Here is a 42,606-nt window from a genome sequence, read left to right as displayed (position 1 = left end):
TTCAGGCCGATGGCAGCGAGATCGATCCTGGTCCGGCCGATGGCAGCGTGGCGATCGGCGAGGGTACCTCGGTTGCCGAGCTGACGCAAACCGCGCAAGCGGAAGTGCCAGCCGCCAGCGACGCTCCGGCAACCGGTGCCGCTGCACCAACAACGACCCCAGCCGGCACCACGCCTGCCGCTTCCGAGCCGACGGTTCAGGTTGGCCAACGTGCGATCTTCTATGAAGAGCGGACTTCGACGGCGCCGAACACGGCTGAAAGCGGATCGATCGTCTGGTCGGTCGTACAGGAATCGCCCGGCGGCGACGCTCCGTCTGAGCCAGCCATTCGTGCGGAAGCCACGATTCCCGGCAAGAATATGCAGCTGCGCATGACGATCCGCCGCAATGCTGATCCGACGCTGCCGGCCAGCCACATCATGGAAATGATCTTCCTCACGCCGGAAGGTTTCGAGGGCGGCGGCATCCAGAACGTCGTTCGCGTGGCGATGAAGGATAGCGAGCAGGCCACCGGCAGCCCGCTGCTCGGCATCCCCGCCCGCATCGCGGAAGGCTTCTTCCTTGTCGCGCTGAGCGACTCGCCGGCTGAGATCCAGGCCAACATGACGCTGCTGCGCCGACAGAACTGGATCGACGTGCCCTTGATCTACAATTCCGGCCGCCGCGCGCTGATCACCATGGAAAAGGGCGTGCCCGGCGAACGCGTGTTCGAGGAAGCGATGCGAGCCTGGCAGGCCGCCGGCAGCCGCTAAACGCGGACATCGAAGCATCAAAAAGCCCGCCGGGAGCGATCCAGGCGAGCTTTTTGTTATCTCAGATGATCGCGGGGATCAGGGATGATCCCGGGATCAGGCGGGTTCCGCCTCGATGGTGCGCAGGGCCTGGGCCTGACGGCGCGCGGCGACCTGAACGGCTTCCTGCACCTTTTCGAAGGCGCGGACTTCGATCTGCCGAACACGTTCGCGGCTGATGTCGAATTCCGAAGACAGCTCTTCCAGGGTCAACGGGTCTTCCGACAAGCGGCGCGCTTCGAAGATGCGGCGCTCGCGATCGTTCAGGACCGCCATGGCCGACGACAGCATGCTGCGGCGGTTATCCAGCTCATCCTGCTCGATCAGCATGGCTTCCTGGCTCTCGGAGTCATCGACCAGCCAGTCCTGCCATTCGCCGCTTTCGCCTTCGCTGGCACGGATCGGCGCGTTCAACGATGCATCGCCGGACAAACGGCGGTTCATCGAAACGACCTCGGCTTCCGAGACGTTCAGCTTGGTGGCGATCTCGGCGATCTGGTCAGGGCGCAAATCGCCATCTTCCAGCGCCTGGATCTTGCCCTTCACCTTGCGCAGGTTGAAGAACAGCCGCTTCTGGTTGGCGGTCGTGCCCATCTTCACCAAGCTCCACGAACGCAGGATGTATTCCTGGATCGAAGCCTTGATCCACCACATCGCATAGGTGGCCAGACGGAAACCGCGTTCCGGCTCGAACTTCTTCACGGCCTGCATAAGGCCGACATTGCCTTCGGAGATGACTTCGCCGATCGGCAGACCATAGCCGCGATAACCCATGGCGATCTTGGCCACGAGACGCAGATGGCTGGTTACGAGCTTGTGGGCCGCCTTGGTGTCCTCATGCTCGAGATACCGCTTGGCGAGCATGTACTCTTCCTGCGGCTGCAGCATGGGGAAGCGGCGGATTTCTTCGAGGTAGCGGGACAAACCGCCTTCGCCGGAAACGATACTGGGTAGTGACTGGGCCATAAAGCACCCTCCTTCTCGAACGGCCTCCTGCTGGCAGGCCTGTCGCGCGCACTCGGATAAGCCATGCGCGACGACGTTCTTATATCAGAACAAATCGAGAAATTGCACTTTTTCTGTGGCACGCAACACAGCGTCACCCAAGCGTGAACGATGCGGCCCAGAGTGTTACAAAGCGCGAAATCCCGCCAGCAATGCAGCCATATCGGCGGGCGGTGGCGCTTCGAACCGCATCGGCTCGCCCGTAACCGGGTGTGAAAAGCCAAGAAGCCAAGCGTGCAGGGCCTGCCGAGGGAATGCAACGACCTGGGCGCGCAACGGTTCCGCCAGCCGGTTGGCCTTGGTGCGAAAAGCTTGTCCGTAATCCGCATCGCCGATCACGGGGTGGCCGAGATGGGCCATATGCACGCGGATTTGATGAGTGCGGCCGGTTTCCAGCGTGCATTCCACCAGGGAAGCCGACGGCGCCGTCTTGTCGCCAAAGGTTTCGGCCACCGCATAATGCGTGACCGCATGGCGCGCATCTTCGCGGGTTTCGCGAACAACCGCGCGACGGACCCGGTCCGAAGCACGACCCAGCGCGGCGTCGATCGTCCCCGTGGCCCGATCGGGAGTGCCCCAGACGAGGGCCAGATAAGCGCGTTCAAGATCGCCGCTGCGGCCATGATCGGCAAAGGCATCCGACAGGATGCGATGGGCCTGATCGGTTTTCGCCGCCACCATGACGCCGCTGGTATCCTTGTCCAGCCGGTGCACGATGCCCGGCCGCTTGACGCCGCCGATGCCCGACAGACTTTGACCGCAGTGATAAATCAGCGCGTTCACCAGCGTGCCCGTCCAGTTGCCGGCACCCGGATGCACGACGAGGCCGGCCGGCTTGTTGATGACGATGAGATGCTCGTCTTCAAACAGCACGTCGAGCGGGATGTTCTCGCCTTGCGGCTCAGGGTCTTCGGCGGGCGGGACGTCGATGGTGACGCTTTGGCCAACGCCTAGCTTACGCTTCTGGTCACTGACCGGCTCTCCATTGATCTTCACCGCGCCGGCCTTGATCAGCGCCTGGATGCGGCTGCGCGAATAATCGGGCGCCATTTGCGCCGACAGCCACTGATCGAGCCGCGTGCCCGCGCCGTCTTCTTCAACGAGCAAAGTAAGCAGACCGGTTCCGGCAGTTGCATTCATCTCGGCACCTTCCTTTGCGGCGGCGGCTTCGCTATCACGGCCACTCATTACGGCACGCATCTCCTGGAAGTGAGTTCATGAATCAGCAGGATCCCGATCTCGACGACGACAAGCCGCTCGATCCGGCGGTGGAGAATGTTCGCCGAAAGCTCGTGCGCTTCATGGCAATCAATCTCGGCCTGTTGTTTTTGGCGCTTATGGCGGTCGTACTGGCAATTGTCTACCGCTGGACCCGAACACCGGAACCGGAAGCAGTCCCTGCCGCCGAAACCGCGACGATCCCGCAAGGCGACGACCGCATCCAGTCGATCCCTCTGCCAGACGGCACGCGCGTCACAGGCCAATCCCTGTCCGGCAACCGCGTGGCGCTCGACACGATCGAGCCGAACGGCAACCGCGTTCTGGTGATCTACGACTTCGCCGCCGGCCGCATCATCGCGCGTGTCGCCTTGCCGGCACTCTGATCCCACACGTTTTTGGCCTGCGCATCAACAGGCCATTGCCTTTTCGCAAAGTGCCGTTTATATCGCGGTCACTCGGCTAGCGCCCATCGTCTAGCGGTTAGGACCCCTTGGCCAACCTACCAAGCTACCAAGTCTTTTGGTGTAAGGGGTTGACCGTGGTAGTCCTACCATGGATCGGGTGTTAAATGGTGTACGGGCAACACAGCTTGCTCCCTTCGTCTAGCGGTTAGGACACGGCCCTCTCACGGCTGAAACAGGGGTTCGATTCCCCTAGGGAGTACCAAGCCTGCACAGCTATGTTTTGTAGCTGGCGCATATTTTCTTCAGTGCGTCCATAAAACCCGGTTCCGCCAGTGCCCTACCATCGCTGGTTTTCAGGCCTCCGGCTCCCGTGCAGACAATGCCGAGGGATTTGAGCCTTGTCCCCTTCACAAAAAGCTGGACGGCCTCGACTTCGTCGTCATCCAGGGCAAGATCCATGTTGAATGGCTTGACGGCGTCTCCGTCGTCTTCAATGGTCACGGTGCGCTGTTCCCTGCCTTTTTGAAGGGCTGTCAGCTGGTTGCGCAAACTTCGGTTCTGGGTAATCAACAAACTGACGCTGTGACGGACGGTCTGATCTCCGATGGCCGTTAGGTCACCATAATCAAGTATCTGGCCTGATGCCTGCTGGGTCTTGGCTGGCTTGCGGCTGGCCGATAGGGAAACGGAGTACCATGCCTGATACAGCTTCAGGTAGGGATTCCTGCCGCCACGCTTGTTCCGTATGCTTGACTCCGCGATCGCTTGGTCTCTGGCTGGAAACCTTGCGGCATACGCCAGCACGACCGACGGGACAGTTATGCGCTGGCCGCCAGCTAGGACGAGATGGCGGCATACCTCGTCGAGATTTTTCAGTTTGACCTGGATACGCTCGTCTCCGCTTGCCTGCATTGATTCAGTTAAAACGCGTTCCACCACTGCAAGGTGATCATTGCCGATCTTCGGCCAAGGCATGTTCCTGGCTTTCTCCAAATTCTCAGGGGTGGCTCAGGCTAACCGCCTGTCTTGGAACAGGCAGATGAAGGGGCTTGCCTATCGCCTTCCGGCTGCATGCCTGCAGGTTCTTCTCGATCCCGAGTGCTGCGAGCGTCTTGCTTCCTTCGGCAAGCGCCACCAACTCTGTTTCTTCCAGCCGCCTGACAAGCAGTTCGCTGAGCGCATCTGCTGAAGACTGCTTTTCTTCTGCGGAGAGTGGAGCGAGGCTTATAGGCGTGTAGCCGTTCTTGTGCAGGATAACATCGAGAAAGCTGTTCCGTTCGCGTTCTATGTCCGCAGAAGTCATGGAAGGGTAAAAACGGCTGAACTGCACGACTGCGTCGGTCAGCTCGAAGCGATGCGACGCGCGGCCTTCGACGTATGGCACCCCTTCCTCGTGCACCAGCATCGCGAGCTTCTTGCCTTTGCCTGCATGCTGGCCTGTGTTTTTTCTCTCCCTGTCAGCAATCTCGCGCACCTGCTCGATCAAGACGATCGTTGCGTGCATATTGCCTAATTCCTGTCCTCTTTGATCTTCAGCAGCTTCTGATTGTGCCTGCAGAACTGATATGCGGTTCAGGAGGTCTGGAGGAACCGCATGCTTATCGCGGTTCAGCATCCGCCTCCGGACCCTGAGACTTTCCAGTTCGGCTTCGATCTCCTTAATGCGCCTGTTCAGGGTATCGAGTCTAAGAGAGATTTCGACGCTGTGCCCCCAGAGTGCTATCAAATACGGCTCGCCGGTCATGAAGAAGCGGCATCTTACGCAGTTCCGAGGTCCTCCAGGAACTGCTGAATGGGGAGACTTGTCTATTCCGCCGTCGATTTTGGTGCGACGCTTCGGCCCTCCGATGTTGCAAAGCCCTCCTCCATTGGGGCAGAGCCCTAAATCCATCAGGGCCCATCCCGTCGGCTCCCTGTAAGAACCGAACATCTGGGAGAGGCCATCGATCGACAGTTTTGCCGTCATGGATGCAGCATTGTTGTATGTCGTGTTTGCCAGCGCGTTTGGAAAGTCTCTGACTGCCGAGGATATCGCCTTGCGACGTGCCTCGGTGAGTGTCGAGTTGACATGCCCGGGTTCGAACTTGGCGTACTTCAGAGTCATGAGTATGCTTGCATGACCTGCGAGCAGCTTGCTTAAGACGGCTATAGGCGCACCTGCATTGTAAAGCGCCGTGATGGTCGACGATCGCATGCCGTGTACAGTGAAAACGGCTTTGCGGGGGGCGCCCGCGACGTCTCTTTTGGTGATGAGCGTAATTGTATCGTCCGGATTTTCGTCATTGTGTCGCCGCTCAAGTTCGTCAAGGGCATGCAAGAAGAATTTGAGTACAGCTCGATAGGGAGGAGGCGCCTGCGTTCCGAAAGTGCCGCCATTGATTGGGTACCGGAACAGATAGAACCTCGAAGGCACCAGCTTCTTCATCCTCTCGGTCGGTACTGCCGCAAAGATCCCTGCGGGAACGTCCGAAAACGCGAGAGGTCCTTCCACTGGATTGTATTTTTCCTGCCATGCCCGCATTTCTGCTAGGTTTTGGATGACGTCGGCAAGTTCCCAAGGGATCTCATAGCCGCTTGTCTCGTCGAAAGCCTGCTTGATATCTTGTGTCTTGTTCGAATTTATCCAGAGCCCGGTTATGGTGTCGCGACCGTTGCCCCCTAGACAATTAATTTCTCTGAGAACGCCTCGCTCCTTGTTCCTGACGTGGAGTTTGTCCCAATGTCCCGCAAGAGGCGAGGTGGAGGTCTGCCACCTCCAGCGCTTCAAGTCGAACGCTCTCAGGTCGCCTTCTCCGCTGTCGAGTCGTATCGCTTGAATGCTTCTAAGCGGAAGGTTTAAAAGAAGAAGAAGTATTCTGGGGATGACCTCACAGAACACGTTCTCTACGATACCCGTGTTTGGATCTTTCCAAGAAATCCAATGCTCTGGACGACAAGTGTTATTATTGATCAGCGACTTGGGCCATGCAAAGTCCTTTTCAGTTATAATCCTGACGAGGTCATGATGGAACTTCTGCGGCATAGGCCGTGCTGCAACTTCAGCCGCACCTGTCTTCCCAGAAGGTATTTCGTGATCTCTCCGGAATCTTTCTACCTGGCCTTGTGAAAGGTCGAATGTGAAATGTGGTACGCCCCTGTCATCGCGGCTCTCTTCGTAGGCCCACATGCCAAATTCATACAAGTGCGAGACTATGGTGCTTCGGGCGTAGTCAGGGGCCCGTGCGCTGACGTGTTCCAACACGTGCTTGATAGTCTTTGAGGTAAAAGAAGAAGTGAAGTCCTTTACATCCGATGCTGGCAGGCAGCTAAGTGCGCCAGCGATATATTGCTCGGACAGTCTCTGACGCTTGGCGCTCGAAACGAGCCTCGATTCAAGCCAAAGATCAAACTTCTCGTGAAACCAATTCAGGTGTGCTGCCTTTAGATGAGCTTTGCGCGATCCCCTTGCCTTGAAATCCGCGGTGCCGAACATCCTTCCAAAATTCGGATCTCCTTTTACCTCGGCAATTGCTAGGAGCGCATACTGCATGTAGCGCTTGGCCCAAATGCCGACCCAATCTGCCCAGTTCCCGTTCGGCTGGAAAAGGGATGCCAGCGCGTCTATGTGGTACTCCTCGATATCGCGAACGTTATTTATGTCGTTCGTAGACGCATAGACGCAGCTGAACAGAACCTTCCAGCCATTGTGACCGAGATTTTTCCGGCGGAGTTCGTTTGTGATTGCAGCATAAGCTGGCAGCTGGAGGATCTCCGTGCGCCGCTCGATCATGAGCGGATCTACTTCGGCCAGAAGGCCATGAAGCCGCTGAACAGAGATCTTCTCGAAGACGGACTTGCCCCACATGAAACCGATCGGGAACAGTAACTTCTTCTGCTGACGTAGTTCCAGCAGTTCCGATAAAACTTCTTCCTGCAGCAAGCGGGCGGCACCTTTGGCGGCACGGATCAGGTATTCTATATCCCGTGCTTCCTCAAGTATGGCTTCACCGTCACGATTGGGTATTAGGGCGAAACGGCTTGGGTCATCATTGATCCAATGATCTCCCACTTGTCGAGCTTCGGTTAGATATTCAGATTTGGTCATTGACGGACTTTCCGATTATAATCCGCTGAAGCTTGAGCAACTCCCTAGAACTTTCGTGGCCTAGTGCAGGAACTTCGGGAGCTTCCCCAAGGCTTCTCTTTCTTGCCGAAGTAAGAGCATCGCTCACCGATTTCCGGTCCGGGATGGTGTAAGGAACTTGAGATAGGAAATGCCGGTGATGGAGCCCTTTCTGGATGATTTGCGCGGGAACCCCCCACTTCATCAGGGTGTGGCCATACAGGTGCCTGAGACCATGTGTAGTGGTCCCATCCGCTTTGCTTAACGGCAAGCCTATGCGGCGTACTGCGGCGTTGTGGTTGTTCTCCTGAGCCCGTTCGGAGTACGGGGCACCGGGCAAGCCAGAGCTGTCCGGCTTCTCTGAGACGAAGAGAAACGGATGGTTGTATCCGCCCAGTGCCATCCGACGCGCCATGATCGGCTGACGCACGTATCGGAGGTAGCCGTGGTACAGCGTCCAGAAGAGCTGTGCTGCACCCTCATCCAGCCAGTAAACAAATGCCTGCTTCTGCCTGTTAAGGTCCATGCCCTTGAAGCCCGCGTGGTAAGCTCCGCGAGTGACGGTGTTTCGCGGCAGTATTCCGTACATCTCCTGCAGGGCTACAGTCCGGGACCCGTGCTTAAGCTTTCGCGTCACGTGTTCCACATACTCGACCGTGGCTTCGGAAGGATGGTTGATGACAACAAGCGCGCTGCCGGGCTTGCCTGGCTCCTCCACGACATCCTGGCACCAGAGGTGCAATCCGTCGCTTCGACGTAATCCACCCCACCCGTCGAGCAAGACGATCATCTGGTCACGTAGGTTATAATCGAAGAACGGGTTAGCCGGATCGACATTGTTCTTCCGTCGGTGGCCGTCCCACAGCAGCTTTTCTGCATGGCTGGGAGGGAAGAAATTGACCGGCTCGTCCTTGTGGACTGGAGATGGCCGCCCCAGTTCGACAACAGAATGCTTATCCCTATGCTTCGGCTGCTTGTTCAGGTGCTGAAGCATAGATATGCGACGTATCCTGCTCCATATCAGATAGTCGGCAAGGATAAGGGGATTGCTTTTCATCGTGTCCAGCGCCGGCATTTGCCTGCGTTCTGTTTCCCCCTGGCTCTCAGACAGCATCCAGTCGGACAAAACCTCGATAGATTTGATGAACTCTTCGACCCGTGCCTTTGAATTTGCTGGCCAATAAAGCCCTGTAACATCGGGAAAGACTTGCGTCGTTCCATGTAACAGGCTGAATGCGAACTCCTGCAGAAGCAGATTTTGCGGATTGCGGTTCTCGCGCACGGCGCGAGCTAGGATTGCATCGCCGACTTGGATCTTGAAATCCCAGAGCAGTCCGACCGCTCGAGCTGTCTGGTCCTGCCAAGTACTTGATCGCGTCGGGTGCGCCATCATGTAGGACAGAAGTGGATCGAAGCGGACCGCCGATCCATCCGGTCTCAACAGATATAATATTCTGGCGGACCATCCACGGGGCCGTCCTTCAACGTGGCAGGTCTCAGTTGCGTGGTGCAGTGGCAGCGCCCTGTCTGTTGGCATCCAGTCAACCCTCAGCCGTATTTAGCCGAAAACAACTCAATCACGCGCGGTTCCGTTCTTCATCAATGACTCTAATATACGTCAGGATGCTTTAAATTTTTAGATACCAGCACCACCCTAAAATCTCCTATAACGCTAATTTTCCGTATGTTAAACTAAGCAAAATTCACATAACAGAAGCTATGTCAACCAAAATGTACGCGTTTGTTAGGGAATAATACCTTGAATGTTCCGGATGTAATTGTTGACAAAAATCTGGATACTTCGAGATATCAGAGATATACAAGGATTAAGTCCTATTATGGTGCCTTTGCGGTCCTTGCAGGAGAAGGATTCAGCGCATCGCAGTGCCTGGGGCGGCGGCTCTCTCCTCAAACTTTGGCGCGGTACTGGAGGAAGTGACTGAGGTCACGGAGGGTGCCGCGGTGAACGCAGGACAGCTAGGCAGTGCGCCGTCGCCGAACACGGGAAGAGTGCTGGGAACAGGCGGCGAACAAGCAACAAGGATGAAATTAGGTGCGATCTGCATCAGGTCTCCCGCGAGACCATGTAAACGCCTGCTCGGGCCGCTTTACAGCAGGATCACACAGATCCCTGTGCCGCCTTCGGAGGTTGGCAGGAAGGACGGCAGCTTGAGTGATCGCGTCGATGACGTTCGTTGTCCGCCTTCTTCAAGCAAGGCAATCTCGAAGGGAAAGCAGCCTCATTGGCGTAGCTGGAACCTGTCAATCGGCGCAATTGCCGAAGCTACGTATGCTTCTCCGGGATGAAGCATCGGATAAGGCGCTTGATCTCGGCGAGGCCGCAGCCTGATGCGGGCCATGGCGCCTTCGGGGTGGCACTCGACGGTGCCCGCGATCATGATCTTGTCGGCTTCGGGTGCGCCTTTCAGGCGCTCCGGGCATCTGCTTTCCTGGCGGAAAGTCATCTCCTTCCCGTCGACCATGACGGTCTCGTCTCCGCTGCCGAGGAGTTCGCGTCGCGGGTCGACCATCGCGCGGCAAAGCTTGCGGGGGAACGTCGCCCGGAACTGCTCCAGCGACGGCGGCCGGTCGTATTCCCAAAGGAGCACGTGCTGGTGAACCATTTGTCACACTTGGCGCGAAGAGGGGACGACAAGCGGGCCAACAACTATAAACGGTTATACAGGAGCAACTGGAAAAAGCCTCAGTATAGCGTTATCCGAGCATATTGGTAAAAGTTACAGCATGGAAAACGCCTTGGGGATCGTAGGCTGGTTACATGGTCGGAGTGGTCTCGCGCCGGGCGCCACTTGGCGGAGAACCCTTCCGGTGTATAGTCTCGGCCGCATGCTGTGAGGTCGTCTTGAAATATCTGCTGTTACTTGCCCTCGCCTCTGCGCTGTTTGCTGGGTCGCTTTCAACTTCGACCATCGCGCAAAGCCAGATTCGGTCCGCCCGAGAAATCCAGCAGGCCCTTGCCGAAAGGGGCTATGGACAAGGCAAGGTAGATGGCCTCTGGGGCAAGAGATCCATAGCCGCACTCAAGGCATTTCAGAAGTCTCTTGGGCTTCCCGCCACCGGCTTGATCGATGACCGGGTCACTCGGGAGCTTTTTCCAGCAGGGGCGTCCACGCCTCAGGTGGCTGCTCCGGTGACGCCGGAGGGCGATCGGGCTACCGTCGTTCAGGAATCTTCGGCTTTGCCCGCAACCGAAGCAAGCTCGACGACAGGCGAGACAGTACCCGAACCTGCCATTGTCGCCCCACAGACGCACAGTCCTCAGAGAAGAACAGAGGTCTCGCCTCCGTCAAACGGCACACTGTCGGCTCCTGAAGCTTCCAAAGGAAGCAGCGTCGCAATCAGCGTCACCGCACTTGGGCTCTTGCTGGCCGCTCTTGCCTGGCGGTACAGGCGAAGGAAGTCACGTGCCAGCTCTTTGTCACGTGAAGAAGAAGGGCATCGGTTCAAGGCGCCGATGCAGGTTTCCAACGCCGAGACGCCCGTCTCGGCTCCGCGCGTCCAGTCGGCATCAAGGCCCTCTTTGGATGCCCATAACGCAGCAGTCATCGCGTTCGTCAAAGCCAACAACCTTTCGGCTCATAACGAGCAGCCTGCTGCCGAGCCACCTTTGTCAGCCTCCACGCAATCGCGGTCCGCGTCTCGCCTGTCCCTAGAGGCACATGATGCGTCGGTTATGGCGTTCGTCAGGGCGAACAATCCTGTAGTCCGGGACAACGGGGACAGCGCTCTTGTCAGGAAACTCGACGAGTCAGGGATTCAACCAGCACCGACTGTCGCGCCGGATGCAGCTGCGGCCGTCGCTCTCGCAGACGCCAGGAAGCTTGCCCGGGCTGGCCGCCCATTCTTCGGAAGCTCCCGCCGTCTGCAGGACAACGCGAGACAGCTGCCTCCTGACCACGCTGGCTGGGTGCCAGCCGGTTCTTCAATCTCCGTAGGCGGGCTGACGATCGCCGCGGGAATGTTTTACGCCGGAACCCGGCTCGGCAAGCAGGGAGCCTCGTACGAGAACGAAAACTGCCTCGTTAACCCGAAACTCAATGTCTCCAGGAGCGGCGATCCTGGCGGAACGACAATGGGTTATTGGCCGTCCTATTCGAGCATCTCTGCCGAAGCGCGGCGCTCGTACCTCGAGTGGCTGGCTGGGACGCGTTCTGATCCTTCAGCCTACATCGGCTACGTGTTCCTGTATTTCTACGGCCTGGAACGCCGCCTCATGCTTGAGGAGAATGCGCCGGACGCCGATGCCGTCTGCCAGGAGGTGCGGCGTCTTCTCGACGTCTACGGCTCCAATCATGCCTTCAACAGATACGCTCAGGAGCTCCTTTCCGCTTATGAACTGAAAGCCCGCCGCCAGGATGCCGGGACTGTACCCGACGTGGAAGGGAACGGGTTTGAAGTGCCAACCTCGATCAAGATGGCCCTCGGCCTGAGAGTGCGCGACGGGAAGCCGATCGAGCCCCGGCTTCTCTTCAGGTATGCAGGCACGCATCCGGAGACCCGAGTGCGCACTCCGGCCAGGCGGGCGCCCGAGCTGCTGGAGGCATTGTTCGTCGAGAAGGTGAACGCAGCCCATCCGGGCGGCTACCGCGTCGCGGGCGGCCGATTCAAGACCCTGAAGCTGACCTATCGTTCGTGCAGCGGGTCGTTCGTGGTCGACGTCGCCGCTCTTGGCGGCTCGGTGCCCGATATCACCGGAAGGGCCGAGCCCATTGGCATGGCGAGGTCGATCTTCGAGAAATGCTCCGACGAACTGGATGAATACAGCCGCGCGCTTGGTCGGTCTCCCGGATTGAAGACGACTTTCGCGGTGGCGTCGAAGCTGCCAAAGGCCCTTCGTCACAAGGCAGCCGATGGCTTGCCGGGGAAGCCTTTGGACCGGATTGCCAGCCTTGCTGCGGATCGGCGTCCGGTCAGCGTCCGCCAGCTTTCGGAGATCGCCGACCTCGATCTGGTGACGTCGGCCGGGAAGTCGAAACTGCGCGAACTGTCGCAGCTGCTTTCCGCGTTTGGTTTCGGGAATACCGCCGACCCGGGATTCGCTCTGAAACAGGCAGGGGCAGACGACCAAGTCGTGCTGTTTCCGGTACGCGAAGACCGGGGAGGGGCAGGTGCGACCGAGGCATACCGCTCCGCCCAGCTGTCAGTCATGCTCGGCATGCTCGTTGGCCATGCCGACGGCAGCCTTGACCAAAAGGAGAAGCAGTCGCTGGGCGCGCGGATCGAAGCGTCGCCAAACCTCTCGGCTGACGAGAGGCTCAGGCTGAAGGCGGAGCTTTCACTGGCCGAGGCCGACCCGACCAAACTGAATGACTGGACAAGAAAACTGAAAGACGTGCCTCCGTCGGCGCGGTCGGCGCTCGCTGCGGAACTTGTCGCGATCGCTAGCGCGGACGGAACCGTACATGCGGCAGAGGTCAAAGTTCTAGAAGGCCTGTTCAAAAAAATCGGCATGGACGCACAGTCCCTGTACGCGCTCCTGCACGAAGACGGCGCCAGCCGGAAAGACGATGAGCCAAGCTTCACCATAGAAGCGGCCGAACGCCCTGCGGGCATCCCCATTCCGCCTGAACCAAGGATATCCTCAAGCTCGCGCATCGACGTGAAAAGGCTCCATGCCATTCGGAACCAGACAAGTGCTACTGCCAGCTTTCTGGCAGATATCTTCGCAGAGGATGCCGAAGCTGTCGAACCTCCGTCGGTTATCGAGGAAAACCAGCCAGTGGACGATGAGCTGTTCGACGGCCTCCAGCAGCGGTACCATTCCCTGGTCATAGAGCTCCAGGGACAGGACTCTTGGACGGCAGCTGACTTCGAGAACCTGGCCCGGTCGGCGGGACTGATGCCGGGAGCCGCCCGGAACGCCGTCAATGAATGGTCGATGGACCGCTTCGACGAACTGCTGATGGAGGGCGAAGGCCCTTACGCCGTCAACGGCTACTTGCTTCCTCCCGTGCGTCTGGCCACGGCATTGCTGACAAACGAAAGCGCACACGCATGAACACGAAGGCTCCGTCCATCAAGCCTAGGGACCGCGACACGGTCATCAGCGCGCTCAGGGCCGGCGTTGTGCCGCGGCTGGGACTGCAGCACATCCAGGTCGGAAGGCAAAGGGAGATCCAGGCGCTTATCCAGGATATCGAACGCATTCGAGACGGGGGGGCCAGCATCCGTTTCGTCATCGGCTCGTACGGCGCAGGGAAGACGTTCTTCCTTTTTCTCGTGCGGCAGATCGCGCTGCAGAGCAAGCTTGCGGTCTGCCAGGCAGACCTCGCGCCAGACCGCCGCATTCATGCGACCGGCGGACAGGCCCGTTCACTCTATGCAGAACTGGCGCGCAGCCTGGCGACCCGGACTACGCCCGACGGGGGTGCCCTTCGCAATATCCTGGAGAGCTACATCCAGAAGGCGGCCGAGCGGGCCGAAAAATCTGGAACTTCGGTTGAACAGGCAATCAAGGACGGGCTTGGCGACATCCGCGAGATGGTCGCCGGGTATGATTTTGCGACAGTCGTGGCAGCTTACGCCCGTGGCTACGAGGACGGCGACACATCGCTTCAGGACAATGCGCTAAGGTGGCTGCGCGGCGAGTACAGCACCCGCACGGAGGCCCGCGCCGATCTAGGCGTGCGGACAATCATCGACGACGGATCGTTCTACGACGGGCTGCGGCTGCTGGCGCGTTTCGTGAGGACTGCGGGCTTCGGTGGAATGCTGGTATGCCTCGATGAGCTTGTGAACCTCTACAAGCTGCAGAGCGCGCAGGCCCGGAAGCAGAACTACGAGCAGATCCTCCGCATTCTCAACGACGTCCTGCAAGGGACGACCGAGGGCATCGGGTTCATCCTGGGCGGCACGCCCGAATTCCTTCTCGATACGCGCAGGGGGCTGTATTCGTACGAGGCCCTGCAGTCCCGGCTCGCCGAGAACAGCTTCGCCGGAAAAGGGCTGGCGGATTATTCCGGGCCAGTCGTCAACCTGCCGAGCCTAACGCCGGAGGAACTGTACCACCTTCTTGAACGCCTGCGTGACGTCTTCGCCGCGGGTGTCCAGGAGAAGTGGCTTGTTCCTGACGAAGCTCTGGCCGCCTTCATGGACCACTGCTCCGGCAAGATCGGCGATGCGTATTTCCGGACGCCGCGAAACACGGTGAAAGCCTTCGTCGATCTCCTTGCCATCCTGGATCAGAATCCTGGAACCAAGTGGCAGGACCTGCTCGGCGAAGTCGCGATCGCGGAAGACCGCCTCGGGTCCTCCGACCTTGACATCGCCGCCGACAGCAACGACCCGGACGACGAACTTGCAACGCTCAGCCTTTGAACTGCTGAGCGAGCCCGTCCGGAAGTGGATCTGGCAGCAGAAGTGGCCCTCGCTTCGGGACGTGCAGGAGAAAGGCATTCCGGCAATCCTTTCTGGCGGCGACGTCGTCATTTCGGCGAAGACGGCGGCGGGGAAGACCGAGGCAGCCCTGCTTCCGCTGCTCACCAGGATCGCGGCGCGCGAACAGGATGAGGATGGATTCGCGGTTCTTTATGTCAGCCCGCTGAAGGCCCTCATCAACGATCAGTACCGGAGGCTGCAGGGTCTCTGCGAAAACGCGGGAGTCCTGCTGCACAAGTGGCACGGCGACGTCTCCGCCGATGCGAAGGCACGGGCAAGACGGCGGCCTTCGGGGATTGTCCTGATCACACCTGAATCCCTCGAGGCGCTCCTGGTGCGGAGAGGTTCCGAGGCGAAGTTCCTGTTTTCGGCGCTCGACGCGGTCGTCATCGACGAGCTGCACGCCTTCATCGGCTCGGAGAGGGGAGTGCAGCTGGCGTCGATCCTGAACAGGATAGAGATCGCCGCAGGCAGGGACCGGATCGACCGTATAGGCCTTTCGGCCACCCTTGGGGACATGGCGCTTGCTGCCGACGCCTTGCGGCCTGGCGAGGGAGCCGGGGTCAAGCAGGTCCATGGCCTGGATGAAGGGAACGGAGTGAAGCTCCAGATCCGCGGCTATCTTTCCAAAGGCAAGGAGGCTGCAGCCGCTGCATTAGCGGGTGACGTTGACCGGAATGATGCCCTTGCGGAACCTTCCGGAGACGGTACTGCGGCCGAAGGGCTCCACGAGGACTTTGGCGTCCCCGAGGCTTTGGCTTCGGACCTGTTCCGGTTTCTCCGCGGCGACAGGAACCTTCTGTTTGCGGGCTCTCGCCGCAACGTCGAAATCTACGCGGACAAGCTGCGCCGGATGTGCGAGGACAGCAGCCTTCCGAACGAGTTCTTTCCGCATCACGGAAGCCTGTCGAAGTCCGAGCGGGAAGACGTCGAAATCCGGCTTCGCGACGACCCCCGCCCTACGACCGCGGTGGCTACGACAACCCTGGAACTGGGGATCGATATCGGAGACGTTGCGAGCGTGGGGCAGATCGGCGCCGGATATTCGGTAGCATCGATCCGCCAGCGCCTCGGCCGCTCCGGACGAAGGGCAGGAAAGCCAGCGGTTCTGAGGATATTCGTCATAGAGCCAGCGCCTGATAGAGGCGGCCATCCGCTGAACCGCCTGAACCTCGACCTCATTCAGTCCATAGCGATGGTCGAGTGCCTGAGGGAAGGCTGGTGCGAGCCGCCCGCAGAGTGGGGGCTCCATCTCTCGACGCTCCTCCACCAGGTGCTGGCCTTGATAGTCCAGACCGGCGGGCTCCAGCCATCGGCCGCCTGGACGCTGCTCTGCAGGCGCGGTCCCTTTAGGACGGTAGACCGCCAGATGTTCGCGGACCTGCTGAGATGCATGGCTTCGAAAGAAAACCGCCTGATCGAACAGTCGCCCGAAGGACTGCTGATGATCGGTGAAACGGGCGAGCGCATCACCGAGTCGCATGAGTTCTACCCGGTCTTCGCGACCGAACGGGAATACCGGGTTCTCCATGAGACGAAGGTTCTGGGAACATATCCCCTCTCGTCGCCGGTCGCGCCCGGAGAGACCATTATCTACGCCGGGCGACGCTGGAAGATCCGGGAGATCGACGACGTCACGAGAACGATTACGGTGAAGCCGACCCGCGGAGGGAAGCCTCCGTATTTCGCCGGCGACGGCGGCCAGGTTCACGACCGCGTAGTCTCCACGATGAGGGAGGTTCTCCGCTCGCGTGTTTCCTATCCCTACCTGGACGGAGTTGCCGCTCGGCTCCTTGCGGAAGCACGCGAGGCATATGCCGACCTCCGTCTCGAGGCGGGGTCAGTCATCTCGTACGGCAATGGGTCTTTGGTTTTTCCTTGGGCAGGAACAAAGAGGCTTCAGACGCTGACGCTCGCATTCCTTGCAGGAAACTTCGAGGCGGCGAAATTTGGCCATTCCGTTGAAATCCAGAACGTCGCTCCATCCGGCGTCGAAGCGTTTCTCAGGCAGCTTGCGGCTGGAGAGACACCGGAAGGCGAAGCGGTCGCGGCACGGGTGGCAAAGCCCAGCATCGCCAAGTTCGATCATCACCTATCCCGCGAACTGATGACGAAGGTGACGCTCGCCGAGCGGCTTGACGTTGGATGTCTGCCAGAAGTCGCCCGTGCTTTGATCGGAGCCATGTACAGCGATCGGTCCGCGAGCAGGTAGCTTGGCGGATACTCGGTATATCGATTGGCAGAGCGGCATCGGAACCCGACTTGCCGACCTGTTTTGAACAAGTGGCGGAGCCAGGCATTGGAAGGCTTTCTAGAGTACCTCTTCATCTTGGGCGTCGCAGCTCGAGACATCGTTCTTTCCGCCGCGGGCTTGTTGAGGCTTCCCCAGTCTCCGGGCCTTTTCAGCCTGACGCTGGTCGCGCTGCTTGCCGTCTTGCTGCTGGCGTTCCTGCGATCCGTATTCCGCCGGCGGTCCCTGCTGGAAAAAGCCACGGGATTTGTGCGGCGCTACCGTGACGCCGAAACGCCCCGAAAGAATTTCGACGAAGTGTTTACCCGGATGTCCGCCTGGAAAAGCCGCGACGGACAGCATCTTGCCGAAACCTGGAAAGAGTTCCAGGAAACGACGCTTGAGGCGAAGCTTGGGACAGGCGCCATCCAGAACGCCATCCGGCCAGCCGTGTTCTTCAACCTCGAAGATTTGGGCTTTGGCGTATCGGGATGGCGGTTCTGGCCCGGCCTCTTTGTGTCGATCGGCCTCGCGGCTACCTTTCTCGGCTTGATCGCGGCACTCCAGGAGACAGGAGAAAGCCTAAAGGCAGGCGGCGACCAGGCTAACGTCATGATGGCGCTGACGCAGCTGCTGACCGTCGCGTCCGCGAAGTTCATCATGTCGTTGACGGGACTGGTCTGTTCCATCGTCTTCACGGTGGTGCTTCGCGTAGCCACCCGCTCGCTCGACCATGCCATGAGGGCATTGGCGCACGAGATCGAGCGCGGGATGCGGTTTGTCAGCCTTGAGGACATCGCGGAGCAGCAGCTCGCCGTGACCATCGAGCAGCGCGACCAGTCCCGGAGGCTGAATGACGAACTGATCGCTGCCATATCGGAGCCTCTGCAGAAAGCCGTGGGTTCCAGCGCGAGCCAGGTCGATCAGATGGTCAGCAAGCTTGCAACCTCGCTGTCTGACGGCCTTGTCGCGGCAATGACGGTCACGAGCGACCGTCTCGAGTCGGCCTCATCGAAACTTGCTGGACTGGCAGACGAGATCAGCGCGGCAGCCGCCCGGTTTTCGTCGGCTGCTGAACGCACGGCCGTTGGCCTTGACGGTGCCGCCCAGCGCCTGGAGGCCGTGTCGGAAAAACTGTCGAATGCAGGAAGCGAGCTTGCCGACGCCGCCGTCCCGATGGCGCATACCGCTACGGAAACCGCTTCCGCTACCCGGCAGATCGCGAGCGCAAGCACCGAGATGGTCGATGCAGCCCGGACCGCCATGGCTTCTGAAAAAGACGTGGCGGTGACGGCGCTGAACGTCATCCGCGATCAGATCAGGACGTTCGAAGCGAGGGCGGCGTCATATGACGGCCAGCTCGAAAAGGCGTTCCGGTCCTTCTCCGAAGAAATCGCCCGCTCCGTCAGCGAGGTCGAGAACCACTCGAACAGTGTCCACGGGCAGTATGCGGATGCGCTGGCCACTCTCCAGGCGGTCATCGAGAACGCCAAGGCTTTCCAGCCTGAAAGCCAAAGGCCAGTGCAGTGAGGGGCGCCAGCCGGACCCACAAGAACGAAGAGGAGGAGGAGTCCGTCTTCGTCTCGATGGCCGACATGACCATCAGCTTCCTTTTCATCCTGATGATCCTCCTGGCGTTCTTCGCGAGCCAGTTCAGCGTCAAGGATACCGTGCCGCGACCTGAGTACGATCGGCTCAGGGAAGAGAAGGAAAACCTCGAAAAGGAGGTCAGGCAGATCGCGGAGATCGTTGACACATCCGATCTGTCGATAGCCAGCCGGGTCCTGGAGATGAAGGAGGAACGGGACAGGCTCCGTCGGCTTCTGGACCAGCCAGAACGCACGAATGCCATGGAAGCCTACAACACTTCGGTCGCCGAAACGCGAAGGAACCTGCTGGCAGGCCTGAAAGACCGCATCAACGAGCAGATCCCTGGAGTAAACGTAACTGTCAGCGCGAACTTCGATGCCCTGCAGTTCCGTGGAGACGGCCTGTTCGATTCCGGCAGTGCGACGGCGACCGCTGCGGGCGAGAGCCGCATGCGCCAGATCGCTGCAATCCTGGATTCGGCGCTGTCCTGCTATGCGATGGGGCCTCGCAAGGATTTTAGGGTCGAATGCAATCCGAGCTATGCGCTGATCGACGCGCTTCAGGTCGAGGGACACACCGACAACGTGGGCACTGACACCTTGAACATGGACCTGAGCGCGAAGCGGGCGTCCTCGATTTACACGCTGATGACGCAGCAGAAGCCTGACCTTGTCCAGTTCCTGAACCGGGATTCTCAACCCGTGCTGTCTGTTGCGGGCTTTGGCAAGGGAAGGCCGATGCAGGACAATCGGACAAGGGTTGGCCAGGACGCCAACCGCAGGATCGACCTGCGTTTCATCATGGTCGTCCCGTCAAGAGAGGCGGATATCGAAGGCATCAAGCGCGCGCTCGCCGGGAGCCAGTAGGATGTCGCTGCTCGATGCATTGCGAACCCGGCAGAGAGTGAAGACGCGCGACGACTGGGAGACAACGCAGTTCGACGCTGCGGCACTTGCGGTCCGCTCCGCATTCCCGGGCTACGAAAAGGCCATGCCGCTTGCCCTCTCGGAAATCGTTGCCCGTCTCGACGCCGGCGTGACGCGATGGGATTTCCAAGACGTAAGGGCCGGCGACGTCGGTTTGGCCATCAAGGCAGCCTTCGCCCGCAAGATTGAAGTGTCAGGGCACCTTTACCGTTTCCTTCGCAGCGAACTTGAAGCCACAACGAACCCGGCGTTTCTCCAGGCGCTCTGCCAGGCCTATTTCGAGGCTTGGAGGCGCGGAGCCGAAGACACCACCTGGATTGCGAAGGTCGTTCAGGACCGGGCGCGCTGCCTGCCATCGAACTGGGCGAGGTGCTTTCAAGCCTTGCCGGAAGCGCTGGATCCTTCAGCGGCGCCGGAACTGATCGCCAAAGCGATGACCGGGAAAGCCGACGCCTTTCAGTGGCTGGTCGCCAGCGGTATCGCATCCCCGCATTCAGGCGAGCTGATGCGCCTGTCGCACCTGGCCTGGCTCGACGCGTTGCCTGACGCGGATACGGTCGAGCGGGCAGAAGGGGTCCTTGCCTGGATGCTGCCTGTCGGCCGCCCTCCGCTGCAAGGCGAGGCTGCGGCACGGAGCGTCGAGAAACTGCTGCAGCCCTGGACCAAGGTCAGACCGCAGCCGGAGGTTCAGGAACTGCTCCTCGGCAAGCTTCTCGACGCCTATGGAGATCCCCGCAGCCAGCGCGCGGAGTTCTGGCCGCTGGTTTCGGCGCCGCATCGGCGGGTAATTGTGCGTTGGCTGGCGGGCAAGAGCATGGATGCGCTGCTGTCCATCATCACGAAGTCGACGGCAAACCATATGTGGCCGCCCCGTCACGGCTTCTGGAAAGGGCTATATGAAAAAGGCCTCATCGACGAGGCATGGGTCGCGTTGTCTCCTGGAGCCATCGCCGATGCCGAGAAGATGTTCAAGTCGACTGGCGACCCTGTCTACACCATGACGAGCAGGCAGACTGCGAAGTCCAGGAGAGACACCTGCCTCCTGATCATGCGGATCGGCCCCTACACGGTGCTTGAAGGTTCACACAGCTATCGGCTTCACGTTTTCCTGTCCGCGGATCCCTCTGCGCCTGAACTCTACGAGGAAGAGTACGACGCAGAAGCTCTGACCTTAGAGACGGGGCACAGAAACACATGCACGCATGACACGCATGGAGGATGGATGAGATGGGCCGAGCAGCGCCTTCTTAGGTGAGCGCTGGAGACGCGTTCGGCCAGCGTGTGTGTCGGTCATTCAAGCTGCTGCTCGGGTCGATGGCCGATCTGGCCTTCAGGTTTGCAGTCGTTTCAGTAACTGTGAACTGCCGTCAGGCGATGCGCCTTGGTACCCAGTCGGCACGGAGAGCGTTGCTAGCTGTCAGCGTGTGATTTGGCATGGAATAAGGACCCCGCGTTTGGGGTGATCGGCATCCAAACGGGCCTTTTGGACGCCGATAAGGGGTCCAGTTACAACGCCGATTGACATTCACTCTCGCACCCGGATGGTTCTCGAACTTTGACAGCAGCCGTTGAGGTGCTGGCACCAGCGGATGCAGGTGCGCTCACTGCGCAAGGGCTTTGCGCTGGCTGACGCCAAGGCTCTGCTTTCGCCTCCCGAGATGCCTGCACAGAAATCTTGCCGCCCTTCGCCAGGTCAATCCCTCGACCTAGGTAGTAACGCCATGATCATTCTGGCTGACATGTTCAAAGAACTTCGTCCGCGCATATGCGGCTTAGGCATGCGCCGAACTACGGAATCGGTCTGCCTGGATGACCAGCCGGCGGAGGTTCTCGTTAAGCTGATTTTGCACGGTTCGTTCGTCTGAACCCCATAGTCGCGCCAAGACAGCAACCGACTCTTCAAGTGCTTTGGCAGGGTAAGCTCCTCCCGAAGTTGACGCGAAGGGAGCGTCGGTCTCAGTCAGGATGCGATCACGGGGCAGGATGCCGATCATCGCCGATGCCCGGCGGCTTCTCAGCATAGGAAGCCCTACAGAGAACCAAGCTCCGATGTCGGCAGCTTTCTGTGCGTGGGCGACGGGACCCGAGAACCAGTGAAGTACGGGCACTCCTGCATCAGGCTGATGCAGGAGTGCCTCAATGACTTCGCCGCTTGCGCGTCGACTGTGAACCGACATAACTCGGCCGCCAGCATCCGCACACGCCTTCAACAGCCTGCCGAAAACTTCTTTTTGCACGTCGTGATGCCCAGCTGAGTCGCCATCGATCCCGATCTCGCCAACGTATCCCGTTTCGCCTAGCAAACGCACGAACATGCCGACTTCCCCATGCCGCTCGTGGACCAGTTGAGGGTGAAGACCCAGCGCCGTCCTGATCCGCCTCCTGCCCTTGGCTATTTGAGCCGTCTTTGGAAATGCCTTGGGGGTGTTTGTCACGGAAAGGACGTAGGTCCCTGCGCGCTCGATTTCGTCCGCTGCTGACGTGGGCGACGGGAACAGGTCAAGATGGCAGTGGAAGTCGATCAAGTGCCGAGTCCTTGGCTCCTGAGGTAGGCTCCTACCTCGTCGAGGCCCCGCTCGTGAACGCCGAACCATCCCTCGCGCTCTACAGCATCGAAGGGAAGGGGACCACTGGCGATTACCCGCTGTCGAGTCCCACGTTTGTCTCGCCCGACGGCAACCAGCATCGCCATTATGTCGTCCCGGATGTCGGGCCGCTCCCAGGCACCGTCAAGATCAGGATACTGGTAAGGTGTGGTGTCGGTTATCCCGGCCTTTGCAAAAGCCGCTCGCCTGATCAGACAGGGCACGCAATGGCCACACTGCTGGCTTTTCCGCTTCCACTTGCCACAAGACACCGTCGCAACTGTAGTTGTCTTGAGCTCCTCGTCAGGGGCCAGTTCGACGAGCATCTCGCCCTTAGTCTTGTGCCTGTACGGATTTCGAAGGCGGATTGACAGTTCTACCGCATCGAAAATCGACTGCATCTGCCCGAGAAAACCTGGATGGGTAGTCCTTGTGCTGTGAGAACCTAATCGGCGCCTCGTGAGCGGAGCGTTCAGGGCAATGAAGCCGTTCTCGGGGACGTATAGCTCGATCGGATTTGCAGAGGGGTTCTTCGCTCGAAGCGCACTTGCCGCGACCACCCCATAAGCAAGGAAGCCGATGCTTCGCGTTCGCATGCTGGTGTCGTTGATGTTTTGTCCGGAGAACACGGGGTTGGCATTGGCGGCGAAACGCGGAAGCTTCTTCCCCAGGCGCGGAGCCAAGACCCTCTGATAGCTTTGGTCGCCGCGGTAGGAATGGCTGACAAGCAGGGGCGTCCTGCCGCCGTTCACCAACTGCCGTGCACCAATCAAGCTGTCGAGACCGCCTGAGAAAAGGCACACGCAGTCCGCTGAACCTATCCCGATGTGTGATCTATGATGGCGCAGGATCGCCTCTTTGGATGGAGGATTTCTGCCGCCTTTGGTAAACGACAGGTTCCACTGGTCACCGCTTAGGAAGCCGAGTGCCTGCTCCAACGCTCCGCGTACTGCCTCCCATGCGGCTGGTTGGGCAAGCGGGATCGTCAATGACAAATCGCGTGACCACCCGTTTCCAGAATGGGTCGACCGATCGATGAAGGTATCGGCGGCGACGACCCCCAGCGAGATTGAGAGGAAGTCGAAGGCGACTGGGTCAACCCCGACACCCAGTCGCCGGACAGCAAGGTCTAGGGTTCGTCCGATTGAGGCTGATCCGCTCCGCTTCGGCCGGGATCCGTAAAGATACACTTGAAGGGTGCCCTCGGTGTCCTCGTCGGGGATGGTATTTTCGTCAGTGTGGAATTCGATCCTACTCATCGTTCGCCTCCCACTCCTGCCAGACTTCAGTGACGGCTTCCCGCATGAAGCCTTCTACGGCGGTCTTGTTGATCCCGGCATTGCCAAACATCCGGGCACCAAGCTTCTGGTCCACGACGACCCTGATGAGTTCGATAAGTTCGGCTTCGGCGTCGGGCGTTCTCTTCTCGTCCGGGGCATTCGCCCAGGAGCCTCCCACCTCTTCGACGATATCTTGGAAGATAGACTGGGAGAGATACTCGGATATGATCCGATGGACGGTCTCTTCGTCGAGGCGATCCGTGTCGAATTCCTCTTCTCCGAGAACCTCGATCATCGCCTCGTCGATGGCGGCTCGGATCCTGTCTTTGTCTGCGTTGTCAGGCGCTAGGGCATCGGCAAGGCGCTGGCAGACCACGTCTAGCGGCTGGCCGTGCAACGATTCCTTGGACAAGCCTCGTGCGGCAGCCTCTGCGCCGTCTCTGCCGAGAGAGGACAGCACGTCGTACAGGTCGCCGCCTGACGAGTAGACGGCGCCGTAGCGCCGCGGTCCGACCGAGCTGCCCCCCGTTGATGTCCGGGCGTAGTGGCCGAGCGACTTCTTTAGATCCGCGCCGTCTCCACCTTTAAGGAAGCGACCGAACGAGGTCCGGAACGACCTAAAGCGCTGCGGCTGCGCGGGCGGAACGGGTTTGCCCGGCTGAGCATCGGTACCAGGAGGGACCAGTGGCGTGTCGCGACCTGACCCCCGCGACGATGATGAAGTGCCCATCAGCCGTTTCCTTTAGCAGGGCTGTCTTCATCCTTCATCATGACCTTCATCCAGCGCGGTGGCTTTTCGAACGTCTGGACAAACCGGATGAGCTTCCCGTGAGCGATCGGGTAGGCCTTCGCGAGCATGGAGGCTCCGCGGAAATCCTGCCTAACCTTCAACCAATCAAGGTTTCGGCTCATCACGGAGATCATTTCCTCCATCACCTCCCCGGCTTCCTCTGCCGAAAGAGCCGCGATTGCTTCCTTCGAAGCCGGCGATAAGCCGCTCGCCGTCTTCAGCAACGTCTCGAGGCTTCGCTTCGCCGAGGGACTTAAGCGCGTTGCCGCTGCCCTAAGCGGCAACGTCTCGCGTGCGAGATAGACGGCTGGACGGAGATCCACCCCTGCGAGCGACGGATCGAGCTTGATCCAGTCGGAGACGAAGGATGCATGCTTCTCCCAAGCCTTTGGGAGGTCCTTTGCCACGATCTCATCGGCTGATGCTTCAAGGTCTGCAAATATTGATGGCTTCCCGTCGATGGCGCCATTCACCAACGCCCCGAGTTCCTGGATCGCCTCCTCTCCTACAACGCGTTCGAACAACGCGAGCTTCGCAATAAAGGATTCGCTGAGAGGCATGCCGCGGCGCTTAGCGGTCCTTGAGCGCATCCGGATCACGTTTAACAGCCGCTTCACGATCCGCGGGTTGCCGTTCACCCGAACGGAATATGCCAGCAGCGGTGCAAGGCGATCCATCGCATCGAGGGATGCGGCCAGCTCGCTCCTGTCTGAGATGCCAAGGATGGAGACGATCTCCTTCACCTCGAATGGAGGTTCTTCTGACCAGCTCTTGCGGAGCTTTGCGATGAGGGCGGCCCTCACTTCCTCCAGCTTCTCCGCTGTGACGGGCGTCCCACTTGCGATCGCAAGCATCGCGAGATAGGCGCGAACCTCTTGAAGGCCCAGCTTAGGCACCCGGATAGGGATCTGTATCAGCTTGTCTAGGTAGTCGGTGACATGGCGATCTCCTGGGTCGGAAAAGTGCTTGGCAACAGCCAGCCTGATCATCTCCTCGTCCGCCGCGACCACGAAGGCGGTGTTTGGCAGAAAAAGGAACAGGCGCATGGCCTCGAGGGTCGAAATGGCGTTTGCTGGAAGGCAACGGTCGAGGTTGTCGACGAAGACTACAAGGCGTCGATCCATCTCGTTAAGGAGATGGGCAAATTCCTGTCTGAAAGCCGCAATCTCTTCGGGTGCGTTGCGTTTCTCCTCTGGCCTGAGAAGCCCCGAGGTGCGCTTGCCGACATCTTGGGCGGCATCCTTCACCGCCGTCACGTCCGCCTCGTCGCCAGAGCCTTCCCACATATCTCCGAAGGAACCAGCCGCCTTGCTGAGCAACCCGAAGGTGGGAATTCCTGCGGCCAAAGCGCCTACGTCTGCCGCGATACCAAGGAACTTAAGCTTGTTGACGCGCCGATACAGTCCAGCCGCTTTGTTTTTTAATCCTTTGGAGCTCTGGTCGTAGAGCGTTTTCGCAATGACTGTCATAAGCGCGGACTTCGCTTCGTCGAAGTCTTGGTAGAGCCATGCATCAAAGTTAATGATGAGGTTCCGCGGGGCAGCCTCGAGGTCTTTCTGGACCAGCTTGAGGATGCTCGACTTGCCGACCCCCCATGTGCCGTAAACGCCGAGCGAGATAGGAAGCATGGCATCGTCGGAGATCATCTCGCAGATGATTTCCGAAACTTCTGAATAGTTCAGGTAATCGACGGCGCTTTCACTGTCGGCCCACATGATTCCTCCAGATTCGAGGTAAGCTTACTGCTGTGTGAGCTTTGGTCAATCAAGCGCCGTGAATACCTCACAGACATTCTCGACAGAAAGAGCGCAGGATGGAGGCTACGTCGTGCTGCTTCGAACCTGCTAGTCAAATCAATTGGATGCTGCGGCAACAGCAGCCAGGGTCAGTTTGTCCATGCCGTAAGGGGTCATTGTAGTCTCCAGGTTGCCTGAAGAGCTACCAGTTCACCGGACGGTCGATTAGGCATTCAATCAAGGATGCATCTTGAAGGCGTGCTTCAAGATGATGGAACGATTGCTCAGAGTTTTCTGGTGCGGCGGCACAGGGGGCAAAGCTGAGAAAACGGCCATTCAGATAACTGTCGAATTTCGGCCGCAACGCCCCATCACGGACGTCCGGGCTAGTTTTTCCCTTGCTCGGAAGCAGACGTACGATGATCGCGGAAGCCTAACCCTCACCACTCTGTGCTTTAGGAGACGGAGATGATCGGACATATTGGCCCCGAAGTCATCGTTAGATCGAAAGCTCGTTCTATGGCGGGTCGTCGACGAGCTGGAGCAGGCATTGGGAGATTGGAACGGGCGGAACGACGACCTTTCTTTCCTGTCAGCATCGATCGGGTGGCAACGCTCGTGCTGCCGAGCGACCGTTCGTAGGCGCACGCCTACACTCGGTCACTATGATGCGGTCTGTACTGGCTTTGCCGGTCAGCACGTTCGTGCAAGCCGTCGCAGATCTAGTCATCACCCGAGTTGCCGATGGCCATACCGTTGCCCACCACGCTATTGACCCTGTTCGGGCCGAAGCATATTGGCGGGCGAGTAAATGGGCTCGGAATGCTCGGCTTGAAAAAGGAGGTCGTCTATGCTCGAAAGCCGACAGCAAGTAGAAGTCGCTTCCTGATGTTGACCTAGGCTAAGCGAATCGTATCTTAGTACTGTTCGGCTTGCGGATAGATTTTGGTGTCGTGGTTCGCGACACTTGAAACCAATGCTGCCGGGAAAGCCCGGGAGATTTCTACCTTCCTCTGCGAATTGGATCAAATGGTCCATACGCTCACCTGCATACGAGTATCCGCAAGCCGATTCCCTTGAGCAAGCTGACCCCCGAACTCTGGCAACTGAAAACCGCCTCGGGTTTGTCCGATGTAGCTGCGGTGCTCAAAGTGAAGCCATCCGTCCTCGCATACGCTCTTTACAAGCTTCCGGACGCTGCGAAATACCGTGTCTTTAAGGTGCCGAAGAAGGGTGGTGGGTTTCGCAGGATAACCGCGCCTGAGCCTCGTCTGGCTTACATCCAGAAGCAGCTGGCAGACACTCTTTTGGCCATAGAGAGGGACTTAGAGGGAGCGCGCACCCGAGAGGAGTGTATAGTTGCCCACGGCTTCAAGAAGCAGCTTTCCATTGTTACCAATGCCGCAGTCCACCGGAACCGCCGGTTCGTCTTTAACGCCGACTTAAAAGATTTCTTCCCGTCCATCAACTTTGGCCGCGTTTACGGCTTCTTCTGCAAGAACCGCGACTTTGCGCTACGGCCTGAGGTGGCAACTGTTCTGGCGCAAATTGCATGCCATCGAAATGAGCTACCCCAGGGAAGCCCTTGTTCGCCGGTAATATCGAACTTCATTGCCAGCATCCTCGACCGGCACCTTACCAAGCTTGCGGATAAAGAGCGCTGCACTTACACCCGTTACGCAGACGATCTGACGTTCTCGACAAACGAGCAGGAATTTCCAGCGAGGATAGCGAGGCTTGTTCGCGGAAGCACGGACAAGTGGGTTGCAGGCGACGAACTGGCAGGTCGCATCGCCCGGTCCGGGTTCAAGGTGAATGAGCTGAAGACGCGGCTACAATATTCAAATTCTCGCCAGAATGTAACAGGCCTCGTTGTCAATAATAAACTCAACGTGCCGTCAGAGTACTACAAGCTTGTGCGCTCTATGTGTCTTCACCTGTTCAAGGATGGGAGCGCGTTCATCAAGGAAGAAGGGGTACAGGTGCCCATTTCAGACGAGCGGGTTCGGGGCAAACTTGCTCACCTATTTCATATCCGAGGTCTTGAAATCGGACACAAGCGGCTGCAACGTAGGGAGCAGCCGAATTACTACAAACTGTACTCGCGATTTCTTGACTACAGGTCATTCTATGGACTGTCTCAGCCGACTATTATCTGCGAGGGTAAAACCGACAACATCTACATCAAGACTGCTTTGCAAATGAAGGCAGCTAGCTTCCCGGGCCTGATCGAGGATGTCGATGGGAAGCTAAAGTTAAGGGTCCGCTTCTTCAAGTACGGCAAGGCTTCTGCCGTACTTCAAAACCTGGGGGGCGGGGCAACTCAGCTGAAGACGCTGATGCTTGAATACCAGAGCCGCATGGCCGGCTTCCAGAACGGAGCGCTGCACCCTGTCATGATGGTCTTGGATGTTGACAAGGGGACCACCCAGATCTGGACGGAACTCAGCAAAATCCTTGGCACGAAGGTGGCTGGCGAAGACCCTTACTACCACGTCTTCGACAACCTCTACATCGTTCCGGTTCCAAAAAAACCAGGCGTGGAGACCGCGATTGAAGACCTCTTTGATGCTGCGACTCTAGGTTACGTTCATGATGGAAAGACGTTCGATAAGGATTCAGACAAGGACAAGCCAGGCACCTACTCCAAGAACACGTTCGCCACTAAGGTCGTCAGAGATAACAGGTCAACCATTGATTTCTCGGGCTTCGAGCCGCTGTTGAAGGCTTTCGAGGATGTTCAGGCCCACTATGCTTCGCGAGTATCCGCTTACCCTGGCCTGTCGCCGGCCGTTCCAGTCGCGTCGCCTGTGCTTGTTCCTTAGTCGAGATCAATACGCCAGAACACTCCCAAAGTTTCGCTTAGAAAAGGGTCTGCAGCCAATCGCCCAAGCGGGATAGAGGCGCGCGTATGCCTCCACGGTTCGACCAGTACGTTGCAGCGGCCTGGACAAAGCCGGTGAACAGGATCGCCGCGGTAAGCAGGACAATCCGCCGCTGCTGCTTCGATCCTTCCGAGAACCTTCTCTCTTCAAGATCATACTGATGTAAAGTGGCGAGAGCCTGCGGTGCCAGCTTGTAGTCGCCGTCCACTTTCTCCAAGTCCTTGTTATGGCAGCACCATGTCGTAGTGGGACATGGTTTCGATGGCCTGCGGGTGCAGCATCGACCTCATGAAGTTGGACTCGTTCATCAGCCGGAAGCTGCTCGTTTTGTAAGCCTTCTTCTTCTCGGTCTGCTGGATGATGTGGCGCAATAGTTCGTAGCGCTCTTTGCGGCTCAACGGCCGGAGATTGTAAAGCGCCTGTGTCAGGTCTTCCTTGCTGCGCGCGTAGATCGGGTAACCTGTCAGCCATTTCAGGATGAAGATGCCTGGCGTCTCGCTGGTGATGCGGTACTTCCGGTAGTAGTGCGCGATCCAGAGCCGGTATTTCGGGAATTCAGCCGTAAGAAGCTCCCGTTCCTCCAGCCGCTCCCGCGCCTCGTTGAACGGCAGAACCCATGCCCCGCCTGGCGTCATTCGTAGCACCAGAAAGCCAGCATCACTGCCGTGCTCGAAAAGCCTAACCTCGTAGAAGTTGTGCCGGTTGGCCTCTTCCCCGCTCAGGGTGAAGCGGGAGGGAGCCGGCCGGCGCATCGCTAGCCGGATGGCTGTCCCATAGAGGAAGGTTTGGAGGCAAGTTGCCAATGAACTTCCATTCAAATCAGACCAAGGTGCTTCGCAACCTGCAGGTACTTGGAAAAGTCGAAAGGCGGACACTTCGCGATGGTGCGGCAGGGATGTGATGACGGCTCGAAGTCATTCGAACCGAATACGCGTGCAGCAGCCGCGACATCGGCATCACTTTCGAAGATGAGATGACTGCCGGTCAACCAGCTTTGTATCAAACACTGAGTTCTCGTCGCCGTATCCTCTCGGGTTCGAGACGATGCGTGTGTCGCCGGCCTTGTAGTCGCAACTGTCGTGCATTTGACCGTGTATCCAGAGCGATGGTGAGCATTGTTTGATGAAACCGGATAAATCCGAAGCATAGGCGGCACTTGTCAGGTCGCCCTTGAAGCGCTCCAGAACTGAGCAGGGATGCGGCAAGTGACGCGTGACGACCACTGTCGGAACAGGATTCGTGCCGAGTTCACGTGAAATGTTTGCCTCGAATCCTGATAGAGCCTGTAGGCATGAACAGGAAGGTATCGCTGCCAGGTTCTCTTCTGCCAAGCGATCTTTCGGTAGTCATTCATCCTTGCACGCGCATGGTCCATGGCTGGTTCATGCGGTCCTTCGATACGGAAGTCCGTCCATAAGGTGGTGCCGGTGAACCTTGTGCCACCAATAGTCACCTCATCGTTTTCGAGAAAATGGACGCCTGGGGAATCCTTGGCTGCCGCACGCACGGCCTCCAGGCCTTCCTTGATGGAGCCCCTGTAGAACTCGTGGTTTCCGGCGACATAGACGCAAGGCATGGACGGCGCGATGTGCTCGGCCAGCCAGCGCACGCCGTGGTCGATGCCGCGGCAGAGGTCCCCTGCGACGATGCAAACATCTGCATCGGGGGGCTCAAGGGGTGACCTTAGGGGCGCATACTCAAGGTGCAGGTTGGAAAGGATCCACAACTTCATTCCTTAGTAAAATGCTTTGTGTCCGCGAGCACGCGATCCAGTCCCGGACCTTCAAGCGTGCCGTGGAGAAGCAAGGACTCGGCAAGGTGCTCAATCGCCCTGCGCTGCTTGGCGACCATCTTTCGCGCTGCCTTGTAAGCGGCCTCGAGACGGGCGTGAACGCTCTCTGCTAGATCGAGGTCGATAGCCAGCAAGTGCTGCGGATTGGGTGTGGCCCTGTAAAGCAGCGGCCATTTCTGCCCGAATCCCATGGTGGCTTCCATGTCGAACGCGATCTGCGTCGCGACAGCTTGGTCGCTTGTCTGTCCGTCGCCGCCGCCGCTTGCCCCTACCGTGCCGATGATCTCCTGCTCTCCGGCACGCCCGGCAAGCGTTGCGACCAATACGGCCGTAAAGAACTCCTCGGTCTGTTCTTGCAAGACGCCATCTTCCCAGGCGACGTATGCTCCTTCGGGAGCCTCGATCGTGATCTTCGTGATGTTGCCGAGTCCCAGGTAAAGCCTGATCACCGCGTGGCTGGCCTCATGGATCGCCATCCGGAAGATGAGATGCTTACTCGGCCTCAATCTGGTGCGCCCCGGCTTATCGTTGTCAACAATGCGGCCTGGAACGCTGTTATCACTAGATGCCAACTCAGCAGCCTGGGTGAGCTTGCAGTGAAGGAAACCTTGAAGGGCGTTCCCGTTGGTATTGCAGAGGTAGGCTGCAGATGATGGCATGGGCGCTTCCGTTCTCAGGTTGAATGCTTGCTCGGGTATTTTGGCGGCTACGATCCGATTGATGGCAGCGTCCTCAATCAAAGCGGCGCAGGCGGGTTGATCGACCGCATCAGTGCTCGGATCGCTCACCTTCGCGGAACTCGATGAGCTGTTCGATGATGCGCTGCAGCCGGCGGATGGAGCCCCCGCCCCAAGCTGAAGCGACCGCTTCCAGTTCGAATGCTTCAATTGGCGTCACCCAGCGGATCGTGACCGAGGTCGGCGTAGAGCCGTTCCATTATGGGGACTGCAAGAGCGGGAAGATGTTGCAGTCCAGGCTCCGGAAAGCGGAGGACCCTGCACCTGTCCCGCAGAACGCCAAGTGTCGGCGCTATCTCGTTCGCCGTCATAAGCCACGAAACGTGCGATAGATCGCAGTCCGCTGGATGTAGGGATCGTGACATCGGGCAGGCAAGCGATTGAGGGTGCAAGGTCCGGCGCAAGGTGCTTCCTGAGCCGACGCCCCAGACGATCGGCGAATTCGCCGATATCCTCGGAAAGGCTTTCCCGAAAAAACACCATTCCCCGCAGTAGCTCCCCCTTGGTTGGCAGCCGTTGGCTGGCGGCCGCCAGCTTTTTGCGGCGCTCGAACTTCTGATTGCTTGCGGAAAACTCTTCGGTCATTCCGCGCTCACGAGTGGCTGCGGTTGTGACCAACGGGTCGGCCGAGCTGATACCAGCGAGAGAACGTGCGGGCCCAGGTCTGGTCTTCAGACAGAAGCCAAAGGTCTGAGGTGGTGATGGGCCTGGTGTCTCCGAGCAGCGTCGGGTGACCTGACGACAACCCAGCCAAGCAAGGGGTTCCCCTTTGCGTAAGGATCCATCTGTCAAGAACTGGAACCGTCTCTTCACAGAGGTGGCTCGGATGAACACCTCGCTGAACCGCTTTTATGTCCGCAACCAGCATCGACAGCTTAGCTAGCTCATAGCTGAAGCGTTCATTGTGTTCTTGGCTGAGCAGCTTGAACGTCACCATGGCGAGTCTCCGCAGGAGTAAGGAGCGAGGTCAAATTGAATCCTTGATCGGATCTGCCACAGCCATACGGCGCCTGCAGTGCGGGCGTCTAGACGCCCCATGCACTTTCTTGATCGGCTAAGCCGGCTGATGTTGGCAATGACACTGGCAACCATCAAGTCGCGCGGGTAAGAGCAGCCCCATGAAAGCTCCCTACCAACTGCTACGAGCGGCTCGCGCAGCACTTGGCATCGAACATGTTGCCCTGGCCGAGAAGGCTGGGGTCAGCAAGCGGACACTGGTGCGGATCGAAACGCTTCAGATTGTGTCAGAGGAAACCCGGGAGCGAGTACAGGCCGCTTTGGAAGCGGAGGGTATTCAATTCTTTTCCGGTGCAGACAGCCTAAACCCGGGCATAAGCCTTAGCCAGGACATACTGGACCAACCCACAATTCGGAGACGTAAGCCCAGTAAGACCGTGAATAGTAATGGTTAGACAGGAGCCAGAAAATTACAGCTCGTCTGAGACTGACACGGCTGCTCAAACACGGTTTAACAATGGTGATTTCGTGAATGCTGCTGCAAGCCTTGAAGGGCCGCGTTGGTGTTCCGCCGCGACTAATTCTCCAGGCTGGCGGCCTCCCCGTCCTCTTAGCAGGCTTCTGTAACTAAACGCTGATGAAGCGACACATGTCTGGATGTTCTTGAATACCTCCCTAGTCGATCCGCATGCGGGGACGGCTACAGCGCTGTTGAGGGCGCGCCGCCCCCGCACGCTAGCCGCTTGTGCCGAGGATCACCGGCATTCCCACCAAAAAAAACTTGGTAACTGTTGGTAGGGACCAAGTGGGTGGTAAAAGGACGGCGCCCTCTCACGGCGCAAACAGGGGTTCGATTCCCCTTGGGCGTACCACCTCTTCTCCCTATTCAATCCGATCAAGCCTTGGTTTCCAAGGCTTGCGCCACCGTGTTCACGGCGTTTGCTTCGGCGTCCGCTTGGGCTGCATAGCGCTGTGCCAGAAGGGCGCAGACGAAGAGCTGGATCTGGTGGAAGATCATCAGCGGCAGCACGACCAGGGATACGGACTGTCCGGCAAACAGGATGCCGGCCATGGGCACGCCGGTGGCCAGGCTTTTCTTCGAGCCGCAGAACAGGATGGTGATCTGGTCTTCGCGGCTGAAGCCGAGCAGTTTCCCCAGCAGGGCCGTGATCGCCAGGATCAAAGCGAGCAGAAAGCAGGCGGTGGCCAGGATCCAGATGAGGTCGGTGCCGTCCACATGCGACCACACGCCCACCACCATACCTTCGCTGAAGGCAGCATAAACCACCAGCAGGATCGCGCCGCGATCGGTGAACTGCGTCATGCGGGCATGGCGCTGCAGGAACTTGCCGATGAGCGGGCGGCACAGTTGGCCGATTGCGAAGGGTAGTAGGATCTGGAGGGCAATGTCGCCGACCGAACTCAAATCGAAGCTTTCGCCACCCTGGCTGCCGATGATCAGGCCGACCAGAAGCGGTGTCACGAAGACGCCGGCGAGGTTGGACAGGCTGGCGCTGGTGATGGCGGCTGCGACATTGCCTCTGGCGATCGAGGTGAAGGCGATGGAGGACTGCACGGTCGACGGCAGCAGGCACAAAAACAGGATGCCGAGCACCAGATCATCCGGCAGATGGCCGCGCAAGACATGCGAGGCGATCAGCCCGAGAACGGGAAAAATGCCGTAGGTGCAGATGAAGACGAGCGATTGCAGCCGCCAATGCAGCAAGCCGGACGCAACGGCTGAAGGCGACAGCTTGGCGCCATACAGAAAGAACAGCAGCGCAATCGCCGCAGTCACGACCCAGTCGAGCAAATCGGCTGCATCGCCGCGCGCGGGCAGCAGGGCTGCCAGGAGCATCGCTCCCAGAAGCATGATCAAGAACGGGTCGAGAAGGATCTTGCGGAGGAGCATTTGCATGAGAGGCGGGCTTTCGAGGAATCGAACGGCCCACACTATGGCATCATTCCCAGCCCATTGCAGGGGCAGACGGGGAAGGATGGATCGTCCAGCTGCGCCCAGTCATCGCAGAGTTGCACCGGCCGCGATGGAGCGGCCGGTGTAAGAGTTGGTCGATTACCGTGCAGCAGCGATGCCGGCCACGACACCCGTCGCCAGGGTGATCAGCAGGTAGTCATTGTCGACCTTGACCCAATGCTGGCCGCGACCCGGAGCGCGCAGACCGTGGCGTTTATAGTCGCGGATGGCCGCGCGCTTGCGCCAATCGGATACACGCTCGCCGCGCTTCCAGCTGTGGCGCTTGGCCTCCTGATGCTTCTTCTGGCTGTAATGGTGACCCTGGCGTGTATCCTGGTGACGGCTCTGCGCCTGAGCGACGGGAACAGCGAGCATGGCAACGGCCGCGGTAGACAGAACGAGACGCTTGAAAATCTTTGACATGAGAAACTCCTTGAACTCAACGCATGCTTTTTGAGCCCGTGCTGATGAACGAGGTGTGAATGACTGCATTACAAATCTGTAACGGAATCAGAGGCTTGACTTGCCTCTTCCTGCTTCTAGGAAGCGCCATCCTTCGCTTAAGAAAAAGCTTAGCTGGCTTTCAGGATGGTCTGCTCTAAGGCTGCCTGGCTGGGCTTGAACGGGCCGTCGAAAGCCAGGGGGCAGCGATGGCGCACCGCGCTGATGGCGATCAGCTGAACCAGTTCTTCATCCGTGTGTTCGCAGTCCGACACGGTTTCGCGCAGATGTGCAACGGCGGCCTTGGTGGAAAGCGGGCGTGACGAGGTACGGCGCAGCAGGATGTAGGCTTCGGTAACCGACCAGGCCGACTGCTCATTTGTGGACGACATGAATGCGGAGCTCCCCTCGAACGCCGCTCATTTAGGAAGCCAACCTTCTTTTTCGTAGGGCAGACGATGCGCAAAAAGGGAGGTCTGCTGACACCAAGAGGGGGTAGCCTGGCGGATAACCGTCCAAAGTCCACACGCAAGGCGCCTCTGCCCCTTTTCGCGCGCTTGAAGCGGCTGCATCTCATCCATGACAGCCATAACAGGGGGGAATGACCCGGTTGACGCTGCGTCGCTGATGACAGGCTGGGGCTCAGCGCCTAGCTTGTTTCACCATGACCCGCCACATGACGCTGACCCCCGAGCTTGTTGCCTTGAGCGTTCGTCCCGAGCCGGAGCTTGCTCCCGAGCCCGGCATGACGCTCTTGTCCGATGATGAGCTCGATGCGATGGCTCGTCGCTACGATGCGGAATGCGGCGATGATCCGTTGTGGGTCTTTGCTTACGGCTCGCTGATCTGGAAGCCGGACTTCGATGCCACCGGCCACATGCGGGCGAGCGCCTATGGCTGGCATCGCTCCTTTTGTTTGATCATGCGGGGATGGCGCGGCACGCCGGAACAGCCGGGCTTGATGATGGCGCTGGAGCGCGGCGGGCGCTGCGATGGCGTGATCTATCGCATCGCCGAAGACGACCGCGTGAGCCAGATCCGGCGCATGTTGTGGCGGGAATTGCGCTACCACCAACACGCTCACATGATCCGCTGGATCACGGTAGACACAGACAAAGGCAAGATGCGCGTTCTGGCGTTTTGGGCAGGACCGACTGGGGAAAACACGGCACGCAAGCTGCCGCTGGCCGACGTCGCCGTGATCCTCGCCCGCGCCTGCGGCCATGCGGGGTCCTGTGCGGAATATCTCTACAACACCGTCGCCCACCTGGAAGCCTTCGGCATCCACGACCGCAATCTCTGGCGGTTGCAGGATCTGGTGGCGCAGGAACTGCGGCAGCTGCATCCCGCTGCTGCTGCTTGAACCAGGCTAGTCGCGCAGGGAAGACAGGTCGGCCGACAAGCGGAAGCGGAAGCCGTCGGGCGCGTAAACCGAGTCGCTGCTGCAACGGATCGCGCCGGCCAGACCGGCCTTGATGAGGCGGCTGCCGGAACCGGTGGTGGTCGGCTCCGAAACAAGCGGGCCGTCGCGCTCGATCCAGTCGAGAACGAAGTGCTCGACATCGTCGCGCATTTCCGCATTCCAGCTGAGATCGATATGGCCATCTTCCACCGAAAGCGCGCCGTGCTTGAAGGCGTTGGTGGCAAGCTCGTGCAGGATCAGCGACAAGGACAGGGCCTGCTTGGAGCCGAGTGCAATGGCCGGCCCTTGGATCGTAAACTGCTTGTTGCGTTTGTCGCTATGCAGATTGACGACCGCATCGGCGATCTGTGTGACGCCCGTGCGCCCGCCTACGCCAACCTGGATCATGTCATGCGCGCGTCCCAGAACCTGGATGCGGTCGCTGATGCTCTTGCGCGCGCCGGGCAGGTCCACGGCCGAGCGCATCGTCTGCGAAACGATCGCCTGAACCATGGCCAGCTGGTTTTTCATGCGATGCGCCAGTTCCTGGTTCAGAACCTCCTGCTGGCGTTCGGACTGCACCCGATCGGTGACATCGAGAGCCTGGACGAAGATGCCGTCCACTTTTCCAGCTGGATCCCAGAGTGCTTGGTAAACGAAATCAACAACGCGCTCTTCCGGCTTTCCGTCCAACAAACGCTTCAAGGTGATCGGCATGTTGGTGCCGACATAGGTTTCGCCGGTGCGATACACCGCATCGAGCAGATCGATGAAGCCTTGTTCGGCGATCTCAGGGAGTGCTTGGCGCACGGAACGGCCAACCAGATCCTTGCGCCCGACCAGATGCTCATAAGACGCGTTGGCCATTTCGAACACGTGCTCGGGGCTGCGAAGAACGGCGACACTGCCCGGTGCCTGTTCAAAGACCTGCCGCAACAAGTCGCTTTCACGATGATGCTGGCGCCGCGCAATCACTGCCCCCGTTGTTTCTGCACAAGCGCAGAACATGCCGAGCACCGTACCGTCATCGCCACGCACCGGCGTATAGGAAAAGGCGAAATGCGTTTCTTCGGGATAGCCGTTACGGTGCATGGTGAACTGGATGTCGTCCATCTGCGTGCCGATACCTTGGTAAGCCCGCGCGAGGATCGGTTCGACGTCTTCCCAGATATCGAACCACAAGTCGCGAAGGGGCTGGCCGAGCGCGTCGGGATGGCGGTTGCCGCACATCGCAGCATAGCCGTCATTATAAAGTGTGGTCTGTTCTGGTCCCCACACGATCAGCATGGGTTGAACCGAGCCCAGCGCCAGACCGACTGTCGTGCGCAATTGCGACGACCAGCTGGCTGGAACACCGAGAGGGGATCGGGTCCAGTCAAAGCCGCGCATCAACGCGCCGCATTCGCCGCCATTTTGCAGAATGGGGTCGTCCACCCAGTCAGTCGTCGTCATCGGTGGGCGTTCATCCAGCTCCGAAGGAACTTACGTCTTAGCGTCATCCAGCGGCGGGGTCACCATCATCTGTAAGTGTCGAACCGGTCTGCCCGACAATCTCCTGACATAAAAAGCGCCCGGCTGATGAAGCCGGACGCTTTTTCACTACCCGTGATCGAGGCGATCAGACTTCGCCGAAGCGCGAGCCTTCCCGCGAGTTGTCGCGGGCGATCGAACGCTCTTCATCGTCGTCTGGCAGGGCTTCATCGGACTCCTGATAAGGATTGTCGTCATCCTGGCCGGTTACGTCCTCGGCCTCATCGTCTTCGATTTCGTCAAGCGAGACGAGGTCTTCGTCGTCGTCGAACAGATCGGCTTCGGCGAGCTCCGCATCTTCCGTGTCGATCTCGTCGTCACCCAGAAGATCGTCGTCCGCAAGTACGGCACCATCTTCGGTCCCTGCGGTGTCGGCACCGGGGAGACGATTCTCGTCGCCAGGCAAGCGATCTTCGTTCAACGCATCGTTTCGGCGATTATCTTGGTCGGCCATGGTGGTCTCCTTCCCGAGACATGTTGATCGAACCTAGAACCATTCTGGTGACGGTTTGTTGCGGCAGCGCGACGGCATTTCTGTTTGTGTCCTGCCACTTCGGTTGGGGAACAAAGCTTTGGCCTATCCGTTTCCAGAACTTCCATTCATTGATTTGAGGACCGATCCATGCCGTCTTTCTCGAAATTCCGCGACGATCTTGGAGGCGACGTGAGCGATCAGCTTGCTTCGCTGCAGAAGGAAGTGGCAGTGCTGCGCAAGCAGGTGAAGAAGCAGTCGTCGCAGGTTTATGACGATGCGTCCGAAACCATCGCGGATCTGATCGACAGCTTCCTCACCAACACCAAGGGCGCGCGCAAGGAGCTGTATTCCAAGGCTCGTTTCGTGGAAGCCACGGCCAAGGACAACCCGGTCGCAACCGCCGTTGTCGGCTTCACCATTATCGGCCTGCTGATCGCGCTGTTTTCCTCGCGCCGCTGATCTCTGAGACTTGACCGATCCAAGCAGAAGCCGGCCTCGCGCCGGCTTTTTGCTGTTCGGCGATGAGTCCTAGACTCTGCTTGCTAAGAATTAGACGCCGCTGTTGTATCGGGCCGGCGGATGATCTTCACACATCATTAAGCCGATATAAAACTGTCATGTAACTGTTACACAGACCCCCTAAGCCTCCCCTCGCAGCCCGCGGGCAAGACGCCCCACGGTGCATCCGAATTTGACTTTATCCGGAACGGAGTAGGCTCCATGAACAAGCTTTTGCTTTCGACCGCCGTTGCGGCGATCCTCCTCGCAGGCCCAGCCTCGGCTCAGTCCCGCGACACCATCCAGATCGCCGGTTCCTCGACCGTGCTGCCTTTTGCTTCGATCGTTGCCGAAGAATTCGGCAACGCTTTCCCTGACTTCAAGGCACCTGTCGTCGGCTCCGGCGGCACCGGTGGCGGTCTGAAGCAGTTCTGTGAAGGTGTGGGCGAAAACACCATCGACATTGCCAACGCATCGCGTCCGATCAAGAAGGAAGAGATCGAGGCCTGCAAGTCCAAGGGCGTTGAGAAGATCCAGGAAGTCCAGTTCGGCTTCGACGGCATCGTGTTCGCCACCAGCAGCAACCAGGGCGATTTCAAGCTGCAGCCGGTCCACGTCTACAAGGCGATCGCCGCGCAGGTTCCGGTTGACGGCAAGATGGTCGCCAACCCCTACAAGAACTGGAAAGAGATCGACGCATCGCTTCCGGACCAGGAAATCAACGTCGCGATCCCGGGCTCCAACCACGGCACCCGCGAAGTTTTCCAGGAGAAGATGATCGCTGCTGGCTGTAAGGAAGCCAAGCTGCCGGAAATGGACAAGGAAGCCATGACCAAGGCTTGCGAGACCTTCCGTCAGGACGTGGTTGTCGAAATTTCCGGTGATTACACCGAGACGCTGGCTCGCTTGCAGGCCAATCCGTCCACCGTCGGCGTGTTCGGCCTTTCCTTCTACGAACAGAACCGCGACACGCTGAAGGTTGCCGACGTTTCCGGCGTCACGCCTTCGCTCGAGACCGTTGCTTCGGGCAAGTATCCGGTGTCGCGTCCGCTCTACTTCTACGTCAAGGGCGAGCACATCGGCACGATCCCGGGCATCAAGGAATATACCGAGTTCTTCCTGTCCGACGCCGTGACCGGCTCGGGCGGCACGCTGGAAGGCGCTGGCCTCATCCCGATGCCGGACGACAAGCGCGCCGAAGCCTTGAAGGCTTTCGAAGACGGCAAGACCGTCGCAGCGAAGTAAACTGATTGAGAAGGGCGGGGCGCATCAGCGCTCCGCCTTTTTCAGTGTCTTGCCACGCGCGCAGCTGCCAGCATTGTCTTTGCCTTAAAGCCTGGTCGCGCATAGCCGACTTGTTTTGACGTCTTTTCTGGAGTGGGTTCGTGAACAGCCTGGTCGTTGCCGCTCTGCTTCTCCTTCTCCTGGCCGCATCCTATAAGATCGGCCTTTCGCGTAGCCGCGCCGTTGCAGGCAGCAGCACGCTGAAGATGCATTCGCGCCCGAACTATCATGGTATGATGGTGGCGCTCTGGTGCCTGGTGCCAGCACTCGCCATTCTGCTTGTCTGGTTTTTTGTCGGCGACGACGTTGTTCGCACCTACACGCTGTCGCTTTTGCCGCCCGAGGTGGTGAACGGCGATCCCACGCAACTGCGCGATGCGCTTCGTCGCGTCGAGCAGATTTCCACCGGCTACGGCGTGGTTGGCGATGCCCAGCCCTACGAAAACGCCGCCGGGCAGTCCCTGCACGAATTTCGCCTGCTGACCTTCTGGGCCACTGTTGCGGTGGCGGCCGGCCTGGGCATCATCGGACTACTCGTCATGCGCGCCCGCATCGCGCCGCGGCTGCGCGCCCGCAACGAGTTCGAAGCGGTGGTGAAGGTGCTGCTGGCGATATGCTCGGGTATCGCGATCCTCACCACGGTCGGCATCATCGCCTCCCTTTTGCGCGAGGCGCTGCACTTCTTCTCCTTCATTTCGCCGATGGACTTCTTCTTCGGCACGGTATGGGCGCCGCGCTTTTCCGCGACGGCGGGCGGCGACTACGGCCAATACGGCCTGCTGCCGCTGCTGTGGGGCACGATCATGGTGTCCACCATCGCCATGCTGGTCGCCATTCCGCTCGGTCTGATGTCGGCGATCTACCTGGCCGAATATGCGCCGCGCAAAGTGCGCGCCTTTGCCAAGCCGATGATTGAGATCCTCGCCGGCATTCCCTCGATCATCTACGGCTTCTTCGCCCTGGTCACGCTCGGACCGGCCTTGTCGACGATCGGCGACATGATCGGCGTGCCGATCCGCGCCACATCAGCCCTGACGGCGGGCATCGCGATGGGCATCATGATCATCCCCTTCGTGTCTTCCTTGTCGGACGACATCATCAACCAGGTGCCGGGCGCCATGCGCGACGGGTCGCTCGGCATGGGCGCCACAAAGTCCGAAACCATCCGGCGCGTGGTTCTGCCCGCAGCACTGCCGGGCATCGTCGGCGCCTTTCTTCTGGCCGTGTCCAAGGCCTTCGGCGAAACCATGATCGTGGTTCTGGCCGCCGGCAACGCGCCGATCCTTCGCTTCAATCCGTTCGAGGCGACGTCCACCGTCACCGTGTCCATCGTCAACCAGCTGACCGGCGACACCAACTTCGCCAGCCCGCAGAGCCTCGTCGCCTTCGCGCTCGGCCTGACGCTGTTTGCCATGACGCTCTGCCTCAATGTCATCGCGCTCTATGTCGTGCGCAAATATCGGGAGCAGTACGAGTAAGATCATGACCGTTTCCGCTGTGTCCTCTCCCAAGTCATCGGCTGCCGCCAGCTCGCCCAACCGCAGCCGCATCCAGGCCAGCCTGAAGCGCCGGCGTGGTGCCGAAACCCGCTTTCGCTTCTACGGCATCGCCTCCGTCACAATCGCCATCGGCTTCGTGATCTTCCTGTTCGGCACGATCCTGCATGATGGCGTGCCGGCTTTCTGGCAGCCGGTGGTGAAGGTCGATGTGACCTTCGATCCGGCGGTCATCAAGGTCGAGCCCAAGCCAGTCCAGCAGCCCGACCAGTCGCCCGCCGCTTTCCAGCGTGCGAACCTGGATTGGCAGCGCAAGGTGTCGCTGTTGAACTGGAACCGCATCGTGGAAAACAGCGTCCGCGCTGAAGCCCCCGATGTTCAGATGACGCCGCGCGACATTCAGGCGATGATCTCGCAGAACGAGCGCTATCGTTTGCGCAACATGTTCGTCGAGAACCCGGATCTGCTCGGCAAGACCGTGCCCGTCGAGCTGCTTGCCTCGGCCAATGTGGATGTCTGGCTGAAGGGCGACATCGATCGCTCGATCGCCAGCGACCGACAGCAGCTTCCGGAAGCCGCGCGCACCTTGGCCGATCGCTTCTATGAAGACGGCCGCATCCGCATGGCGTTTGCATCCGTGCTGTTCACCAATACCGATTCCCGCAATGCCCCGGCCGAAGCCGGCCTGCTCGGCGCCTTTATCGGTTCGCTCTACATGATGATCATCGTCATCGTGCTGGCGGTTCCGGTTGGTGTGGCCAGCGCGATCTATCTCGAAGAGTTTGCACCGAAGAACAAGTTGACCGACCTGATCGAGGTCAACATCAACAACCTCGCTGCCGTGCCGTCCATCGTGTTCGGTTTGCTGGGTGCCGCGGTCTTCATCAATTACTTCCACCTGCCGTTGTCGGCGCCGCTGGCCGGCGGTCTCGTTCTCAGCCTGATGACGCTGCCCACCGTGATCATCGCGACGCGTGCGGCGCTGCGCGCCGTGCCGCCTTCGCTTCGCCAGGCAGCGCTCGGCCTCGGCGCGTCGCGGACGCAGACCGTGTTCCACCACGTTTTGCCCGTCACTT

34 protein-coding genes, 1 tRNA gene and 1 pseudogene are annotated in these 42,606 nt (G+C 59.3%); 15 read left to right on the top strand and 21 right to left on the bottom strand.

What is annotated here, in order from left to right; genetic code table 11:
* Positions 1 to 752 (top strand): annotated as a pseudogene (locus tag RTX98_RS08680) (hypothetical protein); the annotation flags it as partial.
* 96 nt (positions 753 to 848) lie between these two features.
* Here RTX98_RS08680 and rpoH read toward each other — a convergent pair.
* Positions 849 to 1,757, bottom strand: a complete 909-nt coding sequence (gene rpoH, locus RTX98_RS08675; RefSeq protein ID WP_189505603.1) for an RNA polymerase sigma factor RpoH — start codon at positions 1,755 to 1,757, stop codon at positions 849 to 851.
* Positions 1,758 to 1,922: 165 nt separating this feature from the next.
* On the bottom strand, positions 1,923 to 2,936 hold the full coding sequence (locus tag RTX98_RS08670; RefSeq protein ID WP_312795993.1) for an RluA family pseudouridine synthase: 1,014 nt from the start codon (positions 2,934 to 2,936) through the stop codon (positions 1,923 to 1,925).
* Between the two features lie 77 nt (positions 2,937 to 3,013).
* On the opposite strand from RTX98_RS08670, the gene RTX98_RS08665 reads away from it, so the two are divergent.
* Together RTX98_RS08665 and RTX98_RS08660 are read left to right on the top strand one after the other, a co-directional pair.
* Entirely contained in the window at positions 3,014 to 3,400 is a 387-nt protein-coding gene (locus tag RTX98_RS08665; RefSeq protein ID WP_312795989.1) for a fimbrial protein, read from the top strand.
* 208 nt (positions 3,401 to 3,608) lie between these two features.
* Positions 3,609 to 3,683, top strand: a tRNA-Glu gene (locus tag RTX98_RS08660).
* A gap of 11 nt (positions 3,684 to 3,694) precedes the next feature.
* Here RTX98_RS08660 and gmtX read toward each other — a convergent pair.
* From gmtX to RTX98_RS08640, 4 genes are all read right to left on the bottom strand, one after another.
* Positions 3,695 to 4,396: a gamma-mobile-trio protein GmtX gene (gmtX, locus tag RTX98_RS08655; protein WP_312795987.1), complete on the bottom strand. Its 702-nt coding sequence runs from the start codon at positions 4,394 to 4,396 to the stop codon at positions 3,695 to 3,697.
* Positions 4,397 to 4,418: 22 nt separating this feature from the next.
* Entirely contained in the window at positions 4,419 to 7,505 is a 3,087-nt protein-coding gene (locus RTX98_RS08650) for a VPA1269 family protein (RefSeq protein WP_312795985.1), read from the bottom strand.
* Positions 7,492 to 8,964 carry a hypothetical protein gene (locus RTX98_RS08645; protein ID WP_312795984.1) on the bottom strand — a complete coding sequence of 491 codons (1,473 nt, stop codon included), beginning with the start codon at positions 8,962 to 8,964 and terminating at the stop codon, positions 7,492 to 7,494. Before RTX98_RS08645 ends, RTX98_RS08650 begins: the two co-directional genes overlap by 14 nt.
* Before the next feature lie 799 nt (positions 8,965 to 9,763).
* Positions 9,764 to 10,147 (bottom strand): hypothetical protein, encoded by a 384-nt coding sequence (locus tag RTX98_RS08640; RefSeq protein ID WP_312795983.1) that lies wholly within the window; start codon positions 10,145 to 10,147, stop codon positions 9,764 to 9,766.
* Between the two features lie 239 nt (positions 10,148 to 10,386).
* Here RTX98_RS08640 and RTX98_RS08635 point away from each other — a divergent pair, with 239 nt between their 5' ends.
* The 6 genes from RTX98_RS08635 (at position 10,387) to RTX98_RS08610 (ending at position 20,922) form a co-directional block, all read left to right on the top strand.
* Positions 10,387 to 13,542 carry a TerB N-terminal domain-containing protein gene (locus RTX98_RS08635; RefSeq protein WP_312795982.1) on the top strand — a complete coding sequence of 1,052 codons (3,156 nt, stop codon included), beginning with the start codon at positions 10,387 to 10,389 and terminating at the stop codon, positions 13,540 to 13,542.
* A complete protein-coding gene (locus RTX98_RS08630) occupies positions 13,539 to 14,861 on the top strand; it encodes an ATP-binding protein (RefSeq protein ID WP_312795981.1) in 1,323 nt (440 codons plus the stop codon). The genes RTX98_RS08635 and RTX98_RS08630 overlap by 4 nt, the downstream gene beginning before the upstream one ends.
* The gene (locus tag RTX98_RS08625) at positions 14,842 to 17,133 is read left to right on the top strand and encodes a DEAD/DEAH box helicase (RefSeq protein ID WP_312795980.1); all 2,292 of its coding nucleotides are present in this window, start codon (positions 14,842 to 14,844) and stop codon (positions 17,131 to 17,133) included. Before RTX98_RS08630 ends, RTX98_RS08625 begins: the two co-directional genes overlap by 20 nt.
* Positions 17,134 to 17,220: 87 nt before the next feature.
* The gene (locus tag RTX98_RS08620; RefSeq protein WP_312795979.1) at positions 17,221 to 18,681 is read left to right on the top strand and encodes a methyl-accepting chemotaxis protein; all 1,461 of its coding nucleotides are present in this window, start codon (positions 17,221 to 17,223) and stop codon (positions 18,679 to 18,681) included.
* Between the two features lie 56 nt (positions 18,682 to 18,737).
* Positions 18,738 to 19,607, top strand: a complete 870-nt coding sequence (locus RTX98_RS08615; protein WP_312795978.1) for an OmpA family protein — start codon at positions 18,738 to 18,740, stop codon at positions 19,605 to 19,607.
* A gap of 1 nt (position 19,608) precedes the next feature.
* Positions 19,609 to 20,922, top strand: a complete 1,314-nt coding sequence (locus tag RTX98_RS08610) for an EH signature domain-containing protein (RefSeq protein ID WP_312795977.1) — start codon at positions 19,609 to 19,611, stop codon at positions 20,920 to 20,922.
* Positions 20,923 to 21,439: 517 nt separating this feature from the next.
* Here the strand turns inward: RTX98_RS08610 and qatD are convergent.
* From qatD to RTX98_RS08590, 4 genes are read right to left on the bottom strand one after another with little or no spacing between them, the layout of a single operon-like run.
* On the bottom strand, positions 21,440 to 22,192 hold the full coding sequence (gene qatD / locus RTX98_RS08605) for a Qat anti-phage system TatD family nuclease QatD (RefSeq protein ID WP_312795976.1): 753 nt from the start codon (positions 22,190 to 22,192) through the stop codon (positions 21,440 to 21,442).
* Positions 22,189 to 23,511 (bottom strand): Qat anti-phage system QueC-like protein QatC, encoded by a 1,323-nt coding sequence (gene qatC, locus RTX98_RS08600; protein ID WP_312795975.1) that lies wholly within the window; start codon positions 23,509 to 23,511, stop codon positions 22,189 to 22,191. Before qatC ends, qatD begins: the two co-directional genes overlap by 4 nt.
* Positions 23,504 to 24,262 carry a hypothetical protein gene (locus tag RTX98_RS08595; RefSeq protein WP_312795973.1) on the bottom strand — a complete coding sequence of 253 codons (759 nt, stop codon included), beginning with the start codon at positions 24,260 to 24,262 and terminating at the stop codon, positions 23,504 to 23,506. Before RTX98_RS08595 ends, qatC begins: the two co-directional genes overlap by 8 nt.
* Positions 24,262 to 26,037 carry a KAP family P-loop NTPase fold protein gene (locus tag RTX98_RS08590; RefSeq protein ID WP_312795972.1) on the bottom strand — a complete coding sequence of 592 codons (1,776 nt, stop codon included), beginning with the start codon at positions 26,035 to 26,037 and terminating at the stop codon, positions 24,262 to 24,264. The genes RTX98_RS08595 and RTX98_RS08590 overlap by 1 nt, the downstream gene beginning before the upstream one ends.
* A 1,097-nt stretch (positions 26,038 to 27,134) precedes the next feature.
* On the opposite strand from RTX98_RS08590, the gene RTX98_RS08585 reads away from it, so the two are divergent.
* Positions 27,135 to 28,883 (top strand): retron Ec67 family RNA-directed DNA polymerase/endonuclease, encoded by a 1,749-nt coding sequence (locus RTX98_RS08585; RefSeq protein ID WP_312795971.1) that lies wholly within the window; start codon positions 27,135 to 27,137, stop codon positions 28,881 to 28,883.
* A 37-nt stretch (positions 28,884 to 28,920) separates the two neighbouring features.
* On the opposite strand, the gene RTX98_RS08580 is transcribed toward RTX98_RS08585, so the two are convergent.
* The 9 genes from RTX98_RS08580 to RTX98_RS08540 form a co-directional block, all read right to left on the bottom strand.
* Positions 28,921 to 29,151 carry a hypothetical protein gene (locus tag RTX98_RS08580; protein WP_312795970.1) on the bottom strand — a complete coding sequence of 77 codons (231 nt, stop codon included), beginning with the start codon at positions 29,149 to 29,151 and terminating at the stop codon, positions 28,921 to 28,923.
* Between the two features lie 16 nt (positions 29,152 to 29,167).
* Complete coding sequence (locus tag RTX98_RS08575) at positions 29,168 to 29,746, bottom strand: hypothetical protein (protein ID WP_312795969.1); 579 nt, start codon at positions 29,744 to 29,746, stop codon at positions 29,168 to 29,170.
* A gap of 356 nt (positions 29,747 to 30,102) precedes the next feature.
* Positions 30,103 to 30,669 (bottom strand): metallophosphoesterase, encoded by a 567-nt coding sequence (locus RTX98_RS08570; protein WP_312795968.1) that lies wholly within the window; start codon positions 30,667 to 30,669, stop codon positions 30,103 to 30,105.
* Between the two features lie 2 nt (positions 30,670 to 30,671).
* Entirely contained in the window at positions 30,672 to 31,523 is an 852-nt protein-coding gene (locus RTX98_RS08565; protein ID WP_312795967.1) for a hypothetical protein, read from the bottom strand.
* Complete coding sequence (locus RTX98_RS08560) at positions 31,504 to 31,632, bottom strand: hypothetical protein (RefSeq protein WP_312795966.1); 129 nt, start codon at positions 31,630 to 31,632, stop codon at positions 31,504 to 31,506. Before RTX98_RS08560 ends, RTX98_RS08565 begins: the two co-directional genes overlap by 20 nt.
* A gap of 432 nt (positions 31,633 to 32,064) precedes the next feature.
* Complete coding sequence (locus tag RTX98_RS08555) at positions 32,065 to 32,409, bottom strand: DUF6634 family protein (protein ID WP_312795965.1); 345 nt, start codon at positions 32,407 to 32,409, stop codon at positions 32,065 to 32,067.
* A gap of 915 nt (positions 32,410 to 33,324) precedes the next feature.
* Complete coding sequence (locus tag RTX98_RS08550) at positions 33,325 to 34,347, bottom strand: bile acid:sodium symporter family protein (protein ID WP_312795964.1); 1,023 nt, start codon at positions 34,345 to 34,347, stop codon at positions 33,325 to 33,327.
* A gap of 156 nt (positions 34,348 to 34,503) precedes the next feature.
* Entirely contained in the window at positions 34,504 to 34,827 is a 324-nt protein-coding gene (locus RTX98_RS08545) for an RcnB family protein (protein WP_312795963.1), read from the bottom strand.
* A 149-nt stretch (positions 34,828 to 34,976) separates the two neighbouring features.
* Positions 34,977 to 35,237, bottom strand: a complete 261-nt coding sequence (locus RTX98_RS08540) for a hypothetical protein (protein WP_312795962.1) — start codon at positions 35,235 to 35,237, stop codon at positions 34,977 to 34,979.
* A 284-nt stretch (positions 35,238 to 35,521) separates the two neighbouring features.
* Here RTX98_RS08540 and RTX98_RS08535 point away from each other — a divergent pair, with 284 nt between their 5' ends.
* Positions 35,522 to 36,208, top strand: coding sequence for a gamma-glutamylcyclotransferase (locus RTX98_RS08535; RefSeq protein ID WP_312795961.1), 687 nt, complete (start codon positions 35,522 to 35,524; stop codon positions 36,206 to 36,208).
* Between the two features lie 6 nt (positions 36,209 to 36,214).
* On the opposite strand, the gene RTX98_RS08530 is transcribed toward RTX98_RS08535, so the two are convergent.
* Together RTX98_RS08530 and RTX98_RS08525 are read right to left on the bottom strand one after the other, a co-directional pair.
* Positions 36,215 to 37,699, bottom strand: coding sequence for a sensor histidine kinase (locus RTX98_RS08530; RefSeq protein ID WP_312795959.1), 1,485 nt, complete (start codon positions 37,697 to 37,699; stop codon positions 36,215 to 36,217).
* 166 nt (positions 37,700 to 37,865) lie between these two features.
* The gene (locus tag RTX98_RS08525; RefSeq protein WP_312795958.1) at positions 37,866 to 38,231 is read right to left on the bottom strand and encodes a hypothetical protein; all 366 of its coding nucleotides are present in this window, start codon (positions 38,229 to 38,231) and stop codon (positions 37,866 to 37,868) included.
* Positions 38,232 to 38,399: 168 nt separating this feature from the next.
* Here RTX98_RS08525 and RTX98_RS08520 point away from each other — a divergent pair, with 168 nt between their 5' ends.
* The 4 genes from RTX98_RS08520 to RTX98_RS08505 form a co-directional block, all read left to right on the top strand.
* Entirely contained in the window at positions 38,400 to 38,711 is a 312-nt protein-coding gene (locus RTX98_RS08520; protein WP_312795957.1) for a hypothetical protein, read from the top strand.
* 261 nt (positions 38,712 to 38,972) lie between these two features.
* Positions 38,973 to 39,995 (top strand): PstS family phosphate ABC transporter substrate-binding protein, encoded by a 1,023-nt coding sequence (locus RTX98_RS08515; RefSeq protein ID WP_312795956.1) that lies wholly within the window; start codon positions 38,973 to 38,975, stop codon positions 39,993 to 39,995.
* Positions 39,996 to 40,135: 140 nt separating this feature from the next.
* On the top strand, positions 40,136 to 41,512 hold the full coding sequence (pstC, locus tag RTX98_RS08510; protein ID WP_312795955.1) for a phosphate ABC transporter permease subunit PstC: 1,377 nt from the start codon (positions 40,136 to 40,138) through the stop codon (positions 41,510 to 41,512).
* Positions 41,513 to 41,516: 4 nt separating this feature from the next.
* Positions 41,517 to 42,606: PstA family ABC transporter permease (locus tag RTX98_RS08505; protein ID WP_312795954.1), on the top strand; the 1,090-nt coding region annotated here is incomplete at its 3' end.

This window comes from Tianweitania sp. (assembly GCF_032053605.1).
Lineage (GTDB): Bacteria > Pseudomonadota > Alphaproteobacteria > Rhizobiales > Rhizobiaceae > Tianweitania.
This window is presented reverse-complemented; position numbering and strand designations above follow the sequence as displayed.

What these genes read in the sequence shown, in the direction of transcription:
- RTX98_RS08545 (WP_312795963.1), bottom strand. Translation starts at nt 34,827, where the DNA reads ATGTCAAAGATTTTCAAGCGTCTCGTTCTGTCTACCGCGGCCGTTGCC.
- RTX98_RS08610 (WP_312795977.1), top strand. Translation starts at nt 19,609, where the DNA reads ATGTCGCTGCTCGATGCATTGCGAACCCGGCAGAGAGTGAAGACGCGC.
- RTX98_RS08670 (WP_312795993.1), bottom strand. Translation starts at nt 2,936, where the DNA reads ATGAATGCAACTGCCGGAACCGGTCTGCTTACTTTGCTCGTTGAAGAA.
- RTX98_RS08515 (WP_312795956.1), top strand. Translation starts at nt 38,973, where the DNA reads ATGAACAAGCTTTTGCTTTCGACCGCCGTTGCGGCGATCCTCCTCGCA.
- RTX98_RS08595 (WP_312795973.1), bottom strand. Translation starts at nt 24,262, where the DNA reads ATGGGCACTTCATCATCGTCGCGGGGGTCAGGTCGCGACACGCCACTG.
- gmtX (WP_312795987.1), bottom strand. Translation starts at nt 4,396, where the DNA reads ATGCCTTGGCCGAAGATCGGCAATGATCACCTTGCAGTGGTGGAACGC.
- RTX98_RS08555 (WP_312795965.1), bottom strand. Translation starts at nt 32,409, where the DNA reads ATGGTGACGTTCAAGCTGCTCAGCCAAGAACACAATGAACGCTTCAGC.
- RTX98_RS08590 (WP_312795972.1), bottom strand. Translation starts at nt 26,037, where the DNA reads ATGTGGGCCGACAGTGAAAGCGCCGTCGATTACCTGAACTATTCAGAA.
- RTX98_RS08535 (WP_312795961.1), top strand. Translation starts at nt 35,522, where the DNA reads ATGACGCTGACCCCCGAGCTTGTTGCCTTGAGCGTTCGTCCCGAGCCG.
- RTX98_RS08650 (WP_312795985.1), bottom strand. Translation starts at nt 7,505, where the DNA reads ATGACCAAATCTGAATATCTAACCGAAGCTCGACAAGTGGGAGATCAT.
- RTX98_RS08640 (WP_312795983.1), bottom strand. Translation starts at nt 10,147, where the DNA reads ATGGTTCACCAGCACGTGCTCCTTTGGGAATACGACCGGCCGCCGTCG.
- RTX98_RS08525 (WP_312795958.1), bottom strand. Translation starts at nt 38,231, where the DNA reads ATGGCCGACCAAGATAATCGCCGAAACGATGCGTTGAACGAAGATCGC.
- RTX98_RS08530 (WP_312795959.1), bottom strand. Translation starts at nt 37,699, where the DNA reads ATGACGACGACTGACTGGGTGGACGACCCCATTCTGCAAAATGGCGGC.
- qatC (WP_312795975.1), bottom strand. Translation starts at nt 23,511, where the DNA reads ATGAGTAGGATCGAATTCCACACTGACGAAAATACCATCCCCGACGAG.
- rpoH (WP_189505603.1), bottom strand. Translation starts at nt 1,757, where the DNA reads ATGGCCCAGTCACTACCCAGTATCGTTTCCGGCGAAGGCGGTTTGTCC.
- RTX98_RS08665 (WP_312795989.1), top strand. Translation starts at nt 3,014, where the DNA reads ATGAATCAGCAGGATCCCGATCTCGACGACGACAAGCCGCTCGATCCG.
- RTX98_RS08615 (WP_312795978.1), top strand. Translation starts at nt 18,738, where the DNA reads ATGGCCGACATGACCATCAGCTTCCTTTTCATCCTGATGATCCTCCTG.
- RTX98_RS08540 (WP_312795962.1), bottom strand. Translation starts at nt 35,237, where the DNA reads ATGTCGTCCACAAATGAGCAGTCGGCCTGGTCGGTTACCGAAGCCTAC.
- RTX98_RS08630 (WP_312795981.1), top strand. Translation starts at nt 13,539, where the DNA reads ATGAACACGAAGGCTCCGTCCATCAAGCCTAGGGACCGCGACACGGTC.
- RTX98_RS08520 (WP_312795957.1), top strand. Translation starts at nt 38,400, where the DNA reads ATGCCGTCTTTCTCGAAATTCCGCGACGATCTTGGAGGCGACGTGAGC.
- RTX98_RS08550 (WP_312795964.1), bottom strand. Translation starts at nt 34,347, where the DNA reads ATGCAAATGCTCCTCCGCAAGATCCTTCTCGACCCGTTCTTGATCATG.